General features: G+C 64.2%; 41 protein-coding genes and 2 pseudogenes. 26 read left to right on the forward strand and 17 right to left on the reverse strand.

All coding sequences use genetic code 11. The features are described 5' to 3' along the window. The 5 genes and pseudogenes from J2X98_RS19855 to J2X98_RS19875 all read right to left on the reverse strand — a co-directional run. Positions 1-480, reverse strand: a 480-nt coding sequence (locus J2X98_RS19855; protein WP_307311687.1) for a hypothetical protein, incomplete at its 3' end; no start/stop codon positions are given. Between the two features lie 266 nt (positions 481-746). Then, complete coding sequence (locus J2X98_RS19860; RefSeq protein WP_307311781.1) at positions 747-1,097, reverse strand: 4a-hydroxytetrahydrobiopterin dehydratase; 351 nt, start codon at positions 1,095-1,097, stop codon at positions 747-749. Positions 1,098-2,590: 1,493 nt separating this feature from the next. Next, entirely contained in the window at positions 2,591-3,976 is a 1,386-nt protein-coding gene (locus J2X98_RS19865; RefSeq protein WP_307311690.1) for an MFS transporter, read from the reverse strand. Between the two features lie 267 nt (positions 3,977-4,243). Beyond that, positions 4,244-6,421 (reverse strand): annotated as a pseudogene (locus tag J2X98_RS19870) (amylo-alpha-1,6-glucosidase). 201 nt (positions 6,422-6,622) lie between these two features. Further along, a complete protein-coding gene (locus J2X98_RS19875; protein ID WP_307311692.1) occupies positions 6,623-7,177 on the reverse strand; it encodes a hypothetical protein in 555 nt (184 codons plus the stop codon). A 335-nt stretch (positions 7,178-7,512) separates the two neighbouring features. Here J2X98_RS19875 and J2X98_RS19880 point away from each other — a divergent pair, with 335 nt between their 5' ends. Beyond that, entirely contained in the window at positions 7,513-8,721 is a 1,209-nt protein-coding gene (locus J2X98_RS19880; RefSeq protein ID WP_307311695.1) for an aspartate transaminase, read from the forward strand. A 44-nt stretch (positions 8,722-8,765) separates the two neighbouring features. Further along, the gene (locus J2X98_RS19885; protein ID WP_307311698.1) at positions 8,766-9,461 is read left to right on the forward strand and encodes a 4-carboxy-4-hydroxy-2-oxoadipate aldolase/oxaloacetate decarboxylase; all 696 of its coding nucleotides are present in this window, start codon (positions 8,766-8,768) and stop codon (positions 9,459-9,461) included. A gap of 136 nt (positions 9,462-9,597) precedes the next feature. Here J2X98_RS19885 and J2X98_RS19890 read toward each other — a convergent pair whose 3' ends face one another. Together J2X98_RS19890 and nac are read right to left on the reverse strand one after the other, a co-directional pair. Continuing rightward, positions 9,598-9,840 carry a hypothetical protein gene (locus J2X98_RS19890; RefSeq protein WP_277797826.1) on the reverse strand — a complete coding sequence of 81 codons (243 nt, stop codon included), beginning with the start codon at positions 9,838-9,840 and terminating at the stop codon, positions 9,598-9,600. Positions 9,841-9,979: 139 nt separating this feature from the next. Continuing rightward, positions 9,980-10,915 (reverse strand): nitrogen assimilation transcriptional regulator NAC, encoded by a 936-nt coding sequence (nac, locus tag J2X98_RS19895; protein WP_307311701.1) that lies wholly within the window; start codon positions 10,913-10,915, stop codon positions 9,980-9,982. Between the two features lie 395 nt (positions 10,916-11,310). Between nac and J2X98_RS19900 the strand changes: the two genes are divergently transcribed. From J2X98_RS19900 to J2X98_RS19935, 8 genes are all read left to right on the forward strand, one after another. Then, entirely contained in the window at positions 11,311-12,096 is a 786-nt protein-coding gene (locus J2X98_RS19900) for a LamB/YcsF family protein (protein ID WP_307311703.1), read from the forward strand. Between the two features lie 2 nt (positions 12,097-12,098). Continuing rightward, the gene (locus J2X98_RS19905; protein ID WP_307311705.1) at positions 12,099-12,824 is read left to right on the forward strand and encodes a 5-oxoprolinase subunit B family protein; all 726 of its coding nucleotides are present in this window, start codon (positions 12,099-12,101) and stop codon (positions 12,822-12,824) included. Continuing rightward, positions 12,821-13,834 carry a 5-oxoprolinase subunit C family protein gene (locus J2X98_RS19910; RefSeq protein WP_307311706.1) on the forward strand — a complete coding sequence of 338 codons (1,014 nt, stop codon included), beginning with the start codon at positions 12,821-12,823 and terminating at the stop codon, positions 13,832-13,834. Before J2X98_RS19905 ends, J2X98_RS19910 begins: the two co-directional genes overlap by 4 nt. Positions 13,835-13,976: 142 nt before the next feature. Further along, complete coding sequence (locus J2X98_RS19915) at positions 13,977-14,732, forward strand: SDR family oxidoreductase (RefSeq protein WP_307311709.1); 756 nt, start codon at positions 13,977-13,979, stop codon at positions 14,730-14,732. Between the two features lie 72 nt (positions 14,733-14,804). Then, entirely contained in the window at positions 14,805-15,776 is a 972-nt protein-coding gene (locus J2X98_RS19920) for a 2-hydroxyacid dehydrogenase (RefSeq protein WP_307311712.1), read from the forward strand. Then, positions 15,773-16,543 carry an SDR family oxidoreductase gene (locus tag J2X98_RS19925; protein ID WP_307311716.1) on the forward strand — a complete coding sequence of 257 codons (771 nt, stop codon included), beginning with the start codon at positions 15,773-15,775 and terminating at the stop codon, positions 16,541-16,543. Before J2X98_RS19920 ends, J2X98_RS19925 begins: the two co-directional genes overlap by 4 nt. After that, the gene (locus tag J2X98_RS19930; RefSeq protein ID WP_307311719.1) at positions 16,543-17,619 is read left to right on the forward strand and encodes an L-idonate 5-dehydrogenase; all 1,077 of its coding nucleotides are present in this window, start codon (positions 16,543-16,545) and stop codon (positions 17,617-17,619) included. The genes J2X98_RS19925 and J2X98_RS19930 overlap by 1 nt, the downstream gene beginning before the upstream one ends. Beyond that, positions 17,616-18,236 (forward strand): gluconokinase, encoded by a 621-nt coding sequence (locus J2X98_RS19935; protein ID WP_307311722.1) that lies wholly within the window; start codon positions 17,616-17,618, stop codon positions 18,234-18,236. Before J2X98_RS19930 ends, J2X98_RS19935 begins: the two co-directional genes overlap by 4 nt. Before the next feature lie 199 nt (positions 18,237-18,435). On the opposite strand, the gene J2X98_RS19940 is transcribed toward J2X98_RS19935, so the two are convergent. Continuing rightward, positions 18,436-18,747, reverse strand: a complete 312-nt coding sequence (locus J2X98_RS19940; RefSeq protein WP_307311724.1) for a 4a-hydroxytetrahydrobiopterin dehydratase — start codon at positions 18,745-18,747, stop codon at positions 18,436-18,438. 385 nt (positions 18,748-19,132) lie between these two features. Further along, positions 19,133-19,855 carry a GntR family transcriptional regulator gene (locus tag J2X98_RS19945; RefSeq protein ID WP_307311726.1) on the reverse strand — a complete coding sequence of 241 codons (723 nt, stop codon included), beginning with the start codon at positions 19,853-19,855 and terminating at the stop codon, positions 19,133-19,135. A 179-nt stretch (positions 19,856-20,034) separates the two neighbouring features. On the opposite strand from J2X98_RS19945, the gene J2X98_RS19950 reads away from it, so the two are divergent. The 6 genes and pseudogenes from J2X98_RS19950 (at position 20,035) to eda (ending at position 26,797) form a co-directional block, all read left to right on the forward strand. Next, positions 20,035-21,432, forward strand: coding sequence for an MFS transporter (locus tag J2X98_RS19950; RefSeq protein ID WP_307311729.1), 1,398 nt, complete (start codon positions 20,035-20,037; stop codon positions 21,430-21,432). Then, positions 21,429-22,451, forward strand: a complete 1,023-nt coding sequence (locus J2X98_RS19955; RefSeq protein ID WP_307311732.1) for an L-idonate 5-dehydrogenase — start codon at positions 21,429-21,431, stop codon at positions 22,449-22,451. Before J2X98_RS19950 ends, J2X98_RS19955 begins: the two co-directional genes overlap by 4 nt. Before the next feature lie 91 nt (positions 22,452-22,542). Beyond that, complete coding sequence (gene manD, locus J2X98_RS19960; RefSeq protein ID WP_307311733.1) at positions 22,543-23,754, forward strand: D-mannonate dehydratase ManD; 1,212 nt, start codon at positions 22,543-22,545, stop codon at positions 23,752-23,754. A gap of 35 nt (positions 23,755-23,789) precedes the next feature. Continuing rightward, positions 23,790-24,719 (forward strand): PfkB family carbohydrate kinase, encoded by a 930-nt coding sequence (locus tag J2X98_RS19965; RefSeq protein ID WP_373460933.1) that lies wholly within the window; start codon positions 23,790-23,792, stop codon positions 24,717-24,719. Positions 24,720-24,784: 65 nt separating this feature from the next. Further along, the gene (locus J2X98_RS19970; RefSeq protein ID WP_307311784.1) at positions 24,785-26,173 is read left to right on the forward strand and encodes a mannitol dehydrogenase family protein; all 1,389 of its coding nucleotides are present in this window, start codon (positions 24,785-24,787) and stop codon (positions 26,171-26,173) included. Then, positions 26,166-26,797, forward strand: a pseudogene (gene eda, locus J2X98_RS19975) (bifunctional 4-hydroxy-2-oxoglutarate aldolase/2-dehydro-3-deoxy-phosphogluconate aldolase). The gene J2X98_RS19970 and the pseudogene eda overlap by 8 nt, the downstream one beginning before the upstream one ends. 276 nt (positions 26,798-27,073) lie before the next feature. Here eda and J2X98_RS19980 read toward each other — a convergent pair. The 7 genes from J2X98_RS19980 to J2X98_RS20015 all read right to left on the reverse strand — a co-directional run bounded on the left by J2X98_RS19980 (position 27,074) and on the right by J2X98_RS20015 (position 37,756). Further along, complete coding sequence (locus J2X98_RS19980; protein WP_307311738.1) at positions 27,074-27,289, reverse strand: 4a-hydroxytetrahydrobiopterin dehydratase; 216 nt, start codon at positions 27,287-27,289, stop codon at positions 27,074-27,076. Between the two features lie 1,215 nt (positions 27,290-28,504). Continuing rightward, positions 28,505-29,413 carry a GGDEF domain-containing protein gene (locus J2X98_RS19985; protein ID WP_307311743.1) on the reverse strand — a complete coding sequence of 303 codons (909 nt, stop codon included), beginning with the start codon at positions 29,411-29,413 and terminating at the stop codon, positions 28,505-28,507. Continuing rightward, the gene (locus J2X98_RS19990) at positions 29,410-32,850 is read right to left on the reverse strand and encodes a response regulator (RefSeq protein WP_307311746.1); all 3,441 of its coding nucleotides are present in this window, start codon (positions 32,848-32,850) and stop codon (positions 29,410-29,412) included. The genes J2X98_RS19985 and J2X98_RS19990 overlap by 4 nt, the downstream gene beginning before the upstream one ends. Before the next feature lie 385 nt (positions 32,851-33,235). Next, entirely contained in the window at positions 33,236-33,604 is a 369-nt protein-coding gene (locus J2X98_RS19995; protein ID WP_307311749.1) for a DUF7793 family protein, read from the reverse strand. Positions 33,605-34,026: 422 nt separating this feature from the next. Next, positions 34,027-34,179: a hypothetical protein gene (locus J2X98_RS20000; protein ID WP_307311752.1), complete on the reverse strand. Its 153-nt coding sequence runs from the start codon at positions 34,177-34,179 to the stop codon at positions 34,027-34,029. Between the two features lie 98 nt (positions 34,180-34,277). Further along, the gene (locus J2X98_RS22340) at positions 34,278-35,102 is read right to left on the reverse strand and encodes a GAF domain-containing protein (protein WP_444964476.1); all 825 of its coding nucleotides are present in this window, start codon (positions 35,100-35,102) and stop codon (positions 34,278-34,280) included. Positions 35,103-36,694: 1,592 nt separating this feature from the next. Further along, on the reverse strand, positions 36,695-37,756 hold the full coding sequence (locus tag J2X98_RS20015) for an FUSC family protein (RefSeq protein ID WP_307311754.1): 1,062 nt from the start codon (positions 37,754-37,756) through the stop codon (positions 36,695-36,697). Between the two features lie 108 nt (positions 37,757-37,864). Between J2X98_RS20015 and J2X98_RS20020 the strand changes: the two genes are divergently transcribed. Continuing rightward, positions 37,865-38,440 carry a MarR family winged helix-turn-helix transcriptional regulator gene (locus tag J2X98_RS20020; protein ID WP_307311757.1) on the forward strand — a complete coding sequence of 192 codons (576 nt, stop codon included), beginning with the start codon at positions 37,865-37,867 and terminating at the stop codon, positions 38,438-38,440. A gap of 1,115 nt (positions 38,441-39,555) precedes the next feature. Here the strand turns inward: J2X98_RS20020 and J2X98_RS20025 are convergent. After that, a complete protein-coding gene (locus J2X98_RS20025) occupies positions 39,556-40,599 on the reverse strand; it encodes a LacI family DNA-binding transcriptional regulator (protein WP_307311759.1) in 1,044 nt (347 codons plus the stop codon). Positions 40,600-41,052: 453 nt separating this feature from the next. Here J2X98_RS20025 and J2X98_RS20030 point away from each other — a divergent pair, with 453 nt between their 5' ends. The 9 genes from J2X98_RS20030 to J2X98_RS20070 all read left to right on the forward strand — a co-directional run. After that, a complete protein-coding gene (locus tag J2X98_RS20030) occupies positions 41,053-42,063 on the forward strand; it encodes a sugar ABC transporter substrate-binding protein (RefSeq protein ID WP_307311761.1) in 1,011 nt (336 codons plus the stop codon). A 60-nt stretch (positions 42,064-42,123) separates the two neighbouring features. After that, the gene (locus tag J2X98_RS20035) at positions 42,124-43,707 is read left to right on the forward strand and encodes a sugar ABC transporter ATP-binding protein (RefSeq protein ID WP_307311763.1); all 1,584 of its coding nucleotides are present in this window, start codon (positions 42,124-42,126) and stop codon (positions 43,705-43,707) included. A gap of 37 nt (positions 43,708-43,744) precedes the next feature. Next, positions 43,745-44,809, forward strand: a complete 1,065-nt coding sequence (locus tag J2X98_RS20040; protein ID WP_307311765.1) for an ABC transporter permease — start codon at positions 43,745-43,747, stop codon at positions 44,807-44,809. 44 nt (positions 44,810-44,853) lie between these two features. After that, a complete protein-coding gene (locus J2X98_RS20045) occupies positions 44,854-45,804 on the forward strand; it encodes an aldo/keto reductase (RefSeq protein WP_307311767.1) in 951 nt (316 codons plus the stop codon). A gap of 43 nt (positions 45,805-45,847) precedes the next feature. Beyond that, positions 45,848-47,500 carry a GMC family oxidoreductase gene (locus J2X98_RS20050; protein ID WP_307311769.1) on the forward strand — a complete coding sequence of 551 codons (1,653 nt, stop codon included), beginning with the start codon at positions 45,848-45,850 and terminating at the stop codon, positions 47,498-47,500. Positions 47,501-47,538: 38 nt separating this feature from the next. Further along, entirely contained in the window at positions 47,539-48,252 is a 714-nt protein-coding gene (locus tag J2X98_RS20055) for a gluconate 2-dehydrogenase subunit 3 family protein (RefSeq protein ID WP_307311771.1), read from the forward strand. Between the two features lie 149 nt (positions 48,253-48,401). After that, positions 48,402-49,394 (forward strand): LacI family DNA-binding transcriptional regulator, encoded by a 993-nt coding sequence (locus tag J2X98_RS20060; protein WP_307311774.1) that lies wholly within the window; start codon positions 48,402-48,404, stop codon positions 49,392-49,394. Between the two features lie 173 nt (positions 49,395-49,567). Beyond that, positions 49,568-50,659, forward strand: coding sequence for a nitrilase-related carbon-nitrogen hydrolase (locus J2X98_RS20065; RefSeq protein ID WP_307311776.1), 1,092 nt, complete (start codon positions 49,568-49,570; stop codon positions 50,657-50,659). 355 nt (positions 50,660-51,014) lie between these two features. Then, positions 51,015-52,045: ribulokinase (locus J2X98_RS20070; protein ID WP_307311778.1), on the forward strand; the 1,031-nt coding region annotated here is incomplete at its 3' end.

Genomic DNA, 52,045 nt, shown 5'->3' on the forward strand with positions numbered 1-52,045 from the left:
GGTCATGGCATCGATGGTGGCGCCGGCGTTGGCGGCCAGGACGGCGGCCTTGACCTTGTCCGCGGTGTCCCCGGTGAGGGCTGTTTCGTTTCCATCGTGTCCATGGCCGCCACGGCCACCGCCAGGGCCGCCGGTTTCGGTGGCGGTGATGGTGAAGTTGGTGTCGAGCTTGACGGTGGCGTGGGTGTTGTCGGATTTGGTGATGTGGGCTTCGTAGGCGGCGGAGCCGTCGTCTTCGGTGGTCATGGCATCGATGGTGGCGCCGGCGTTGGCGGCCAGGACGGCGGCCTTGACCTTGTCCGCGGTGTCCCCGGTGAGGGCTGTTTCGTTTCCATGGGCGGCACCGGCTTGGGCGGTGCTGGAGGGGCTGGGCGCCGTGGTGGCAGCGTTGGCCGGCAGTGCGGCTGCAGTGAGGGCGCCGCCTCCGATCAGTGCACCGACAAGGCTGGCCCCTGCCGCGATTCTCCGGACGTTCTTCATCAGTTTTCTCCTTGTTGATGCCACTCCGTATTTCGAAGTTGTTCCAATCCTGCGGGGGCGCGCTGTCCAGGTCCTTTCCCTCTCCTGTGGGCGAACTGTGAGATCCCCGGGGGCTCCTGCAGAACATTTGAAAACAACGAGTGCTGCTCGGCCGGATAGATTCAATGCCACCGCCGACACTCTAGGCAAACGCCGACCACCCATTCGACAGCGGGAATCCCCCGTCGATCTAAAAGAGCCGATACTGGAGATTCCGTAAAGGCCGCTTAGCGACTCGACGAGCCTTTGCCCCTGCCCGACTGCGCGGACTTACTCCGCGGGGGCGGCCCCGAGGGCCGCGGCGTGGCCGCTGATGGTGCGGGCCAGGTCGATGTCGCGGATGGTGATCCCGCCGACATCGTGGCTTGACAGCGTGACGCCTGCTTCGGGTAGGTGAGCGTGAGGTTGGGGTGGTGGTTGGCTTCCTCGGCGGAGGCGCCGATGCGGTTCACGAGCTCCAGTCCGGTGGAGATCTTCCGGGTCCTGAAGGTGGCGGTGAGGGTCTCGCCGGTCAGACGCCAGCCGATGAGCCCGGCTTCAGCGAGCTCGGCGGCGGACAGCTTCCGCTGGGGGATCAGTCATAGTGCCATCATGGCTCCCGAGGGCAGCCGTGGGTCAGCCCTGGAAGGCGCCATGCCTCCCAACGGGATGGCAGGCACCGGTGGCTGCGGGTAAAACTCCGCACTGCGCGGGGCTAACGCTGTCACGCACTGACGAGTGCGGGAAAGGCCCAGCCACGATGTCCGGTGCGTGTCCTTGTATTAGCTCCCCCAGGCCCAATTTACGGAGCCGATGGCGTATTTACCGTCAATTAGCGACTGAGAGTTGGTCGGATGGCGGTGTCCTCGGATGTGGTCGTGTTTGGCTTGGCGGCCTTGGCATCCTGACATCGCTCTGGTCTTTGAGTCAGTTCGTCTTTCTGGTAGCGGAGTAGTTGCTGGCTGGAGGGACTGGAGTGCAACTTGGGGGACGGGGTCGGGGTTCGGAAACTTCGTCCGGCCGAGGTAGCAGTCACCTTGCGGGGAAGTTTCCGGTTCCCGGGGCCGGCGCGGAAGCGCTATGGTTGCGCGGAGGACCCGGCAAGCTATCATCGTGCCGTTCAAAATGACTACACTGCCGTCCGAGTGGAATCTTTGCTTTGGCTACCGTTTTCGGAGGTACGGTGCGGCGATGATCGGGGCGCGTGAATTCGCCCAGAAGACGACCTATCGAGGTCGAGAAATTGGCCCCAAAGGAGGGTGTGGACAATATCCACACTTTTCGTATCGGAGTGCCTCGTAACGCCCGCGTACTGCTCCGGACCACGCGTGTTTTCGCGAATTTTCCAGTGTTTGCAAGGCCGGGAATGCCGTTCGAGTCCCACCTCAGGCACAAAGTATTCCCTCGTCAGGGGCAATTTTGCTTTGACGTGTTGATAAAGCTTGTGGTCGCGTCGGTCTGACGGGTTGGGTCGCGGGCTGTGGCCTGGCTGCCGCGGCGGCCTGTTCAGGTGTGTGGGGTGGCGGGTTCAAGTCCCTGGCTGGTGGGCCTTCCGCCTGCTCTGGTGGGGTTGTGCAGTTCCTCGTTTCCGTTCTGTGTGGGTGGCCTGGGTGGCCTGCACCTGTTCATGGGCAGGGGGAGCGGGAACGACATGACGTTGCCGATTTTCGTTGGACAAGTTGTTGAGAAGCTGCTTTTGTCCCGTCATAGAGGGTGTGTACTGTCCACACTTTCGCAATCTTAATTGGCGTGGTCGTGGGGCCGTGTTCACTGTCACTTCTGGGCACATGGGTTCCGAGCGCCAGTGTCAGAACAGGGAGATATCAAGCTCCCTCGGACAGACTTCACGCCACGGTCTGAAGTCAGATTTGGGTGTACCTCTGGCTTACGCACTTCCCCCCCCCGGACGCAGAGGGCCCTATGCCAGGCGGGCATTACGGGCGGAACGTGAAGACCTCTTAGTCGTTGGCTGTGTGTAGTAGCCACCAAGACTAAGAGGTCTTCACTATTCACGATGTAACGAACATCCTGACCCGTACAGCTGGTTGGCGATCAGGTTGCGGGCGTTTACCCGTCACATCTGCATTCCAGGCTAACCAGCGAGGCCGTGGGTAGCTGTAGCTGTGCCCGGGGACACGGTCGCGGCCGTGAGGACGGCCGTCTCCCGCTCGCTCTGCTGCACCTCGTCGAGTTCCTTGAGCGTGTACTTTTTGGTTTCCTTGGCGGTGAGGGCTGAGATTCCTGCCAGGACCATGAACCCGAGCGCGACCATGGACGGGCCAACCCAATCTTTCAAATCGGGGCCAGCGAGTGCTGTCGAGAGAACGGGGCCGATGACGCCCGAGATGGCGAAGCCGATCTGGGTGCCAAGGGCGAGTCCGGAGACGCGCAGCCGGCCGGGGAACATCTCTGCAAAGAACGAAGGCCAGGACGCGTTCACCATGGAGTAGAAGAGGGAGTAGTTGATGATGCCAAACAGGAAGATCAGCGACCAGTTGCCGGTCGTGATTGACCACAGGTAGGGCACCATGGTGATGCCTACGCCGCCCGTTGCGATGAGGAACATCGTTTTGCGGCCGATCTTGTCCACAAGGAATCCTGCCAGGGGCGTGATTCCGAGGGCGATCACTGCCGAGACTGTGGTCGTCAGGAGCATGGTTGGCTTATCCAGCTTGTACCCGGCGGTCCCGAATGCTACCGAGAAGGTCTGCATCATGTAGCTGGTGCCCGCGATGAGCGCACAGAATACGATCCGCAGCACCGCGCGCCAGTGGAAGCGCAGAAGGTGCCTGAGGGGGGCGACGTTCACCTTGGCGGCCTGGACCTTTACGAACTCGGGCGGCTCCTGGATGTGGCGGCGGATCAGGTAAGCAGCGACGACCACGACGGCGGAGGCCCAGAACGGAAGCCGCCAGCCCCAGGACAGCAACTGCTCCGAGGGCATGGCTGCAATCGGGATGAAGACCAGCAGGGTGAGCAGCGTGCCGGAGGAGGAGCCCAGCGTGGTGAAGCTGGCAAGGAACCCTCGTCGGCCCTCGGAAGCATGCTCCAGGCTCATGGTGATGGCGCTGGGCTGTTCGCCGGAAAGGCACAGTCCTTGGATGACGCGGATCAGCACGAGCAGGATCGGAGCAAGAGGACCGATCTGGGCGTACGTGGGCAGGCAGCCGATCAGGAAGGTGCAGCCGCCGATGCCGAACAGTGTGATCATCATGACGAATTTGCGGCCGCGGCGGTCACCCAATGGTCCCAAGATGAGGGAGCCGAGCGGGCGTACCGCGTAGCCGACCGCGAAGGTGATCATGGCGAGCAGCACGCTGATGCCCTGGGGCAGCTCGGGCGAGAAGAAGAGGACGTTCAGAATCAACGCCGACGAGGTGCCGTACACCGCGAAGTCGTAGTACTCCAACGTCGTGCCGATCCAGGCCGCGACTGCGGCCCTGACCGGGGTCTTCTTCGGAAGTAAGGTTTCAGTCATTTCGTCTCCGTTGGTGATTGGGTGAACACCGGCTGCCGCTACACCTGGGCTCTGGGAAAGAGATTTCGAGTGGAATATCCGGTTGGTCCTGCTGTGAGCTCTCTCGCAAGTCGTGTTTACGGCTTTGCGGACCGGCCCCAGACATCAAGTTAACGTTTGCGGTTTGGGTCACACAAAGTCCGCTTTTATGTACCTACATAGCGATTCGTTATGGCACAGAGGTGAAGCGCGGGAGGCCTTGGACAACAGGAAGCTCGACGTGGTTCCCTAACCAAGAGGGTTTGACGTGGGGCGACTATTTCCACGACGCCGCACCGCTTCCTCAACCAGTTCGGACATCCACGGGCGGTGTCCCCGGTGAAGGGCCATCTCCGGGGGTAGTCCTTGGATGGACGGGACGGAGCTGGCGATGTCGATGGTGATGCGGCCATTGCCAAGGGGGGCGTTGGAGATGTGCAGATCCCCGAAGGACCGGGGAGGACGGGATCGAGCCACACGCCGCCGGCAGACACGACCGGGTCGTAACGCATCAGGCTGGACACGATCTGGATGGGTGCGGTGGCTGCCCACGCCTGAGGCGAGCAGGCGGTGGGGTACGGAACGGGAGTGGCGAGGTGGTCCCGGCTGAAGCCGCAGAACAGTTCCGGGAGGCGGCCGTCGGAGAACTCTGCCGCGTCCATCATCCCGGTGGCGATTTTCTGCGCTTCGGCGACGAAGCCGTACCGGAGGAGCCCGGCCGTGATTATGGCGTTGTCGTGGGGCCAGACGGACCCGTTGTGGTAGCTGGCCGGGTTGTAGGCGCCCATGTTGCTGGCCAGGGTGCGTACGCCCCAGCCGCTGAACATTTCCGGTGACATCAGGTGCGCGGCGACTTGCGGGGCTTTGTCTTCGTCGATCAGACCTTGAAGCAGGCAGTGCCCCATGTTCGAGGCACAGGCATCAACCTGCCGTTTCCTGCCGTCGAGCGCGATGGCGTAGTACCCGCGCTCCGGGATCCAGAACTGCTCGTTGAACTGCTTCTTCAGCCGGGCAGCGCGATCGGTGAGGTCGTTGCCTAATGCCATGTCACCGGCCTCGTAGGCCAGCCATGCCCGTGACAGGTAGGCGACGTAGACGTACGCCTGTACCTCGCAGAGCGCGATGGGCGGCTCGGCCAGGGTGCCGTCGGCAAAGTTGATGCCGTCCCAGGAGTCTTTCCAGCCTTGATTGACCAGCCCCTGATCGTTGAGCCGTTGGTACTCGACGAAGCCGTCGCCGTCCTTGTCGCCGTAGTCCACGATCCAGTCCAGTGCGCGGTCGGCGTGGGGCAACAGGGCCTTGATGGTATCCGCAGCGAATCCCCAACGGCTCACCGCCCCAAGCACCATCAGGAAGAGGGGAGTGGCGTCCACGCTGCCGTAGTAGTTCGACTTGCCGCCCAGGGACAGGCCGCTGGAGACATCAAGCCGGACCTCGTGGAGGATCTTGCCCGGTTCCTCTTCCGTCATGGGGTCCACCACGGTGCCCTGGCGGTCGGCGAGGGTCTGGAGTGTGCCCAGGGCCAGCGAAGGGTCTACCGGCATCGCCATCACCGAGGCCCACAAGGAGTCCCTTCCGAACAGGGTCATGAACCACGGCGCACCGGCGGCGACGACAACGCGCTCCGGATGGTCGGGGTCCTCGATCCGAAGAGCGCCCAGGTCGTCGTAACTGCGGCGCAGGGTCCGTTCCACGGAGCGGTTGGCCACTTGCAGTACGGGGATCTTCGCCACCCACTCCCGGCGGCGACGGTCTCGGGGGGACAGACTATCCCCCTCGGAATGGGCGAAAGCCGGTGCCTGGGCTCCATCGTCGGTGGGCAGGACGGTCAGGAGTGTGCTCCATTGCCCATGAGCGGGTACCGAGACTCGATATTGGACGGTGTTACCGGAAATGCCGGCACCAGGTACGTGGATAGCGGTGCCTTTGCGGACGTCCTGTCAGGTGCCCCGAATGGTGAGCATTCCGTCGTCGGCTTCTCGTGTTTCCTCCCACCGTCGCCGGCTCCGTGCCTCCTTCACCTCGAAGAGGTCCGCGTAGTCGGCCCCCGTTTCCAGGACGATGAGGCACTCAGCGGGCTCCTGGGAGTAGTTGTGGACGGTGAGCTGCTCCTGGAGGCCGGCCCCTACTTCCCGCAGCCTTTCCACGATAAGTGGGCTGTCAGCGTAGCCGTCGGACCGGGGGATCCTTGCAACAAATGCGGCACGGAACGGCTCCTTTGTCTCCGCTGTGAGTGGTTCAAGCCCCTGTCCATCCACTGTGAGTTGCCAGGTTGAAAGGATCCTGACGTCGGCCACGAAGAGGCCGTGCGGACGATCGGCTTGAATATCTCCGTTGGACGACGAAATACAAAAGGATGAGCCCTCGACCAATCACAGAGCCAGCCCCAAGTGGACCGGCCGCGGTATCTGCATTCCACCCCGCCATTCTGGCCTCCTCCGCGACGAAGCACCGTACAAGCAGACACCGTGCTTGCTGCGGCCTCTTCGAAAAAGACGCTACGCTTGGCTGCCGGTCGCCGCCAGAGCGGAGGCGTGAAGTATGCCGGAACTCGTCTTCGCCGGTGTCCGCCAGGGACAACGGGGTGATAGACGGCGGGCAGCGGATCAGCCGGGATGATCATTGCGGCTAGGCCACACGCAAGCCCACGCCCCTGGTCACTTTGCGGATCTCGTCGGACTTCAGGCCGCTTGCCCCGGCAAGTTGGTAGTCGTCAAGCAGTCGGGATTTCCTGGCCAGGGCCAGTACCTGCGTGCGTTCTTCTTCTGCGGCACTCCGGGTGCCCTTGGCTGCCGCCAACTCCGCAGCCAATCCGGCAATGAGGTGAAGATGCTCCCTTCGGGTTTGGCCCGACGGGTACAGCTCGCCGCGTGCCCGCGCGGCAGACCGGATACTGGCGGCAGGCACGCCCGCGGCGTTTGCGACGGCGGCAACCTTTACGCCGTCGCACACGGCCTGGGCAACGCAGTCACCCAGCTCGGCGGTGAGGGCACGCACCCGGCTGGACCCGAGCGCGATGGTCGTCCGCAGCTGGGCCAGTATGGCCAGGGCTTGCTGGGCGCGGGCAGTGGCTGGGTCCGGCTTCGGCACGCCCCGGTACCGGTAAGCGGCCACGCCGGCCCCGCGCGTCCCGGTGCCGGCTGTACGCGGAGGTATTCGTTCCTGAATCTCTCTACCGGGCACCTTTGCTCCTTGTCTTTCGTTGGTGGTGTTTCCATGTCAACGCGGTTTCCCAGTGGCAGCGGCACCTTTCCCGGGCTTTGTCCCGGCGGCCTGGGAGGAACGTGCCGGGGGCCGGCGTTGTGCCTTCCTCAGGTCTCTCCACCCTGCAGGTTACGCCGCGGGCAAGCCCGGGAGGCAATACCGAAAGTGCGTGGAGCGATACGCGAAAGTTCTGGCCTGCTCCGTCATAAGGGCTGCTTATCTGTCCACGCACTTTAGGTCTTATCCAAGAGCATGGCTCCTTCCCTAGGCTCGAATGAACCACCCTCATCCGTATCGGAAGCCTGGAAGAGAACATGCCTGAATTCGTGCCCGCATCACGCGTTACCCGTATTAAATCCTCACCCAGCGTTGCCGCGGCGGCCCGAGTACGGGAGCTCAAGGCTGAGGGACGCCGGATCCTGGACCTGACGGTCGGCGAGCCGGATTTTGATACACCGCAGCACATCAAGGACGCTGCCATCGCAGCCATCGGCCGGGGTGAAACCAAGTACACGTCGGTGACCGGGACGCCCGCATTGCAGAAGGCCATCCTGCAGACGCTGCAGCGCAAAACCGGCCTGCCGTACACACCGGGTGAGATCACCATCGGCGGAGGCGGCAAGCAGGTCATCTTCACCGCATTCATGGCAACACTGAACCAGGGCGACGAGGTGGTCATCCCCGCACCGTACTGGGTCTCCTACCCGGACATGGTGCTCGCCAACGAAGGAACCCCCGTCGTTGTCTCCTGCGGGGAGGATACTGGCTTCAAACTCACCCCTGGCGCCCTGGCCGGGGCACTGACGGAGCGCACCAAGTGGGTCATCCTTAACACCCCCTCCAACCCCACGGGAGCGGTGTACTCCCGTGAGGAACTGGCCGGACTGGCCGCCGTCCTCAAGGACTATCCGGCCGTCTACGTCCTCACGGATGAAATCTACGACGAGATCCACTTCGGCGAAGAGCACATCACCAGCCTGGTGGCCGTTGCCCCTGAGCTCAAGGACCGTGTGCTGGTTACGAATGGCGTCTCCAAGGCCTATGCCATGACGGGCTGGCGGTTGGGCTATGCCGGTGGGCCGGGGCCCCTGGTGGCTGCCATCAACAAGCTGCAGTCCCAGATGTCCTCCTGCCCGTCCTCGGTGAGCCAGGCTGCAGCTGCTGCGGCTCTCACCGGCGACCAGGCATTTGTCCGCGACAGCGTGGCGGTTTACCGGGAGCGGCGCGACGCTGCAGTTGCCGGGCTGAAGGCCATCGAAGGTTTGCGGTGCGCGACGCCGGATGGCGCCTTTTACGCGTACGTCAACTGCGCCGGGGTCATCGGCAAGACGACGCCCGACGGTAGGCAGATCACCAACGACGAGGACTTCACGCTGTACCTGCTTGAAGCAGCGTCTGTTGCCGTCATCCAGGGTTCCGCCTACGGACTGAGCCCATACTTCCGAATCTCCTACGCCACCGGCCTGCCGGTGATCGAGGAATCCATTGCCGCCATCGAAAAGGCCGTCACGGCGCTGGCCTGACCCAACCATCCCATTGCCTACGCCTTCCAACAACAGGAGCACCAATGATCCACGTCAAAACGAAATTCGACCGGCCATCGGAGGACGCCATTCAGCGCCTTTCCAAGTTCTCCTCCGCCACAGTGCACGAAGCACAGGGCCGCAAGGGCGCCCTGAGCTCCAAGATTAAGCCCATCGACCGCAGCATGACGTTCTGCGGCCCCGCCGTCACCGTGGTCTGTGCACCACGGGACAACCTGATGCTCCAAGTGGCCATCCACTACGCCCAGAAGGGCGACGTTGTCCTGGTCTCCGCCGGTGAGTACGAAGAGGCCGGGACGTTCGGCGATGTCCTCGGCAACGCCATGAAGGCGAAAGGCCTGGCCGGAATGGTCACCGACTCCGGCGTCCGCGACACCAAGGACCTGATCGAACTCGGACTGCCCGTGTTCTCCGGCAGCGTCTGCATCAAGGGGACCGTCAAGGAAACCATTGGGCCCATCAACCATCCCCTCGTGTTCGGTGACGAGATTGTCTACCCGGGCGATGTCCTGCTGGGCGACGCCGACGGCGTGGTTGTGGTCCGCAAGGACGAGATCGAGGAAGTCATCAAGCTGTCCCAGGCACGCGTGGATGCCGAGGACGACCTCATCCGCCGTTACAAGGACGGCGGCACTACCATCGAGCTGTGCAAGCTCACCGATGTGCTGAAAGCCAAGGGGCTGCTGGTCGAGGATGCTGAACTGCAGCCTGCGATGTAGCTCGTTCGTTGCTGCGTAATTGCGGTCATGACTCCTTCGTTGTGACGGCAGTTACGCAGCAACTCTCTTTTAAAAACCAAGAGGCCCGGGTTCCTTTCGGAACTCCGGGCTTTGCCTCTTGCCGCCCTCGTGCGGCTTAGTTCATGCCGGGCAGGAGGTAGGCCGGCGGACCCACCTGGGAGTCGTCCAGGTACCACATGGTGGAGCCGCTCCTGCCCGGCGGCATCATGCTTCCCTCGAACACGAACACCGGCTCCGCGGAGGGGCCGTCCTCCGGGCGCCAGAAGCCGTTGGTGGGGCAGTGCGAACCGGTGCTTGCTTTGAGCTGGATTCTTCTTTCCGCAGTTTTCCGGTATTGCAGGCTGGTGATCTTTTTCATGGTGGGCTCCGGGAAATTTATTACCGAGGTGAACGCTGTTTGAGCGGACCTTTATGGCTTTTATCCTAGGACTTCGGTTGGGCCCTGAATAAGACAAAACAAAAGTGCCCTGATAAGCCTCCCTTATGGTGCCGTCCGGTCAGTGACCGGGAATGGCAGGGTATTTGCTGCGGAGCATTTCCTGGAGCATTTCCTTCAGTACCAGCAGGACCGCTGAACCGGCTTCGGACAGGGGCTCATGGTCGGGGGTGCACAGTGCGATTTTGCACTGCAGCGCGGGTTCGACGATCCGCAGGACCCGGAAGTCCTCCTCGTGGAACAGGGCGTCCGCGGCCGACTTTGGCAGGATGGTTGCCCCGAGGTCCGTGCGCAGCAGCCGGGTGAGGGAGGGGACCGATTCCACTTCGCCTACCAGCTTCAGTTTCATGCCCTTGTTTTCGATGCCTGCCTGCACCACCTGCCGCAGCGTGTGGTTCTGTTCCGGCAGGAAAAGACCCAGGGTTGCCACCCCCGCAAGGGTGATGGATTCTGCGTCCGCCGCTACAGGCAGTTCCCGGCGGCCATTCACGATCAGGTACAGGTCCTCCACGATCAAAGTGGTGAACTGCACCCCACGGATCGGTCCGGGCTCGTAGATGAGCGCCATATCCAGGCGCCCGTTCTTGATGGCCTCGCTGAGCACGCCGCCATAGATTTCGGTGACGTGGAGGACGATGTCCGGGTAGCGCCGGCCCACCTCGCTGATGATCCGCGGGGTAAGGCTGGATGCCATGCTATACGGCGCAATGGCAATGGAGACGCGGCCCGAGGGGGCAGCGCCGGAGGCTGCAACGTCGATTCTGGCCTGCTCTACCAGCCGCAGGATAGTCTGCGCGTGCCGGTACAGGGTATGGCCGGCCGCCGTGGGCTCCACGCCCTGCTTGCTGCGGATCAGGAGCCGCTGCTTTAGTTCAGTTTCCAGGGCCGACACCTGCTGGCTCAGCGCCGGCTGGGCCACGTGGAGGGCGGCGGCCGCCTTGGTGATGCTTCCTGAGTCGACGATCTTGACGAAGTACGCCAGCTTCCGGGTGTCCATAGCGCTCCTCTTTCAGCGGGGACGGCACAGCATGCGGGGTCATACGTTGGCGCTATGGCGGGACAGGCATTACGTCTTTGTGTGATCCGAGTCTCGGGCATAGGTTAATTGCAGATGACTTTCCAATGACCAGAACATTCTATCCCCGCCTAGCCATCGTCGATTTTGATGACGGCATACGCCTTTTGCATAAGCGGGGAAAGAGTTTATTGGCCGCACGATTTTTACAGCTACGAAACAAGGCGTACATTCTTTGGGCAAGTGCCAATAGTGGAGACGAAGGTCATAACTGTTCTCTATCCCATGACATCGGATTCGTCTTTGTGTGAGGCAAATCCCAGTGTCACACTCATTTACACCACGCGTTACCCAGCACCAGCAGAGGAAGGCCCGTAATGCCCACAGTCGATCTCGTAGCGGATCTTGGTGAAGGTTTTGGCGCCTACTCGATTGGCGATGACAAAGCCCTGCTGGAGATCGTGTCCAGCGCCAACATCGCCTGTGGCTTCCACGCAGGGGACCCTGACATCATGGACGCCACTGTGGCCGAATGTATCCGAAGGGGAGTCGGCATCGGCGCCCATCCAAGCTTCCCGGACCTCCGCGGCTTTGGCCGCCGGGCCATGGACCTCACCGCTGACGAAGTCCGTACCGACGTCATCTACCAGCTGGGAGCCCTGTCAGCGTTTGCCGCCTACCATGGCGGTTCCGTCTCCCACCTCGCCCCGCATGGCCGCCTGGGCAACCTGGTGGCAACACGCGCCGATTACGCGGGAGCCGTAGCGGATGCCGCCGTGCGCGTGGATCCGGCCCTGATCATCCTGGCGCAGGACGGTGAACTCGCCACCGCCGCGGCGCATCGCGGCCTGCGGGTGGCCATCGTCGGCATCGCGGACCGGGCCTACCAGGATGACGGCACACTGGTGCCGCGCAGCCAGCCCGGCGCCGTAATCCACGACCCCTCCGTCATCGTCGAGCGCACCGTGCGGATGGTCTGTGAAGGACTGATCAAGACTGCCTCCGGCAGGGACATCGCCATCCAGGCAGACACGGTGCTGCTGCACGGCGACAACCCGGGCGCCGTCGAACTGGCCCGCCTGATCCGCGGCGAACTGATTGCCGCGGGCGTCACCATCGCCCCGTTGGCAGAGGTGCTCGCCGCAAAGCAGAAGGTTTCCTGACGATGGCCGAAACGACAACGCCAACAGCACTGGATATTTTCGAATCCGGTGACGCCGCCCTGCGCGTGGTGGCACGGTCCGGTGACGCGGAAGCGAACTGGTCCACCGTCCACTCCCTGGCCGGCTGGCTGGCCACGGCCGGCGTCGACGGCATTTACGGCGCCGTTCCCACCTACGACTCGGTCCTGGTGGAATTCGACCCCTACCGCACCTCCGCGCGGCAGGTCCGGGCGTTCGTCCTCCTGGGCATGCGCCAGCTGGACTTCACCGGCACCCCTATGCGGGAACCCCGCCGTTTCGAGGTGCCCGTGGTGTACGGCGGCGACTACGGGCCCGACCTGGACCGGGTGGCGGACCACCAGGGCCTGGACGTTGAGGACGTCATCGCCCGGCACACGGCCAAAACCTACATCATCCGTTGCCTCGGGGCGCCGGCAGGATCTCCCATGATGGATGGGCCAGACTTCCCGGTCCCCGTCCCCAGGCTCAAGGACCCGCGGCTGTCGGTTCCCGCCGGTGCCGTATCCGTGGCCGGACGCCAGGCCGTGATCGCCCCCGCAGTGGCACCGGGTGGCTGGTGCGTTATCGGGCAGACCCCCCTAACAGTCCTGGACGCAGCCCGCGAACCCCTGGTGCCCTACGTCCCGGGCGACGAACTGCGCTTCTACCGGATATCGGCGGAGGACTTCGGAAACTTCACGGGGCAGTTCCTGGAGGCACGGCCATGACCGGTTCCCTGATCATCCTGCAGCCCGGACACTCCGTGGTCACGGACCTGGGCCGGACGAAGGGCCCCGCCTACGGCCTCCCCGTCAACGGCGCCCTGGACCAGTTTTCAGCCAAGGCCGCCAACATCCTCGCCGGCAACCAAGACAACGACCCCCTGCTGGAACTCACCGCGCTGGACTTCCGGATGCGCGCCACCACCGACCTGCTGATCGCCGTCACCGGTGCACCCCTGGACCTCACGGTGGGCGGCCGCGAGTGCCCGCAATGGGAGCCCGTGTCCGTCCGGGCCGGCGAAGTGGTGGCCGTTCGCGGAATCCGGACCGGGCTGCGGGCCTACGTCGCCGTTCACGGGTCCTTCACGGTCCCCAGCCTGCTGGGCAGCTGTGCCCCTGACACGGTGGTGGGTTTCGGATTGAAGCTCGTGGAGGGCTTCCGCCTGGAAACACGGAAGACCACGGCGCCCATCACCCAACCACACTTTGGCCTGCCGCTGTTCCGGCTGGCAATCACCAAACCAGCCTTCACCACCACCCCGGTCATCGACGTCACCGACGGGCCGGACGTGGCGGAATTCGGGGACACGGCGGACCTCCTGTTCAGCACGCAGTACACCGTCAGCTCCCGCAGCAACCACATTGGGCTCCGGCTCGGCGGCGCCCTGCCCGAGCGCCAGCTCACGTCCGAAGTGCTGTCCAGGGGCGTCCCGGTCGGGGCCATCGAGGTTCCGTCCCGGGAGGAGCTGCTGGTCCTGCACCGGGGGCGGGGTGTAACGGCCGGGTACCCGGTCCTGGCAGTGGTCACCAGCCGCTCCCTGGACGTCCTGGCCCAAGCCAGGCCCGGACACACCGTCACCTTCAGGAAGACAACCGTGGCGGAAGCAACAGCCACGCACCGCACAGCCTGCCTGGAACTGGAGAGACTACGGCAGACCATCAACACAGTCTTCGGTCTCCTCGGGATCGGTGCCGGCCAGCGCTGGCACGAACTCAGCCCAGCGTCAGGGGCCTGAACATCATGAATGTTTATCCCACCGCCCAGGACCGCGCCCACAAACCGCTACTCGATCCCTAACCACTGCCAACCCGGAGCTACTACGTCCAGCCCACCGCCGGAGGTAAGTGCCCGCCCCTTCCCACTTTTTGGAGTACCAAATGCCTTTTTCCGACTACACCACCGCCCTCGTCACCGGCGCGTCCACCGGCATGGGCGCCGCCATCGCCGAACGGCTGGCCAAGCGCGGCCTCACCGTCCAGGCGGTGGCCCGCAACGAGGGACGCCTCGCTGAGCTGGCGGACCGGACGGGAGTAGTCCCGCACGTGGTGGACCTGACCGACACCGCCGCCCTGACCGCCGTCGTCAATGACCTGAAAGTGGACGTCCTGGTCAACTGCGCCGGCGTCTCCCGTCCGGGCAACATCCTGGACTCCTCCGAGCAGGACATCGACGAACTCATCGACGTCAACCTCCGCGGGCTCCTGCAGCTCACCCGGCTGGTCCTGCCCGGCATGGTGGAACGGGACCTCGGGCACGTGGTCAACATCAGCTCCATCGCCGGCACCTACAACTTCTACGGCCACACCGTCTACCACGCCACCAAGGCCGCCGTGCACCAGATCTCCCGGCAACTCCGCAACGACACCGTGGGCAAACGCATCCGCGTCACCGAAATCTGCCCCGGCCGCGTGGAAACCGAGATCTTCGGCCGCAACATGGGCGGCAGCCCCGAGGCCATGGAAGAAGCCTGGCAGACCTACTACGAAGGCTACGAGTCGCTGACCACCGACGACATCGTCAACGCCCTGGACTACGCCATTGAAACCCCGCGCCACGTGAATGTTGGCATGCTTGAACTCATGCCCACGTTCCAGGTTCCCGGCGGCCTCACCTTCGACCGCCGCGAGGACTGAATCCCAGTTCATCCCGTGATGCCCGGCACCGGGCATCGGACTTCCACACCGCCAACCCGATAGGCCCAACCGATGCAGTTGATACGTACCGTCAGTTTCCCCGAACCCCAGCTCCTGGCCGACCTGTCCCCGCTCCCGGAGGGACTGACGGGAGTGGTGTGGGACATGCAGGGGGCCCCGGACGAGGCCCACGGCAGCATCGACGGGGTCATCCTGCCGTACCTCAACGCCGGTGCGGTCCTGGCGAACCTGAACAAGGTGGCGGACCTGAAGTTCGTCCAGACCCAGTCCACCGGGTTCGACGGCGTCCGCGAGGCAGCAGGACCGGGCGCCGCGGTGGCCAACGCCTCGGGCGTCCACGCCGCAGCCACCGCCGAACTGGCCGTGGGCCTCATCCTGGCCAAACTGCGCGGCATCGACCAGGCCGTCCGGGACCAGCAAACCGAAAACTGGGCACCGCAGCGCCGCCAGTCCCTGGCCGACCGCCGCGTGCTCCTCCTTGGCATCGGCGGCATCGGGCAGGAACTGGCCCGCAGGCTGGAACCGTTCGAAGTGACCCTCACCCGGGTGGGCAGCACCGCCCGCACCGACGACCAGGGCCAGGTCCATTCCTCCGCCGACCTGGAAACCCTGGCACGGAGCCACGACATCCTGGTCTCCGTCCTTCCCCTGAACGACCACACCCACCACCTCGTGGGCACCAAGGTCCTGGCTGCGCTGCCGGACGGCGCTTTGGTGGTCAACGTGGGCCGCGGCCCCGTGGTCGACACCGACGCGCTCACCGCCGAGGTAGTCTCCGGCCGGCTGCAGTGCGCCCTGGACGTGATGGACCCCGAGCCGCTGCCCAAGGGCCACCCGCTGTGGTCCACGGACAACGCGCTGATCACACCGCACGTGGGCGGCAACGCCTCAGCGTTCGAGCCGCGGATCCTCAAACTCCTGAAGCACCAGCTCCACGCCCTGGCCGCGGGCGAAACCCCGGCAAACCTGGTCCAGCAGGGGCCTTTCGAGCAGGTCCCTTCCCGGCAGGGGCAGTCCGCATGAGCGCGCTGTTCGACCTCACCGGCCGCGTCGCCCTGGTGACCGGCTCCAGCCGCGGCATCGGATCCTCGCTGGCCCGGGCACTGGCCGACGCCGGCGCCACGGTGGTCCTGAACGGCGTCAACCCGGAGCGGCTCAAGGAAGCCGAAGCCGCGCTCGCCGCCGCCTTCCCGGCCGGCCGCATCGCCAGCATCGCGTTCGATGTCACCGACGGCGAGGCTGCGGCCCGCAGCGTCGCGTGGATCGAAGAGAACATCGGCCCGCTGGACATCCTGGTCAACAACGCCGGCATCCAGCACCGCGTTCCCATGCTGGACCTGGACGTGGCAGACTGGGAACGGGTCATCTCCACGGACCTCACCAGCGCGTTCCTGGTGGGCCGCGAGGCCGCCCGGCACATGATTCCGCGCGGACGCGGCAAGATCATCAACATCTGCTCGGTGCAGACGGACCTGGCCCGCCCCACCATCGCCCCCTACGTTGCAGCCAAAGGCGGCCTGCGGAACCTCACCCGCGCCATGACGGCCGAGTGGGCCGCCTCCGGCCTGCAGGTCAACGGCATCGCCCCCGGGTACATCCACACCGAAATGACCCAAAACCTGGTGGACGACGAACAGTTCAACTCCTGGATCCTGGGCCGCACCCCGGCCCACCGCTGGGGCACACCGCAGGACCTCGCCGGGCCCGTGGTGTGGCTCGCCTCCAGCGGGTCGGACTTCGTCAACGGCCAAACCATCTTCATCGACGGCGGAATGACGGTGGTGGTCTGATGCCCGCAAACACACTGGCTGAAAAGCTGCCTGCCTCCGGCCCCGCCCTGGTGGCCCACGCCGCCGGGGACCTCCGGATCGACGAAGTCCCGCTGGCCCCGCCGGCCGAGGACCAGGCCGTCGTCGAAGTCCTTTACGGCGGCATCTGCGGCTCGGACCTGCACTACTGGCTGCACGGCGCGGCCGGCGAGTCCATCCTGAAGGCGCCCCTGGTGCTGGGCCACGAAATCTCCGGCGTCGTGGTCCGCGCCGCCGCCAACGGCCAGGGACCGCAGCCCGGAACCGCCGTCGCCGTCCACCCGGCAACCCCCGGCCCCGGCGCTGCGAAGTACCCCGCGGACCGCCCCAACCTGTCCCCGGGCTGCACCTACCTGGGCAGTGCCGCCCGCTACCCGCACACCGACGGCGCCTTCAGCCGGTACGTCACCCTTCCGGTGCGGATGCTGCGGCCCCTGCCGGACGGCATGAACCTGCGCACGGCCGCGCTGGTGGAACCGGCATCCGTCGCCTGGCACGCCGTCTCCCGCGCCGGGAATGTGGCGGGCAAAACAGCCCTGGTCATTGGCTCCGGCCCCATCGGTGCCCTTGCCGTCGCGGTCCTGAAACGCGCCGGCGCGGCCCGCATCACCGCCGTCGACCTCCATCCCAAGCCCCTGGAGATCGCCACGGCCGTCGGCGCGGACCGCGTGATCAACGCCGCGGACATCGCAGCCATCGCCGCCGTGGAGGCGGACGTGGTGATTGAGTCCTCCGGCAACCACCACGGGCTGGCCTCCGCCATCCGCGGCGCGGTGCGCGGCGGCACCGTGGTGATGGTGGGGTTGCTGCCCACCGGCATGCAACCGGTCCCCATCTCGCTGGCCATCACCCGCGAACTGGACCTCAAGGGCTCCTTCCGCTTCAACAACGAAATCGACCACGTCATCGCCGCCCTCACAGACGGCTCCCTCCACATCGAGCCCGTCATCACGCACGAGTTCCCGCTGGCCGACGCACTGCACGCGTTCGAGGTGGCCAAGGACTCCACAGCCTCCGGCAAGGTCCTGCTGAGCTTCGGCGATGGGGAGGTCAAATGAGCGGGCAGCTACCTCCGCTGGTGGTGATGGGCGTCTCCGGCTGCGGGAAGTCCACCGTCGGCGCCCTCCTGGGGCAGCGACTGGGCATGCCGTTCTTGGACGGGGATGATTTCCATCCAGCAACGAACAAGCAAAAGATGGCCGCCGGGGTTCCACTGACGGACACGGACCGGGAACCGTGGTTGGCCCGGTTGGGGGAGTTGCTTGCAGGGAAGGACGACTGCGGGGCCGGAGTCCCACCGATTGTTGCCTGTTCCGCGCTGAAGCGCCGGTATCGGGACCTCCTGCGCAGCTATGCACCGGAAGTTGTCTTCGTACACCTCACCGGCACTGCGGCAACAATCGGCGCCCGGATGGACGCGCGCTCCCACGAATTCATGCCGCGCGCACTGCTGGAGTCCCAGTTCGCCGCCCTTGAGGACCTGGAATCGGACGAAGTTCACGTGCTGGGCGACATCACGCAGCCGCTGGACCTCCTGGTGGAGTCGCTGGAGCTGAAGTTAAAGCCGGCGGATGCGGTTGGGCCGGAGGTAACGCTTCCGAGAGCTTGCCTCCCCGGCTCAAGCCCAAATTCGCGACGCGGGACAAGCTACCTGTCCCGGGACCGCACAAGCTGACTCGAACAATTCCCAGCCGATGATCAGTTCGAGCGGCTCCGGTTGGTCAATGGCGAAGTCACCAAATCCCTGAGTGCTTCGGCAGGAATGCAAAAGGCCGAGCCGCTCTCGTTGCCTGTAGGCCCCCCGATTATGAAGATTCCGCCAAGGCCGCTTAGTCCGTCGACGAAGCGTTCGCCGCCTGCCCGACGGCGGGGACTCACTCCGCGGTGGCGACGCCGAGGTCCGCGGCGTGTCCGCTGATGGTGCGGGCCAGGTCGATGTCGCGACTGGTGATCCCGCCAACGTCGTGGCTTGAGAGCGTGACGCCGACCGTTGAATAGGTGAGCGTGAGGTCGGGGTGGTGGTTTACCTCCTCGGCGGAGGCGCCGATGCGGTTCACGAGTTCCAGCCCGGTGGAGAACTTCCGGGTCCTGAAGGTGGCGGTGAGGGTCTCGCCGGTCAGGTTCCAGCCGGTGAGCCCGGCTTGGGCGAGCTCGGCGGGGGACAGCTTCCGTTGTGGATCAGTCATGGTGTCATCATGGCTCCGGATCCTCGCCGTGGGCTACCCCTGGGAGGCGCCACGCCTTCAAGGGTGATGGCCGGCGGCAACGGCGGGTGGATCTCCGCACTGTTCGGGGATGACGCTGTTACACCCTTGCGGGTGAGGGGAAGGCTCGGTCTGATGCCAGGCGCGTCCTTCTCGGAGCCGGCGGGCCGTATTCGAGCCGTGCCCGGTTTACGGACTCCAGGACATTACTTGTCGTTCCTAGTGGGCCACGCCTCAAGGTCCCGCCGCTGGCGGGCACCATCCAGCGGCGGGAGTTCAACCAAGCCGCCGCTCCCGCCCTGAAACAAGGAACCCTTCCGTGGATGGGCCGGCTGCAGGCTGAAGAGCTGCTTATGCGGGTACGCTATTAAGAGAGACGTGCAACACTTCGTCGGGGGCGCCGTGCGACGCCGTCGGAGAACAGCTCCGGTGTGGCTTCCTGGATCCGCTGGACGTCTTCGAAGACCGCGCGGAGATGCAGGCGCAGGCTGCTGTCCGCACGGGAGAGGTTGTTGGCTTCGAGCGCGTCCACCACGGCGGTGTGCTGCTCGATGAGGGTGGACACGGGTCGGGTGTCCAACAGGCTCATTCGGCGCGCCCGGTCCAGGTGTGCCTTGGCAGAGTTAACCGCGGCCCAGGCGGACTCGTGCCCTGCCAGGCGCAGGAGTTCCCGGTGGAAGTCCTCGTCCAGCCGGAAGAATTCCTCCACGTCTCCGTGGGCATCCGCGTCGGATTGGGCCTGCAGGCTGTCCCGCAGCCCGGTAATTCCCGCGGCGTCGACTGCCAGGTCCCGCAGCGAAGCGCATTCGATAGCCTCACGGACAAATTGGGCTTCGGAAACGCGCCCGAGGTCCACCAGCGAAACGAATGACCCGATCTGGGGAAAGACCTGGACCAGACCTTCTTCGCGGAGCAGGATCAGGCTCTCGCGCACCGGCGTCCGGCTGACGCCGAGTTCCTGAGCCAACTCGTTCTCAGAGAGGGGCTCGCCAGGGGGCAGCTGCAGGGAAATGATCCGCCGCCGGAGCGTCTCAAGGGTTTGGTCGCGCACCGAAAGCCGGGGTGAGGCGCCTCTTTTGTCCGTTGCCATGCGTTCAGTCTAACTGGTTGACACACTAGAATGGTAGTGCTTGTATGGTAGTGAAATCGAGGTGCTGCCCGTCGCTTCCGCCCTGTCACGCGGAGGGCCGGGCAGACCACAGGGTTTCCGCTGAACCATCCCCTTCACCGCTCTCCCCTTCGACTGCATCACATGCAAAGGAGCAACTGATGACCGAAAGCATTGCGCCGCCCACCCCCGGGCAGGCCGAGGCCCGAAGCACCCGCGACCTCGCCAAGGTTGCCGTCTCCGGCTGGCTCGGAACGGCCATGGAGTTCATGGACTTCCAGCTGTACTCCTTGGCGGCGGCCATCGTCTTCAACAAGATCTTCTTCCCGGACGTCAGCCCTGTCATCGGCCTGATTGCAGCCATGGCCACCTACGGCGTTGGCTATGTGGCCCGCCTGTTCGGCGCCGTCTACTTCGGCCGCATGGGCGACAGGATCGGCCGCAAGAAGGTCCTGTACATCACGATCGCCCTGATGGGAGCCTCCACCACCTTGATCGGTGTCCTCCCCACGTACGCCATGGTGGGCATCTGGGCGCCGATCCTGCTGGTGGCCTTGCGGCTCATCCAGGGTTTCGGGGCCGGTGCGGAGATCGCCGGCGCCACCGTGATGCTCGCGGAGTTCGCGTCCGCGCGCCGCCGCGGCGTCATTTCCTCCCTGGTGTGCCTTGGCACCAACTCGGGCACCCTGGGCGCATCGGCCCTATGGGCCATCCTGGTCGCCTCGCTCTCCCAGGAGGACTTGCTGAGCTGGGGTTGGCGAATACCTTTCCTCGCCAGCTTCCTGATCATGATTTTCGCTATCTGGATCCGCCGCTCGATCAAGGAAAGCCCGGTCTTTGAACAGCGCGCCGATGTCGTGGATGGTGTGGCCCTGACCAAGGACAAGATCAAGACCGCCGCCGCCAAGGCACCCGAACTCAAGGGCACCAGCACCATCGAGGCCGCCCTGCACCAGAAGAAGGGGAAGTCCTTCCTGATCGCCCTCGGCCTGCGCTTCGGGCAGGCCGGCAACTCCGGACTCGTCCAGACCTTCCTGGTGGGCTACCTCGCCACTGTCCTGCTTGCGGACAAGACGGTGGGCACCAACGCGATCATGTACGGCTCCCTCCTGGGCTTCGTCACCATCCCCCTGATCGGCCTCCTCGGCGACCGGTTCGGCCGTCGCCCCCTGTATATCGCCCTCAGCGCCCTGACGGCCCTGTACGCCATCCCCATGATGCTGATGATTACCAGCGGCAACACAGCAATCATCACCATCGCCATGGTGATCGGCCTGAACCTCGGCGTGCTGAGCCTGTTCGCCATGGAGAGCGTCACGATGGCCGAGTTCTTCGGCGCCCGTACCCGCTTCACCCAGCTGGCCCTCGCCAAGGAAATCGGCGGAATCCTGGCCACCGCCATCGGCCCGCTGCTGGCGGCAACGCTGACAGCAGTCACCGGGCACTGGTGGCCGCTGGCCGCGATGGTCATTGGCTACTCGCTGATCACCCTCGTTTCGGCCGCCGTCGGCCCCGAGGTCCGCGGCCGCGACCTGGTCCGCCTCGAGGACGCTGTATGAAAGCCGTCGTAGTCCACGGCCCCAACGACCTGCGCATCGATGACCGGCCGGAACCGGTTGCCGGGCCAGGGGAAGTGGTGCTCGACGTCGAATGGGGCGGCATCTGCGGAAGTGACCTTTCGTACTGGCGCCACGGAGCGTCGGGGACGGCGGCGTTGAAGTCACCGCTGGTCCTGGGGCACGAGGTGGCGGGCCGGATCGCCCAGCTGGGCGCCGGCGTCGACCACCTCGAGGTGGGCCAGTCAGTTACGGTCCACCCGGCCGAACCTGTGGGGGACGGCATCCTGCCGGAGCGCCTGCAGGGCCGGACCAACCTGTACCCGCAGATCCGCTATTTCGGGTCGGCGGCGTTTGATCCGCACACCGACGGCGGGTTCAGCGAACGGAAGCTCGCCAAAGCATTCCAGGTCCGTCCCCTTCCTGACGGCGTGGACACCCTCCGCGGGGCGCTGGCGGAACCGCTCGCCGTCGCCATGCACGCGGTGGGCCGCGCGGGGAGCCTCAAAGGCCGCGACGTGCTGGTCAACGGTGCCGGACCCATCGGGTCGCTGGTCACTGCCGCTGCCAAGTTCGCGGGGGCCAGGACCGTGACCGCCACGGACATCAGCGACGCCTCCCTCCGGATAGCCAAGGCTATGGGCGCCGACGAGGTGCTCAACGTTTCGGACCACCCGCTGCCGGCCGACTTGGAGCTCGTCTTCGAGGCCACCGGAATCCCGGCAGTGCTCGGCGGCGTCCTGCGGGCCACGGCCCGCGGCGGCACCGTCGTCCAGGTGGGCAACCTGCCAGGCGCCCCGACGGCCTCGGCGCTGGGGGACCTCGTCACCCGGGAGATCACCTGGGTCGGCTCCTACCGGTTCGTCGAGGAGATCACCGACGCGCTGCTGGCCATGAAGGACGGGCTGGACGTCTCGCCCGTCATCTCCCACAGGTTCGGCATCGACGACGCCGAACAAGCCATGCGGACCGCCTCGGATCCGGCCGCCGGCAGCAGCAAGGTCATGCTCCGACTCTCCTGACCCAACCGACTGGCAGGAGATGCCGTCTTGAGCGTTCAAGACAGCATCTCCTGCGACCCATATTGAACATTTAGCATTTGAAGGAATCCCAGTGAAGATCACCGACGCACGGGTAGTGGTTTCGTCACCCGGACGGAACTACGTCACGCTCGTAATTGAAACCGAGGACGGAATCACCGGCGTCGGCGACGCCACCCTGAACGGTCGCGAGCTGGCGGTCGCGTCGTACCTCTCCGAGCACCTCTGCCCGCTGCTGATCGGCCGCGACGCCCGCCGCATCGAGGACGCCTGGCAGTACTTCTACAAGGGCGCCTACTGGCGCCGCGGCCCGGTAACCATGACCGCTATAGCCGCCATCGACGTCGCGCTCTGGGACATCAAGGGCAAGGCCGCCGGCATGCCCGTCTACGAACTCCTGGGCGGCGCCGCCCGCGAGGGCGTGATGGTCTACGGCCACGCCAGCGGCACTACCCTGGAGGACCTCAGCGCCGACTTCCAACGCCACCTCGACCTCGGCTACAAGGCCATCCGCGCCCAGGCCGCGGTTCCGGGTTTGGACAAGACCTACGGCATCGCACCTGTGGACGGGAAGCTCTACGAACCGGCCAGCAGCAATGTGCCACAGGAAGACACCTGGGAAACCACCGCATACCTGGACTTCGCGCCGAAGATGATGGCCCACGTCCGCGAACAGTTCGGCTACGGCGTCCACGTCCTGCACGACGTCCACCACCGGCTCACGCCCATCGAAGCCGGTCGGCTGGGTGCCTCGCTGGAGCAGTACCGGCCGTTCTGGATCGAGGATCCGACCCCGGCCGAGGACCAGTCTGCGTTCCGGCTGATCCGCCAGCACACCACCACCCCCGTCGCCGTGGGCGAGGTCTTCAACTCGATCTGGGACTGCCAGCAGCTCATCACCGAACGCCTCATCGACTACATCCGCACCTCCGTCTCGCACGCGGGCGGTATCACGCACCTGCGCCGCATCTTCTCGCTCGCCGACCTGTACGGTGTCCGCTCCGGTTCGCATGGCGCAGGTGACTTGTCACCGGTGTCCTTTGCGGCAGCGCTGCACGTGGACATGTCCATCCCCAACTTCGGCATCCAGGAACACATGGGCCACCGCGACCCGGCAGGCGAAGTGTTCAAGACCTCCTACACCTTCACTGACGGCTACATGCACCCCGGTGATGCTCCGGGCATTGGCGTGGAGTTCGACGAGGACGCCGCTGCGCGCTTCCCCTTCGACGCCAAATACTTGCCGGTCAACCGGCGCCTCGACGGGTCGGTGCACGACTGGTGAGCTCTGTAAACGAAGACACCCTCGATGTGGTGGTGATGGGGGAGATCCTCGTCGAGGTCGCCACCGACCTGCCCTTCGCCCACGGCGTGCCGGCACAGCTGGGCATCTCGGGTGACGCCCTCAACGTCGCCGCAGCCGCCGCTGCTGCAGGCGCCAGGGTGGGCCTGCTGTCCGTGCTGACCGACGACGACCTGGGCTCCGCCATCGCCGCCCGGATCGCCGAGCTTGGCATTTCCACGGCCCTCCTGACGTTCCGCAAGGGACAGCAGGGCGTCTACCTCGTCCACAGCGATCCTGACGGTGAGCGCGAGTTCTCCTACGCCCGCACCGGCAGCGTGGGGTCCACACTTGGCCCGGACGACGTCGACCCGGCAGTTTTCGCCGCGGCGGGCGCCGTGGTGGCGGGCGGCATTGCCTGCGCCATATCGACGACATCCCACGCCGCCGTCGCCAAGGCCGCCTCGTTGGCCAAGCGCTTCGTGTATGACCCCAACTTCCGTCCGCGCCTCACCTCGGTGGAGGATGCGACGGCGGCCCTCACCGAACTGGCGCCGCACGCCTTCCTGGTGACCCCCTCTTTCCCCGGTGAGACGAGGGCGCTGCTGGGCGCCGCCACCGCTGAGGAAGCGGCCGCCAAGCTTCGCGCGCTGGGCACGGAGAATGTGGCCGTAACCTGCGGCGCAAAGGGCGTCCAGCTCGAGGCCAGCGCCCTCTCGGCCTGGGTTCCAGCCATCCCGGCGCCCGCTGTCGTGGACCAGACCGGAGCCGGCGACGCGTTCGTGGGCACGCTGACGGCCCGCCTGGTACTGGACGATGACTTCCCGACGGCCGCCCGCTACGGTGCTGCCGCATCCTCCCTCGTGGTGGGCGGCAAGGGCGGCACCGGCTTCATCCCCACGTTCGGGCAGACCCTTGCACATGCCGCCGGGGAAACCGTGAAGGGAGCAGTGCCATCGAACGCCTGAGTAACTCCACCCTGGCGGGCAACGGCCATAAGGCTGCGCTTCAGCGGGACGGCCTGCAGCCCGGAATCGTTCACCTTGGACTGGGTGCCTTCGCCCGTGCCCACACGGCCGTCTTCACGGAGGACGCCATGCTTGCGGCAGGCGATCCGCAGTGGGGCATCGTAGGGGTCACCCAGCGCTCGGCCACCGTGGCCCGGCAGCTGGCCCCACAGGACGGACTCTTCACCGTGGCCGAACGGGGCGAGGGTGCCGCACCGGCACGTGTCGTCTCCAGCATCGTTGAGGCAGTTTCAGGACGGGATAACCCGGAGCTAGTGGTGGAACGAATCGGCGCCGCGGCAACGAAGATCGTCACCCTCACGATTACCGAGAAGGGCTATCGGTTCAACCCGCAAACCCGCACCCTCGACCTGGACGACCCGGAGACCAGCGCAGACCTCGAAGGCAGGCCGCCGCGCACCGCCGTGGGCCAAATTGCGCGCGGCCTCCAGCGCCGGGCGCCCGCGGGCGCCGGACCCATCACGGTGGTGTCCTGCGACAACCTGCCCGGAAACGGTGAATTGACCGGCATACTGGTCCGCAACTTCGCCGCAGCCCTCCCAGCCGGGGAAGGCGACGAACTCCTCGCATGGATCGACCGCAACGCCACGTTCCCGTCCACCATGGTGGACCGGATGGTGCCGGCCACCACCGACGCCGACCTGGCCGCCGTCGAACGTGAACTCGGCCTCCGCGACGAGGCCGCCGTCGTCGCCGAGCCGTTCAAGCAGTGGGTCATCGAGGACAATTTCGCTGCCGGCCGGCCACGCTGGGAAGACGCCGGCGCCCTGTTCACCACAGATGTTGCCGCTTGGGAGTCCGCCAAGCTGCGGCTGCTCAATGCCAGCCACTCCATGTTGGCCTACCTGGGCCTTGCTGCAGGCAAGGAAACCATTAGCGACGCGGTGGGCGTTGACGCCTTCCGCACGGCCTGCCGGCGCATGATGCTGGACGAAGCGCTGCCCAGCATTGCCCTGCCCGCCGGCCTGGACGGCGAACAGTACTGTGAAGAAGTCCTGCGCCGGTTCGCGAACAGCGCCCTGGGCCACACCACCGCGAAGGTGGGCAGCGACGGTTCGCAGAAGATCGGCCTCCGGCTGCTTCCCACCATCCGCGGAACGATCGACGCCGGGCGCGAACCACGATGGGTCTCACTCGCCGTCGCGTCGTGGATGCACCACGTGACCACCACTCTCGAAACAGACCTGAACGACCCGCTTGCGCAGGAACTGCAGGCCGCCCTTCCCACCACCCAATCCGCGGACACGGTGGTGCCTGCACTGCTCGGTTTCCGGTCCGTCTTTGACCCTGACCTGGCGGAGCACTCGCGGTTCAGGGAACTGCTGCTGCACTGGTACCGCATCCTGGAAACTGACGGGCCGGACGGCCTGGGAAATGAGATCAACCATGTCTGACGCCTCCAACGTCCTCAACGTCTCGCCGGTCATCCCGGTAGTCACCATCGACGACCTCCAGGACGCGGTGCCTCTGGCCCGCGCGCTGGTGGACGGAGGCGTCAAGATCATCGAACTGACCCTCCGGACCGGCTCCGCGCTGACCTCCCTGAAGCTGATCGCAGAAGAGGTGCCGGAAATCCTGGTCGGCGCCGGCACCATCCTCACGCCCACCCAGGCCGATGCCGCAGTGCAGGCCGGGCGAAGTTCCTGGTCAGCCCCGGCGTCACCCCCGCCCTGCTAACCTCAATGCTGTCCCTCGATGTCCCGGTGCTTCCGGGTGTTGCCACCGTAGGAGAGGTAATGGCGGTGCTGGAGGCCGGGCTGGACACGATGAAGTTCTTCCCCGCCGGGCCCGCGGGCGGCCCCTCGTACCTGGCCGCCATCGGAGCGCCCGTCCCGCATGTGCAGTTCTGCCCCACCGGCGGCATCACCCTGGCCACCGCACCGGACTACCTGCGACTGCCCAACGTGGCCTGCGTGGGCGGCAGTTGGCTCACCCCTGTCGACGCCGTCGCGGCCAAAGACTGGGACCGCATCACCGACCTGGCCGCGGAGTCGGCTCAATTGAAGTGTGAACTCTGAACGTGCCAAATGAGCTCCCGCTAGAGCAACAAAACAGGTGGTCTTCGTGGGTCTGCTTATAGGAGGGGAGCTGTCCACATCTACTTCGGCGCGTCGCACCTGAGCGCCGGTAATGAAGATTCCGTCAAGGCGGTTTTGCGCGCCTCGACGAGCCTTCGCCCCCAGTTCGACTGCGTGGACTTACTCCGCAGCGGCGACCCCGAGGTCAGCGGCGTGGCCGCTGATGGTGCGGGCGAGGTCGATGTCGCGGCTGGTGATCCCGCCGACGTCGTGGCTTCAGAGCGTGACGCTTACCTGGGGGTAGGTGAGGGTGAGGTCGGGGTGGTGGTTGGCTTCCTCGGCGGAGGCGCCGATGCGGTTCACGAGCTCGAGCCCGGTGGAGAACTTCCGGGTCTTGAAGGTGGCGGTGAGGGCTTCGCCGGTCAGGTGCCAGCCCGTAAGTCCTGCTTCGGTGAGTTCGGCGGCGGACAGTTTCCGTTGGGGATCAGTCATAGTGCCATCATGGCTCCGGAGGGTCGCCGTGGGCTACCCAGGAGGCACTACGCCTCCCAAGTGATGGCCGCACCGGCGACGGCGGTTGAAACTCGGCATTTGGTGTGGATGACGCCGTCGCGCCGGGGCGGTTGGGGGAAGGTTCAGTCACGATGCCAGGCGCGTCCTTCTCTGAGCCCCTAGACACTATGTGAGGGCCCTACAGCGTATCTTCCGTCAATTGGCAGTGGGAGTTGGACTGATGGCGGTGCCGTCGGGGTGGAATCGTTGGCCGGCGCCGTTATTGGAGTTACAGGTGATGGGCGTATGAAATTCGATCTGAAGACGACCGGCGGAGTTCGAAAGTTGGCCCCCGCGGATGGTGTGGACAATGTCCACAATTTTCATACCGGAGTGCTTCGTACCGCTAGCGAACTGCTTCGGATTCCGCATATTTTCGCGGATTCCCAGTGCCTGCAGGGGATGGAATGTAGTTCGAGTCCCACCTCGGGCACGACGGATTCCCTCGTCAGGGGCGATTTTGCTTTGACGTGTTGACAAAGCTTGTGGTGGCGTCCCTCTGACGCTGGGAGTGCGGGCTTTGGCCTGGCTGCTGCGGAGCTTATTTAGGTGTGGGGTGCGGGTCCATGTCCCTGGCTGGTGGGCCTTCCGTTTGCTCAGAGTGGGTCCTGGCGCTTCCTCGTTTCGCTCTGTTGGGTGGGCCGGTGTTGGCCTACACCTATTCATGTGCCGGGGGAGCGGGAACAACATGACCGCAAGGATCTCGTGGTCTTCTCCGACTGGCTGATCCTGGTCCTCTGAGGCCGCTATGTGTGCGCCGCTTTGTCCTGCCAAAGGGTGGGTGTACAGCGTCCATACTTACGCCTGCTTTATGTGAGCCTTGTTCGGCTACCCGGGGGGTCCGACGCCGCCAGCATGCCGGGAGAGGAAATCCCCTGCACGCTTCTGGTCGATTACCCGGCTGCCGCTTATCAGGCCGTGTTGGACAGAACTGCGGCCATGCAGCGTTCCGCGTGGTAGGCGTTGTGGCGTGTGCGCACTTCCTCGCCTGCCCGTACGACGACGGTGGCCTTGCAGCTGGCTTCAGCCCATGTCCTCCGCGCAGCGTGGACACACCGTACCCTAGGTAGCACGTCTCCCGAGCTACAGTGACTCCTTCGTTTCGTCCGAAGTGGCCCAGGGAGGACAGACTTGGGAGTGGTGGCGGCGGCTTGTCTACGGTGCTAGTGCGACCCGGTTCCGGCCGCCGGCTTTGGCGGTGTAGAGGGCCGCGTCGGCCTCTCCAATTACGGCGTCCGCGTCAGGGTGGTGCGCGGGGGTGAAGGCGGAGATTCCTGCACTGATTGTTAGGTGGCCCGTCGGGTCCCCGGAGTGGATGATGTTGAGGGCGTGGACGGCGTGAAGTGCCCGTTCCAGCATCTGTTTGGCGCCCTGTTGTGACTGCTTCGGCAGGACGAGGAGGAATTCCTCGCCGCCGTACCGGTACACCCCGTCGCTGCTGCGTGCCGCTGCTGCCAGTGCGGTGCCAACCGCTTGTAATGCCTGGTCGCCGGCCTGGTGTCCGTAGATGTCGTTGTAGCTTTTGAAGTTGTCGACGTCGCACATGGCGAGACAGTATTCCTCCTCGTACCGTTGGCTGCGGGCGTGCACTTGTGTGAGGTCTTCGGTGAGCTTGAGCCTGTTGCTCAACCCAGTCAGGGGATCGGTTCGGGCCTGCTGTGTGAGCATGTCCCGGTACCGGGCCAGGTCGGCGTGCAAAGTGGTGACCCGCTGTGCCACCAGCAGCCGGGTGTGCAGGACAAAAGGGTCCAGCGGCTTGGTGACGTAGTCGTCCGCGCCGGCCTGGAGCCCGGCAAGGACGTCGTCCCGGGACCCTTGGGAGGTGAGCAGCACGATGTAGGTGTACAGGTCTGCCGCCCGTGCCCGAATGGCACGGCAGAGGGCGGGCCCGTCCCGGCCGGGCATCATCCAGTCCGTGACCACCACGTCCGGCTCGTGCTCCAGATACATAGCCCACGCCTCGTCGCCGTCCCTCGCGGTCAGGCAGTCATGACCAGATCGGTCGACGGCTGCCTTAGCTACCAGGAGCGAGCCCGGATCGTCATCTGCCACCAGGATTTTCACGGCGCACCGTCCAGGGCCCGATCAAGTTCGATATTGACGTGCGCGAGTTCCGCTTCGAGTCGGCTGATAAGCTGCCCGGCGTGGCCGTGATTTCCGGCCGACCCGATAGCCTCCAGCTCGCCGCACAGGGCCGCGACGGTGGTGGCGCCGATGTTGGCCGCGGCACCTCTGAGTGCGTGGGCCGCCTGGGCCAGGGCTGGACCGTCGTTGTCGTTGATCGCTTGATGCAGGGAGGCGATCCGGTCCGGGACATCGTTGCGGAAAGCTTCTGCTGCGGCCGGCAACAGGCCCAGCCCATCGGATGGCCCAAGGTCACGAAGAGTCGCCAGCCGGCTTTTATCGAGCCCCTGCCTGGCATGCCCGCTGGTGGGTGATGGATGACCGCCCGTGACGGCCAAAGGTTGCTCGGGCAGGTAACTGCCGACCTTGTCGGGGACCCATCGGGCCAGGACTGTTTCGAGGTCAGCGGAGTCGACGGGTTTGGCGAGGTAATCGTCCATGCCGGCGGCGAGGCAGCGTTCACGGTCCCCGTCGAGGGCACCGGCAGTCATCGCGATGATGGGAAGCCGGCTGTTCCCGTCCTGACGGCTCCGGATGATCCCGGTGGCTTCGAACCCGTCCATCACCGGCATGTGGCAGTCCATCAGGACTGCGTCATATTCTGTTGTTTCGACGGCGGCCACTGCGTCGGCGCCGTTGGCGACGACGTCCACGTCATAGCCGAACTTCCCCACTGTTGATCGGGCCACGAGCTGGTTGACTTCATTGTCCTCGACGACCAGGAGGCGGCCGCGGACGGGCCTTTGATGGGAGGGGCCGGTGCCGGTCAGTTCACGCATAGCCGAGCTAGTCCTACCTGCGAGCCGCTCAGTTGGGGGGCGTTGTTCGCTGGTGGACATTAGGCGGATCAGGCGGTTGTAGAACTCGGAGCTGCGGACTGGTTTCATGAGCCATTCCCGGACTCCGGCGTCGGCGATTGCTGAGCCGTTGATCTGCATGGTCGAGGTGAGCATGATGAGTTCGATGCTGGCCAGGGCAGGGTCAGCTTTGATGGCCCGTGCCAGTTCCAGGCCGTTGGTTCCGGGCATGCATAGGTCCAGGACCGCAAGATCAAAGGGTTCTCCCCGCTCTGCGGCCTTACGGGCGCTGACCAGGGCGGTCTTGGCGTCAGGTACGGCGTGAGGTTGCAGCTTCCAGCCGCGCAGCTGTGACTCCAGTACCAGGCGGTTGGTGGCATTGTCGTCCACCACCAGTGCGCGCATCTTGGTGAGGATGTCTGCGGTTGGCAGGGGATCGGTGGACGGTGGCGCCACGGGCAACGGGATCCGGAACCAGAAGGTACTGCCTTGTCCCGGCACGCTTTTCATCCCGATCTCACCGTTCATGGCTTCGGTCAGGCGGTTGCAGATTGCCAGCCCCAGTCCGGTGCCACCGTAGCGGCGGGTGGTCGAGGCGTCGGCTTGGGAAAATGATTCGAACAGCCGGGCATGCTGGGTGGGTTCGATACCGATTCCTGTATCGCGGACTTCGAAATAGATCGTGGCAGCGGATCCGTGCCGGGCATCACCTGTTTCCGTCTTGACTCGGATGGCGACTTCTCCTGCCGCGGTGAACTTCACGGCGTTGGAGGCCAGGTTCAACAGGATCTGGCGGATCCTGCCTGAATCTCCGATCAATCTGCCGGGAAGGCCTGGCTCGCAGTAGGCGATGAGTTCCAACCGCTTGGCTTGTGCCGGTTCCGCTAACAGCGCCGCGACGTCCTCAACCAGGAGCCGGGGATCGAAGGGCCGCAGGTCCAGTTCGACTTTGCCCGCCTCGAGTTTGGAAAAATCCAGGATGTCATTGATCAAGGCCAGCAGCGCTTCACCGGCGCCTTTGACGCCTTGGGCGTATTGTTTCTGTGTTTCATCCAAAGGGGTGTCGAGCAGCAGGGCAGTTAGTCCCACGACGCCGTTCATCGGCGTGCGGATTTCATGGCTCATGGTGGCGAGGAATTCGGACTTGAGCCTGCTGGCTTCCAGCGCGGCTGCCCGTGCTGCCCTGAGTTCGTCCTCGACGGCCCGGCGGAGAGTGATGTCTCTGGCGATGATCGCAATCCCGAGTAGGTTCCCGTCTTTTTGGATTGGTGAGACCGTCGCGGAGACCGGGATGACCGTCCCGTCTTTCCTGACGTGTTCGGATTCGAAGTTCATCGCGTCGCCGCTGTCCCGGAGCCGCTCAAAGATCTCCTGGATCCTGTCGGCGCTGCCCGCGGGCAGGAGGATTCGCCCGTCGCGGCCGATGACCTCCTCTGCGGAGTAGCCGTACTGCCGCTCGGCGCCGGGGTTCCAACTGGTGATGAGGCCTTCGGGGGTGGTGCTCAAGATGGCATCGGTGGACGAATTCACAATGGCGCCCAAACCTTCAAGCTCTGCAGTGCGGACGGCTACTTCCTGTTCCAGGCCGGTGGTCAAAGTGATGTTCTGAACGACGATCAGCACTTGGCGGATCAGGATGAGGACGACCGTGGTTCTGGCCACCACCAACAGGAAAGTGCTTAGTTCCTGAACGTGGGGTCCTGCGACGACTACGAGGGCCACCAGGATAGGCGCGTAGGGGAGCAGTTCCAGGGCCAGAGCGAACGCCTTGCGCTCGGGCTGCGGTCTTTGCGCGTAGGGGACAAGCGGTGCAAGCGCAATCAGGAGAAAGGCGCCAATCCACCCCACCGCCAGGGGCGATCCTGTGACGCCCGTGACGCCGTCGAAGGTGAGTCTGATGTACGTGCTGTCCGTGATGGTCAGGGCGAGCAGCCCGCTGCCGAAACAAAGCCACGGGAGGCGTTCTCCTGGTTGCCGGCGCATGGCAAGGACCAGCACCAGACAGGTCATGACCACGTCCACCACGGGGTATGCGACGCTGACCAGCACGGTCAGGACGTCGCCATCGGAGTTAAGGGCCGGCCCGAGTGCGGTGTACCAGCTGATCGCCAAGACGGAGCCGGCGATCACCGAGGCATCAAGGGATGACCTGACCCAGCCCACCTTGGTTGTGCCGGCTGGACGTTTGAAGCTGAAAAGCGCGGCGGCGGCAGGCACGGAGTACGCGAGGAACAGGACGTCGGCAATCGAGGGAAAGGGATATGTGTTGTTGTTGGTGAGGCCGAACAACGTCCAAAGCGCCTGGCCCGCAGCCCAGGTAAACGCGGCGACGGCCAGAAGAGACCACGCCCGCGCATTCTCACCGCGCCGAGCGGCCCTGCTGCAGCTGATGCCGGCCATCAGGGCAGCGGCAAGGATGAAGAAGTCGCCCGTTACCCTCGCCTGCACCGTTCCGTTGTTCCAAAAGAAATACAACGCGAGCGCCCCAAGGAGCAGGGCAGCACATCCAACGAGCCAAGCGAGCCGGGCCCCCCGTCGGCCGATACGCCGTCGCGGTTCCTGGAGAACGTTCTGAGACACGTGGAGCCCTCCCAATAGAGCGTCTCGCACCCGAAAAAATCTGAGACCCGGGCCGCCCGCAGAAACGGGCGGAGGCGCACTCTAAAAATATAGCTCTCTCGACTCGAACTGACCGCTTCATTTGCCTGCGACTCTGCCTTTCAGCCGCGGCGCTTAACGCCTTCACCGGCCGAACCAATCGGTCAGGGAGTCCGTTTCCCCTTCTTCGCGCTGTCCTAGCGCAGCCGGGTCGCAAACGCACGTTTACGACGGCCTTTGCAAATCCCAGGTACGCGGGGAGACCGCATTGGTCAGCGACTATTACGGATGCAGATGCCAGGCCCGGGCGGAAGAGTCGCCTGCGGGGCGCATGAGCGTAAGCATCACTGAACGGGCCCCGGTTGATTCACTCGGTCAGCCAGGTTACCGCCTCGTCCACTGATGTGAAGAACCGCGTCGGACATGAATGGTCATGCTGTGAGGCATAGAAGATGGCGATGACCTCGTCTACGGGACTGGCACCGACGAGGGCCATCCGTGCGAGCGGCCACGGCGCTGCAAAAATCTCTCTGGCACGGCGATCGACCCACTCCAAGTTGGACATTTCCACCAGCATTGGGAGGGCCCGCCCAGAACTTATCTCGACCGCGCGGCTCTTCATGGCGGTTGCTTCGGTTGCAGTGACCACTGCTCCGGGTGTCCATCGAACATGCAGGTAACCGTGACGGGAAAGATCAATGGTCACGACGGTGCGTTCCTGCCCATTCAGTTCCACGGCAACTCCTCAGCACCCGTACGCAAGCCGGCCTACTGAAGTCAGCGGGCCAGAAATCCTAACAGTACGTTCCCCGGGTCCCTTTCCACATCATCTTTATGGTTTTTAGGCAGTCATTTAGGCCCCCTGCAGGGGTGTGCGGTGCATGCTAATGCTGGGTGGAGGCCTGGTTGAACGCAATGCCCCGCCCACTCGCGATGGCTTCGAAACACTCGTGGACGGTAGCTACTTGCGTGCCCAGACGGACCGCTGTCCTCTACATAGGTGCGCTGGGCCGCTTGGGGCATCGTTTGTCTGACGTCACAGGCCCGTTCAGACGTGCTGGAGTCACATTTGCGCATCCGCCGTTGGGATAATCCTGATGTGTCATTTGGATCAGGTAGCTCTGGTGGCGGCGGGTACAGGCTGTTAAAGGTTAGGGGTCAGGCGTTGGTCTTGCGTTTGAGCCACGCCCATACGCCTGTAGCGACGAACAGGATCAGGCCGATGATGGCGAGCCAGAGAAGTCCTTTTACAACGAAGCCGACGATGGACAGTATGAGCCAGAGGACCAGAAGGCCGATGATGATTCCCATGACTACACTCTAGACCTGACCTGTAGGAATGGGTCGGGCCCGCACGGCCGTTTCGCGGACCATGGCGAGCGGCTAGAGACATCGGTGTGTGAAGAGCCTTACGCAGCGGGTCTTTGTGAACCTAAGGAGATTCGAACTCCTGACCCTCTTGGATGTGAACAGCGCGGTCCTCCGATTAGTGGTCGAAATGAGTGTGAATTGATGCGTGGGTGTTTGTTTTTGCCACGTATGCGGCGGCGACGTCGCGCAGTTTGCGGTTCCGGTTGTTTGATTCCTCGCGGAGGGTTTGCAGGGCCGTGTCCTGGCTGCAGTGGTGGCGTTCCATGATGATGCCTGCGGCGAGATCGATCGATGATGGTGCAGGACCGCATCGCTGCTTCGAGGTTCTGTTGGGCGCTCAGCAACTGCGCGATGCGGACGGCGAGGCGTAGGGACTTGGAGGCCTGCGCCCCGTAGGTTTGGGTACTGGCAATGTCGTCGTCGGTGAACGCTTCCCTGTCTGCCGCGTACAGGTTGATGGCGGCCCCTGCGTCATTGTCCAGGGGCAGTGGGATGGAGAGGATCGAGCCGATGCCTTCGGACCAGGCAACAGCGCAGTACCGTGGCCACCTGCGCTCCCGGTCCAGGTCGGGCACGTAGACAGTGACCTCCTCGCGTAGGGCCGTGAGACAGGGGCCGTCCCCAAAGTTGTATTGCAGCTCATCCACGGCTTTTACCTGTGGGGCGCTGGTGGCAACAGTGGCCCGGAGCTTTTTTCGGACCAGGGTTATTCCGCAGAGCACGGCGTGGCCGGGTGCAAGCGTTGCTGCTGCGTGTTTGACAAGCTCGTCGAGCATGTTGGCCACTTCGGCTGACTCCAGGACCATGTCCTGCAACTGCTCGGCGATACCGACACGTACCGGATTCTTCTGCCTGTCACCCACGCCGTGCCCTCCCCGATTACCAGTAGCCGCCAACTAGTCGAGCCACGATGAACGGGAAAGAGATCGGTAATCCCCGAGCTTCGTCGCTGATTTTGGTGTTGTCCCTGGGGTCCAGCGACGCTGCCGGGTTCCGAAGGGGTTGAGAGGGTACGTGGTCCACACCCAATCACAGCCGCTGGGCCACATCCCGTGGGTTACGGCCCTGACTCAGGATCGACAGGGTGCGGTCGTGTTCGTGCCCTGGACCGCAGTTCCTGGTCGATGCGGTCAATGAGGCCCCCGGCCCTTTCAAGTCCCACATAGTTCAGTGCACGTTGGAGCCTGTCTGCTGTCCCGACGAAGGTTTCAGTGAGGACGAGCGGCCACTGCCTGGAAGAGTCAATCAGCCTGAATGTGGTCAGGTCAGCCGAAGTTCTGGCCCCACGCAGGGAGGGAAGCACCCGGAGCCCAGCAACCGGCCCGGCGCCAGGACGCGATGACAGCGGCTTGGATTGTTCGAAAGGGAGGGCGGCCACGACACACTCCAGTAACAGGATTTCGCGGCCGATCTGCCTGACCTACTCCAGGTTTAAGCCGCCCCTCAATCGCGGAAAAGAACAATCTGACCGAAATCTGCAATGAGGGGAAGCCGCTATACCCCTGTACGTGGACCAGGAAGGTCTAAACGATGGGGCTCAATGCAGTCAGAAGTGCAAAGGACTGCTGACTGCACACTTCCCGCTGAATTCCGGGGCTTGTGCAGACGGGTTCCTCGAACCTCATCCATGTAGGACAGTTGGGGTATTTCCACTGCAAAGGCTCGTTCCCCGACTATCGGTGGGCCAAAGGATCCGCGGCCGAGCGCTGACAGCACTCTTGACCGAAGTAACTGGTACTCGCTGGCGTACGTGCGTTGTCTGCAACCTGGCGATTACCGTTCGAGGACAATGGACTTGAACTAAAAGGAAGTGTGGACAAAGTCCACACGGGCACTACAGATTCCTTCGTCAAAGGCGATTTTTCTTTGACGTGTTGACAAGGCCTCTGGTCGCGTCGCTCTGATGGTTGGGTTGCGGCTTTGGCGTGGCCGCCCCGTGCCTGTTCAGGTGTGTGGCGGGTTAAATTCCCTGGCCGACGGCCCCTCGGCCTCCTGTAACCCGGTTCTCGTTTCCACGATCCAGCTTCTTTGGGGGCCGGCTGGCCCACACCTACTCACGGGCCCGGGGGAGTAGGAACGACATGACCGTGTCGATTTGGCTCCAGGCTTGGCGAGGGGTGGTGTTTTGATCGTGGCGAGATGCGCGCACGGAAGAAGAGCACGAAGCGGTCATTGACGAAGAACGCCCGGTCGTACTAAACGAAGCGGTCCCCGTCGACGGTTCGCCTGGGCAAGGAAACCATCACCGACGAACACACCGTCACGGAAGAAGTCCGCAAGGAAAACATCGAACTTGATGACGGCGGGCGTACCAACCGCTAGTTACCAGCCCACCGGAAGCAACTCTGGCAGGCTGAACCACGTTTGGTCCGCCCTCAATCACCTGAGGGGGACCGTTCGTGGTTATTTTGCGCACCGGCTAGAGCGCCTTGTCGGTGCTAAATCGTGGCGGGCTCTACGCGTGGTCGAGCGGATGATTGCAGGGTGGGGTCCGGCTCGGAGGAGTGCGCCTTTCGTGGGTGATGACAGTGGCGGCCAGGGCGATGGTGAGGCCGATGACGGTTTCGAGGGCGCGCTGAGTCAGGAGGGTGCCGATCGAGGCTGGCATCATGAGATCGCCCAGCAGAAGGGCCATTGGGGTGAAGAAGACCAGGCCGAGGCTGTAGTTGCGGCCGGTCGTCAGCTCGGTGCACGCCTGGAGCGCGGCGATCAAGATGATCGCGGAATAGCTGCTGGGGTGGGTGGCCAGTACGAGGGCTGCGACGCCGAGGCCGGCGGCGGTGCCGATCACCCGCTGGGCAGCGCGCGTGAGGCGGGCGTGCAGGTCGGGTGCCGACATGGGGACGGATGCCGTGACGAAGGTCCAGTAGGGGTGGCCGATGCCGCTGGTCGCGACGGCGAGGCCGGCGGCCGCGATTCCGAGCAGATACCGGGCGGCGTGTCGGCCCACCGGGTCGGACGGGCGTAGGCGACGCGACGACAGCCGGTACCGCACTGGGTCGCGGGCGGTGCAACCCGGGAGGGCTAGCAGCAGCGCGAAGACGGCCGCGCCTCCCGCAGCGAGGGCGGCTGCGGGCACCGTGCTCAGAGCGATCGGGACCGTGGCCGAGGCTGTGAGGGCGAAAACCGGGTTGAGAGCTCCGGCCGGATGCCATCGGCCCAGCTCGGCCAGCACTACCGCGACGCCGGCCCAGGCGGCCGCGACCGGGACGAGCAGCCAGAGCCTGAACGGGACGGTCGCCACCAGGGCACCGACGACGACGCCGACCACCAGCACCACGCCCGCCTGCGCCTGCGTGGCTAGCCGTACCCGACGCAGTTCGTGTCGGCCGTACAGGGCGGTGAAGGCGCCGATCGCCGCGTACAGCAGCAGATCGCCGCGGCCGGACGCCATGCAAGCCACCAGCGGCACGAAGATCGACAGGCTTGCGCGCAGGGCGGTCCAATGGGCGCCGGCATGCGGGCCCAGATCGAAGACTGCCGCCCACCAGGACCGCGTGGGGGTGGCCGGCGTCATCTTAACCTTTCGAGGTGATACAGGAATGAAGTATTTCAAGGTTACTACATAAATGAACTACCATTGAAGTTGACGGAGACGACGGTCACAGGGGCGCGGAGGAGGCGGATGGATCAGGACGCAGACGGCCTGCCCGCTCAGGGCGACGCCGTGGACCGGATGCAGCGTGAGTGGGCCCGGCTGCGCCCGGACCTCGACTTCACCAGCCTCGGGGTGATCCACCGCGTGCTGCGCGCTTCCCGCCTCATCCTCGAAGCCAGCGACGCCTTCCTCGCCGACTACGGGCTCACCCGTGGCGAGCTGGACGTGCTTTCCGCGCTGCGCCGTACGTGCGAACCTCTGAGCCCAACGACACTGGCCCAGACGCTGCTTGCCCCGCGCTCCGCGATCACCATGCGGCTGAACGCCCTCCAGGCTCGGGGACTGTTGAGCCGAACGGCCAACCCGGCCGACGGCCGCTCCTCGCTGCTCGTCCTCACCGACACTGGCGTCGCGCTCGTAGACGAGGTGATTCCCGCCCAGCTCGCCTTCGAAGATGCCCTACTCGCCGAAGCCCCGCCCTCGGCCGTCGAGGGCTTGGCCGATCGCTTGCGGGCACTGACCTCCGTGTGGGAGCAAGGACGTGGCCACCAAGCCGGGTCCAGCAGGTACCGGCGGAACGGCCCACTCGAGCCCTCCGGATGAGCCGCAGCAGCGCGCGCTTGGGGTGAGAATCAGCCGACGCGCTACGGCACTAGTGGGAAAAGGAGTGCTCCACCCTTGGCATCGGATCCAGTCTTACTGCCCGTTTACTGCTCCGGAATCTGCTTGTGTTCGCGGGTTCCCAGTGTTTGCAGGGGGAATGTGGTTCGAGTCCTACCTCGGGCAGAGTGTTTCTGCGGGCCAGGCGTGTTTTGATTCACTGCTGTTGACAAGCCTTAACTTTCTTGGCGTTCCTGTTTGTCGGCTGCACCCCAGGCAAAATGCCCCGATCCGCAGGAGGGAGATCGTGCACGCCTCCTGTGTTCGTACCTGCGCGCAGGTCATCCAGGTCCGGCGAAGAGTCCCTTTGGCGGACTTTGGGTCTTTCTGGTACTGGAGTCCCCGGAGCTGGGGCTGGAAGAAGGGACCACGGTATCTCGCCCGTTCCAGAAGATCACTCGGTCGTTATCCGCGCTCCGGCCGCCCGTTCGAAAACCATGGACGGGGTGGGGCCGGCGGTGAGGGAGGCGTCCTCTTGACGGGACGCTTGCTGGTTCGACAGGCCCAGCTCACCTCAGCCGCGTCGAGGCCGCGCATCGCCCCTGTCGAACTCCTTGCCGTCGGAACTCTCCTTATTCGCCTCGTCTTGAACATGTTTCGATATGGACCCCCGGCAAGGCTGGATATCGCAAGGACTTTCGCGCGACGTCGTGACGCCATATGAGACCCTTCGGCAGGACCGCTGCCTCCTCAAAGGTCTATGAGGTTCGGCGGCCCGGGTCAGCAATTATCGACTATCCTGCCCGGAACGCCTCCGATGGCGCCGCCGACCTCCGCTCCACCATGCCCCGGAGATAATCGCCAACGTGCTCCGGCACTCCAAGGGCGCGACGGGCTCAAGAAAGCGTCGAGAATGTGGGTCCCGGGTGCGGAATAAGCGGGGGGCGGCAAAGCGCCGCAGGGTCGCTTCACAGACAACACAGGCGAACCGGCAACCAGCTGGACACGGCAGCGAACGCTGCCCAACTGCGAGGAGGCGGAGCCCCGCCTTCTCGGTGGTCGACTCGTAACGCTGTCGTAGTGAAGGGCCATCATGAACCATCTCCATGTTGGATCAGTCAAGCCGGCGTCGTGGTTCGATCGCGGGGACCAGTGCTTTGGCGGAGAACGAGCTGACTGGGAACTAGGGTGATCCCGTGTTCGGTGGTGTTGCTGCGGATTTGCCGGAGGATGTTGTCAATGCATTGTTTGCCGATCTCGGTGTAGTCCTGGTGGACGCTGGTAAGCGGCGGTGTGTACGAGGAGGCTTCCGGGACGTCGTCAAAGCCAACAACGCTGATGTCGTCAGGAACCGATTTTCCTTTTTCGTGGAAGGCGCGGAGCAGACCCAGGGCCATGTGGTCATTGGCGGCGAAGACGGCGGTGCAGTCGGGTTCGTTGGCGAGCCGGAGACCGGCGGCGTAACCGGAGTCGGCGGACCAGTCGCCTCGGAGCACGGGCGGGACAGTCCTGCCTTCACGGGTAAGCGCGGCCCGCCACGCGGCGGCACGCCGTTCACTGGCTAACGATTCTTCGGGCCCGGCTACGTGCCAGACGGTGCGGTGCCCCAGGCCCAGCAGATGTTGGAGTGCCTTGTGCACGCCGTCAGTCTGGTCCGTGTCCACCATGCTGTACTGCTGGCCCGCGTCGGAGTCGACGAAGACGACCTTGACGCCGGGAGGAAGGGTGACGGAGGCTGCATCGAGCAGGTGGATTTCCATAATGCCGATGACAGCGTCGACGGCGAGTTCGCTCACCCGCGAGAACGCATCCCGGATGCCGGCCTGGGTGTGGGCGGTGACGGGGATCAGGGTGACGGCGAAGTCCTGCCGCGCCGCATGCAGGGCAATGGCTTCCAAAGTGCGCATGGTGCCGCTCGAGGCGAGCGAGAAGACGACGACGCCGATAGTCTGGAAGCTGCCACGCTTCAGCGCCCGGGCGGCGCCGTTTGGCCTGTATCCGAGCTGCTGCATCGCAGCAACAACCTTGTCCCTGGTACTTTCCCGGACGTCGGGGCTCCCGTTTGCAACGCGGGACACAGTCTGGGTTGAGACTCCTGCCAGCACCGCGACGTCCACTATCGAGACACGGTTAGTGATTGTCTTAGCAGCGCTGGTGGCCATGGTTTTCGTTCCAGTGTCCTTTGAAAATCGTCCGTTCGACACCAGTTCAGGTGGCCCCGGTTGATGCCATAGCCGATTCCGGCCATTTTGATCTGAGCATAAGTGCCCTGCCTGTGGGGCAACCCGCGGGTTGGCCGGCAAGAGGTAGAAGGTGACGAGTTAGCGGTAACTTAGCAGGCTGACTATCTAGCCAATGGCTGAGCAATGAGTGCGATTCCTTTATTATCGACATCCCTTCGCAGAAATACCAGCATCAATCCCAATTAAAAATATTTGCGCACAGCTCCTTGATAGTGCGCTAACTCACGTTGTAGCGTAGCTCACTAAGCCCACGACGATGGGGCGTACGCGAACCACAAGGAAGTGTTGTTCATGCAAAGAAGTACAACTGGATCTCACCGGAACAAAAAGCTTGGCAGGGCGGCTCTGTGCGTTTCTGTCCTGACGGTCGCCATGTTTGGATTGGCTGGCTGTAAGGGCGGCGCTGCCGCACACGATGCGGGGGAGAAGGCAAGCGGCAAGGGGCTGGTCATCGGCTGGAGCCAGCGCGGCATCAGCGGCAGCGACTGGTGGAAGACCCTCGTTGAGGGGGGCCAGGCCGAGGCGGGAAAGATCGGAGCACGCCTCGAGTTGCTTGATGCCAATGGTGACACCGTGCGCCAGAATGGGGATGTTCAGACGCTCATCACGAAGGGCGTGGACGTCGTGGTCATGAATCCGAACGACCCAATCGGCGTCGGACCCTCGGTTCAGGCCCTGAAGGATGCGGGAATACCCGTCGTGACCGTCAACTCAAGCGTGGACAAGTCGCTGGTTCCGGACATGTTCTGCTACGTTGCGGAGGATCAGGAGCACACTGGCTCACTTGCCGGGGAAACGGCTGCCCAGAAAGCACTCGAAAAGTACGGTGACCAAGGTCAAATCAAGCTCGTCGGCATCGGAGGCTTCCCGGGAGACGTGCTAAGCGACCTCCGCTTTAACGGTTTCATGGCCGGGTGGAACCGTGTCATGGACAAGCACCCGGGGGTCACCACCGTAAAGCTCGACACGAAGTACGGGGAATGGAAACCCGATAAAGCACTCGCCCCGATCCGGGACGTGGCCACCGCCAACCCGGACCTCAAGGTTATTTACAGCATGAGCGACGTCATGCATGGCGGCATTGTCCAGGGCCTACAGCAGGCGGGTCTCTGGGGTGACAAGATCCTCATGGCCAGCTATGACGGCGGCATGGGAGCAATCAAGGAAATGGTGGACGACCCGAAGGGTCCGTTGCAGGCTGATGCGTCCAACCAGCCGTGGGACCAGGGAGCTGCCGCAGTGCGGATGGCACTTGCCGCCTTCAACGGCGACCAGTCCCAGTGCCCGGACAAGACCAACTACATCAATACGACGGTGGTCACGCCTGCCGAGGCGCGAGACTACTACGTCCCCTCGGACACCTACGTCCGCGCTAAGAACTGAGCTCCCTGGCCGGCGCTGCCCCGTGGCCGGCCGATCCACCCAGAGCCCTATATAAGGAGCATGATGCTCGCGCATAACCCGGTCTCGCCTTCCACCGCAGCGGCGGAGGCGGCACGAGACACCCACACCGGCGCTTCGGAGTTGCGGCTCGATGGCGTCACCAAGTCCTATCCTGGCGTTCAGGCGCTGAAGGGAGTCAGCTTCAGCGTCGCCCGCGGATCCATCCATGCACTCGCCGGACAGAACGGCGCAGGCAAGTCGACGCTCGTAAAGATCCTCTCTGGAGCGGAGTCCCCGGACAACGGCACGATACGCCTCGGCGGTGAGCTGCAGCGTTTCCGTGACCCCATGGACGCCCAGCGCGCCGGGATCCACACCATCTACCAGGAACTCTCGCTCGTGCCGTCCCTCTCGGTGGCAGAGAACATCTTCCTCGGTCAGTTGCCCCGACGGGCGGGGGCATTCGTTGACTGGCAGCGTATGCAGGCCGAAGCCCGGACCGCGCTGGACCGCGTCGGCTTCCATCTCGATGTCCGCCGCCCGGTCGGAAGTTACTCCACGGCGGAGCAACAAGCTGTGGAGTTGGCCAAGGCCTTGCATAAGGACGCCCGGGTCCTGCTCCTGGATGAACCCACCTCCACGTTGCCCTTGCCCGATGTTGAGCGGCTGTTCACCGTCCTCCGCTCCCTGTCGGAACAAGGCGTGACGTTGTTATACATTTCGCACCGCATGGACGAACTGTTTTCGCTCTGCGACGCCGTGACCGTGTTGCGCGATGGCGTGAACGCGGCGGACCTGAAAACGGCAAATTCTAAACCTGCCGACGTCGTCACGGCCATGGTGGGGAAGAGCCTCGAAGGGTCCATCGCCGATGCGGCCCTCCGCGGGGAACGCTCGCCCAGCCTTGGGTCCGGTCCCCGGGAGCGTGTCATTCTCTCTGCCCGCGACCTCTCCGAGCAGGGCTACGTGGAAAACGTGACGTTCGAGCTGCGTGAAGGTGAGGTGCTCGGTATCTCCGGGCTCATCGGCAGCGGCCAGTCAGAACTGGCCGGCCTCATTGCGGGTGCACGGAGGCGGACTTCTGGCGAGATCCGCGTCGATGGGAAGGCAGTGGACTTCCGTGCCCCCCGTGACGCAATCCGTCGGGGGGTTGGTTTACTGCCGCAGGACCGTAAGGCAGCGGGCTTCATCCCGGACATGGGAGTGGCAGGCAACATCACGCTGGCCAGCCTGCCGCAATTCAGTCGGCTAAGCGTGATCCAGTCCCGGCGGGAACGCAACGTGGCCGGGGACATGGTGGCCCGGCTCGGCATGAAGGTATCCGGTGTGCACCAGCCACTCAAAACGCTGAGCGGGGGAACCCAGCAGAAGGCCATCCTGGCCCGCTGGCTTGTCCGCCAGTCACGCATCCTCGTGTGCGACGAACCCACCCGCGGCGTGGACGTCGGGGCGAAGGAAGACATGTACGAGCTCATTCGTGAGTTCGCGCAGGCGGGAGGAACCGTCGTGGTGGCGAGCTCGGAGATCACGGAGGCGATGATGTGCGATCGCGTCCTCGTGATGGCACGCGGCAAAGTCGTCGCCGAACTCGATCATGACGACATCGACCCCTCCGGCAACGCCATCCTCGAGCGCTTCGCCTGACGGCCCCCTCAATCAGTTTCTATTCAGGAGTACAACCATGTCCCGGACCCTGTCGTCCCTGCCGCCAACGAGTGGCGCCCCCTCCCCATCGCCATCATCCAGTATCAGCTCCCGGCTGCGGGGCAGCGCCCTCCGTGCCCTGCCAAAGAGCTACCTTATCCTCGTGCTTCTCGCGATCATCGCGGTGGGCTACTACGTCTCCGACGACTTCCTGACGTTCCGCAATGCTGAGAACGTGATCACGGCCGCTTCGATCGTCGTGGTGCTGGCTATCGGCCAATACTTTGTCATCCTGACCGGCGGAATTGACCTCTCCGTAGGCTCGGTCCTGGCCATGTCCACGGTGATTACGGCACTGACCCTGCAGGCAGGGATGCCCGCCGGCGCGTCCGTTGTGTTCGTGCTGATCTGCTGCGCGGTTGCCGGACTGATCAACGGCATCCTCGTCGTTTGGTTGAACATCCCCCCGTTCATCGCGACGCTGGCCATGATGAGCGCCGTCAAGGGCTTCAGCTACATCATCCAGTCGACAAGCCTGATTGAGATCCGCAACCAGTGGATCATCGAGGCCTTTTCCCGCGGCAGCTTCCTCGGGATCCGCAACCCCGTCCTGATCTTCATTATCGTGGCCGTGGTCGCCGCGCTCGTGGCCAAGTACACCACGTTCGGCCGCTCGCTTTACGCAATCGGCGGCAACCCTGAAGCCTCGCGACTTTCGGGCCTGCCGGTCGCGCGGAACCTGATTATCACCTACACCATCTCCGGGGTGCTCGCCGGCCTGGCAGGCCTCATCGCCGCCTCCCAGCTGCGGCAGGGAAGCTCGCTCATTGGCGTAGGTTACGAGCTCGACGCCATCGCAGCCGTCGTCGTGGGTGGCGCCTCCCTCATGGGCGGAAAAGGCGATCCCCTGAACGCAGTGATCGGGGTGTTCATCCTAACCACCATCATCAACATCATGAACCTCGTCGGGATCTCCTCCGAGCCGCAACTGGTCATCAAGGGCGCAGTCATCATTCTCGCCGTCTTCCTCTCCAGTGCCGGCGGCGTCCAGAGGATCTCCGGATTCTTCTCGAAACGTTTCCCGCGCACCCGGGCCGCCTGACGGCCCACCCATCGTCTTTCCATTTAGCTCAGAAAGCAGGAACCATGTCCATCCGCCCCTTTGGCCGCACCGGCCTGACCGTCTCCGATATCTGTGTCGGCACCAGTGCGCTCGGCAGCTTTCCCGCCCAGTACGGTTACGAGGTCGATGAAGTCACCGCCGTCGCCACAATACAGCGTGTCTTCGACGGGCCCTTCACCTTCATTGATACGTCAAATGAGTACGGCGGGGGTGCAAGTGAAGAGCGGATCGGCAGGGCCATCGCCGAGCGTGGCGGCATCCCTGAGGGATATGTCGTCGCCACGAAAGTCGACCCGCTTCCCGGCAGCACCGACTTCTCCGGGGACCGCGTCCGCCGGTCCGTCGAGGAGAGCCTGGAGCGTCTTGGCCTCGATAAACTCCAGCTCGTCTACCTGCACGACCCCGAGAAGATTTCATTCGACGAGGGAGTGGCCAAGGGAGGTCCGCTGGAGGCCCTCATCGATCTCCGGGACCAGGGTGTTATCCAGTACCTGGGCGTAGCCGGGGGCCCCATCGACCTAGAGCTGCAGTACCTGGCGACGGACGCGTTCGACGCCGTCATCAGCCACAACCGCTACACCCTCGTTGAACAGACAGCCGAGCCGCTCCTGGAGGACGCGGCCCGCCGCGGAGTCGCCTTCGTCAACGCCGCCCCGTTCGGCGGCGGAATGCTCGTCAAGGGACCAAGGGCAGTCCCGCGGTACTGCTACGCACCCGTGGACCAGGCCACGATCGACAGGGTTCTGCGCATGGAGGAGCTGTGCCGCCAGCACGGCGTCGCGCTCGCTGCAGCTGCCCTGCAATTCTCGGTACGTGACGAGCGCGTGGCGTCGACCATCGTTGGCATGTCCCAGCCGAGCCGGGTCGAGGAGACCCTCGGCTTGCTCAACCGTGACATCCCTCAGGAACTCTGGGACCAGCTCCTGCCTCTGGCACACGAGGGCCGCAACGGCATCGACGCCGTGACGGTCTGAGTGCCGGGGCGAGTAGCAGACATTTACGAAAGGAAACGAAGCAATGACCAGGAAGAAGCAGCCTGAGCCGGTGGACGTCGTCATCGTCGGTGCAGGCGCCGGCGGGGCAACCGCGGCAAAGGTGCTGTCGGAGGCCGGCCTGAAGGTGGTAGGCCTCGAACGTGGGCCATGGCTGAAGCCCGAGCACGCCTCGGGAGACGAGCTGAAGTTCCTCAACCGGAATTTCATCTGGCAGGATCCGAAGATCAAACCGCGGACCTACCGCCCGAACGACAAGGTAGAGGCGGAAATCACCAACTTCTCCGCCACACCGCAGGTCGTCGGCGGCGGCACCACCCACTGGGGTGGCATGGTTCCGCGCATGGCGGAGAGCGATTTCAAGCTGCGCAGCCTGCACGGCGATGTTCCGGGCGCCAGCCTGGTCGACTGGCCCATCTCCTATGACGAACTGGAGCCTTACTACACACGCGTCGAGTGGGAGTTCGGCACGTCGGGTCTTGCCGGGGCGAATAAGTGGGAAGCGTGGCGGAGCCGCGGCTACCCCACCAAGCCATCACCGCTGAGCCAGATCGGCCGGACCTTCTCCACTGCGATGTCAAAGCTCGGGCACAGCACGTTCCCCATGCCGCAGGGCATGGTGACCGAACCCTACCGGGGACGGCAGCCATTCAGTGAGAACGGCTTCTGGCAGCAGTACCCTGACCCGGGAAACGGCAAGTCATCCACGCTGATCAGCTTCATTCCTGACGCGATTGCAACCGGGCGCTATGACCTCCGCTCCGATTGCTACGTCAGCGAGATACTCGTCGGCAAGGACGGCCGCGCCACCGGTGTCCGCTACCAGGATGAGGACGGCGACGAATTCGTCCAGCACGCGAAAGCCGTGATCGTCTGTGGCGGTGGAATCGAAACCCCCCGCCTGCTGCTCATGTCGAAGTCAGGGCTCTTCCCGGACGGCCTCGGCAACGGCAGCGGTATGGTCGGTAAGAACGCCACCTTCCACCAGTACTCATTCTCGGTCGGCCTGTTCGACCGCGAGGTCAGCGACCCGCTCTACGGGTGGGCGGGTCACTACATGAGCCTGTGCTCGTTCGACTTCTACGAGACAGACGAGAGTCGAGGGCACATCCTGGGATCGCTGATCTTCCCGTCCATGATCGGCCACCCAGTCAACTGGAGCTTCCCCGGCAGGCCCACTTGGGGCCAAGCGGCAAAGGACGCCGACCGCGAGTTTTTCAACCACAGCATGAAAATCGGTGTCCTCCTGCATGATTTGCCCGTTGAGGACAACCGCGTCGACCTTGACCCGAACGTCAAGGACGCCTGGGGTCTGCCGGTCGCCCGGATTACCCATACGCCCCACTCCAACGACTTTGCCCAGGAACGCTGGCAGGTGGCCAAAAACGGTGAAATTCTTGAGGCCGCAGGGGCCCAAAAGGTCATTCCGGTCAACATGGAGCGGATCACGGGAAACACCTCGCACGAGCTGGGCACCGCCCGCATGGGTAACGACCCGGCAAAGTCCGTCGTCGACCGCTGGTGCCGCTCCCACGAGGTACCAAACCTCTATGTTTTCGACGCAAGCTTCTTCCCGACCGCGACCGGCATCAACCCGGCCCTGACGATCATGGCGAACGCCTGGCGGTGCTCTGACCGCATCCTCCAGGTCGACCGCCATGGCTGGTCCGAAAACTGATTCGCACTTCACACAGGACACGAAAGGACGGAATTCACATGGGACAGGCGGAATGGGCTACGGTACCCATCTCAGCGCGGGACGTCGACGGGCCGATCTTCTTCAGCGAGCACGAATGGAACACGATTGAAGCGGCCTCGGCCCGCATCATTCCCACAGACCATCACCCCGGTGCACGTGAGGCAAAGGTCGTGCGCTTCATTGACCGGATGCTCGCAGGAACGCAGTTCATCTTCCCGGCAGCGGACGGCAACGGGTTCCTCCGGATGGAAGGCCGCGACGAGGCCGCATGGCAGGAGCGCATCAAACAGCGCCGGGAGTTTTACCGCGAGGGCGTCCTGGAACTGGACAGGCTGGCTAAAGAACGTGCCGACGTCCAGTTCCTCGACCTTGCGGAAGAGGACCAGGATGCAGTGCTCGAGACGCTCTCCGGCGCGGCCAAGCCAAACGCTTTCTCCCTGGCGTACTCCGAGGCCGGTCTTGGGGGCGCGCCGGCAGGCAACCAACCCGTCAACGAAGATTTTCTGGAATTCTTCCCCCTTCTGGTACTCAATACCCGCCAAGGGTTTTACGGGGACCCGGTATATGGGGGCAATGAGAACCGCGTTGGCTGGGGTGTCATCGGCTTTGACGGGCCTCCGTCACTGGCATCGACCATGGACGGCAGCTACACGACCCGTAAGTACATGGTGGAAGGGGCGGAGTGGCCCTACGATCAACATCCCGAAGTCCTCCGGTACCGCCGCCCGTGACAGCAGGCGCGCCGAGGGGAGCCGCATTCCGTGGCTCCCCTCGGGCGACCGGGGATAATGAAGGGGTGTCTACGACCCCTGCGCCCTCAAACGGCCGAAACGCCAATGGACGCGGGGAGCGGCTTGCCTCCAGGTCAAAGGCTCCCCGCATGTCCGATGTTGCCCGCCTCGCCGGAGTGTCCCAGCAGACGGTGTCACGGGTGGTACGGGGAGCGACCAATGTCGATCCGGATATCCGTGAACGCGTCGAGCACGCAATCGCACAACTGCGCTACCGCAGAAATCCCGCAGCCGCAGCGCTCGCCAGCAACCGGACCATGACGATCGGGGTTGTCAGCTTCGAACTGTCGGTCCTGGGACCAACGGTGGCCCTGTACGGTATCTCGGAGGAAGCCCGGAAACATGGCTACGCGACGCGGCTGGTCACTCTGGCCAGCCTGGAACGGCACGATATCCGGGCTGCCTTCGAATCCATCAACTCGGACACGGTTGACGGCGTAATAGTGCTCGCGCCCCTGTTGGATGCGATAACGGTGCTCGAGGACCTCGACATCGGTGTCCCCGTAGTGACGTTCCAGCAAGGATCGCACCCCAGTCCGACAAGCGTTTCCGTTGACGAAGTGCGCGGCGCCCGGATGGTGGTGCGCCACTTACTGGACCTCGGTCACGAAACAGTGTGGCATGTCCAAGGTCCGGCGGGATGGATGGCTACCTCTTCCCGTGTCCAGGGATGGGCAGCCGAACTGGGGGCGTCTGGACGCTTCGTTCCGACGCCGCTCGCAACGGCCGATTGGTCAGCTGCCGAGGGATACCGTGTCGGACGTGAGCTCGCCACAAAGGAGGACGTCACGGCGGTCTTTGCCGCCAACGACCCCTTCGCGCTGGGAGTGATCAAAGCTATGGACGAGGCAGGACGGAACGTGCCGGGCGATGTCAGCGTGGTGGGATTCGACGACGTCAAGGAAGCACCCTTTTTCCGGCCGGCATTAACGACCGTCAGGCTTGATTTCGAAGCTATCGGCCACATCGCTGTAAGCCGTATCCTCGCCATGATCAAGGAGGAGGCGGAGGGAGACATCCCGCTGCTGGAACCGCACCTCATACTCCGCGACACCACAGCAGCACCGCGAAGCAAGCGCTGACCGGGGATTGCCTGGGCCCGTACGCGGGCTTAGCCATAAAGCCGCGACCTAAAGTGCTCTGAACCGCCTTCTAAAATCCCTGACCGAAAGGTCTTGCAATTCTGTAACTAACCCGATTATCTTGAGTTAGCGCTAACTCAGGTACTCAAAGAAGAGAAAAGAGAGAGAAAACGATGGTTGATCCATATGTAGTCGTTGCGGTTTCGCCGCGGACAATCAATGTGAAGAATCCCGGTGACGGCGTTGCAAACGTCAAGCGCATCAATGAATTCATCGACACGGCAGTCATGGTCGGGGCCTGGGAGGGCTCTCCGGTCAAGTTGGTTGTCCTGCCCGAGATGGCTATCCAGGGCATGATGGCCAACACCCCGGGTAACCGCGAACGGGAGCGCCACTTTGCCGTGACGATCCCTGGGCCGGAGACGGACGAGCTGGCAAAGAAGGCCGTTGAGCACAACACCTACATCGCTGCTGAGCTGTACATGGTGAAGGACGAGGACTTCCCGGACCGTCACTTCAACGTCGCGTTCATCATCGATCCGCAGGGCGAAATTATCTACAAGCGCTACAAAGCGACCAGTGATGCCTACGAGGGCGGGATGCTCGGCAATATGAACCCGCACGACGTGTGGGACGAGTGGATTGAAAAGAAGGGCAATGGCAATGCAATGGATGCCATTTTCCCTGTGGCAAAAACCGAGATCGGCAACATCGGGTACGCCATTTGCCACGAGGGCGTCTACCCGGAGGTGCCGCGTGGGCTCGCGATGAACGGCGCCGAGATCATTATCCGGGGCACCCTGATCGAGCCGGCCGTGCAGAACGGCATGTGGGAATTGCAGAACCGGGCGCACGCCATGTTCAACTCGGCCTATGTCGTCGCCCCGAACCTGGGGCCCGAAGTCCGTGATGACGGGAGCATGCAGGACCTGTTTGGCGGTCAGTCCATGATCGTCGGTCCACGCGGCCAGATCTTGACCAAGCAGCAGGGCTGGACGTCGGGTGACTCGTTCGTCTGCACCACAATCGACATCGAAGCGCTCCGCCGGGCGCGAATGGCGAACGGCCTGTACAACCAGTTCAAGGACCTGCGCACCGAGCAGTACCGCGTTATTTACGACACCCCGATCTATCCGAAGAACCAGTACCTCGACGCGCCCCCGAGCGAGGGCTGGCTGGCCCGGGAAGACTCAACCCGAGCCGCGAATATCGAGAAACTCATCGAGCGCGGAGTCCTCACCCCGCCGTCCGGCTACAAGGCCTAGGCGGGCAGACTGGCCGGGTGCGCGCAACGCGCACCCGGCCACCTCCTCTTCGTGGATGTGGTGCGGGGCCGTCGAAGTCTGCCTTGGCAGGCGTCGGCGCCCCCATTGCCCAAGTGGTGTCTTTCGGGCCAAAAGGGAGGAATCGCGAAGACACGATCCCCTTCGGAAAGCCGCTCCAGGTCCGGTCCGAAGTCATTGCTGTCTATTCCCCGCCCTGCTGTGGCTTTGCTGAGGCAGGCAGATAAAGACCTGCTTGGTGACGTTTTAGTTTTTCACTATGGAGCCACGCGCATGTGCGTGAGCGCTAACAAAGATTTCTGACTGCGACTGGGTCGCGTGAACTACTGGAGGATTTATGGACGTCACCGGAGACGCCAGCGAGAATTTCGTCATCGGAGTGGATTACGGAACCCTTTCGGGCCGTGCCGTGGTGGTGCGGGTCCGGGACGGAATGGAATTGGGCAGCGCCGTTCACGAGTACCCGCACGCGGTCGTTACCGGTGCGCTGCCCAAAGACACAGCGGGCGACGACGGGGCGCGTCTTCCGGGGGAATGGGCACTTCAGGTGCCCAACGACTACCGGGAAGTCCTGCGCAAGGCTGTTCCCGGGGCGGTGGCTGGCGCAGGGATCGACCCGGCTGCCGTCGTCGGAATTGCCACCGACTTCACCGCCTGCACCATGGTGCCCGTCAAGGCGGACGGAACACCGCTCAATGAACTGCCGGGCTACGCCAACCGTCCGCATGCCTACGTGAAGCTATGGCGCCACCACGCAGCGCAGGGGCAGGCTGACCGGATCAACAAGCTTGCCGCCGAACGCGGCGAGGACTGGCTCCCGCGCTACGGTGGCCTGATCTCCTCGGAATGGGAGTTCGCCAAGGGGCTGCAGCTGCTGGAAGAGGATCCGGAGGCCTACGCCGAGATGGACCACTGGGTGGAGGCGGCCGACTGGATTGTCTGGCAGCTCTGCGGCCGATACGTTCGGAACGCGTGTACGGCAGGCTACAAAGGCATTTACCAGGACGGGCGCTACCCGTCGGAGGATTTCCTCGCTGCCCTGAATCCGGATTTCAAGGACTTTGTCAGCTCCAAGCTGGAGCACACCATCGGGAGGCTGGGCGACGCCGCTGGCACCCTGACGGCGGAGGCTGCTGCATGGACCGGCCTGCCGGAGGGGATCGCCGTGGCCGTGGGAAACGTTGACGCGCACGTCACGGCCCCGGCTGCCAAGGCAGTGGACTCCGGCCAGCTGGTGGCCATCATGGGCACGTCCACCTGCCACGTGATGAATGGCGCGGAACTGCGTGAGGTGCCGGGCATGTGCGGGGCCGTGGACGGAGGCATCGTGCCCGGTCTCTGGGGCTACGAGGCCGGCCAGTCAGGCGT

Origin of the sequence: Pseudarthrobacter enclensis, assembly GCF_030811655.1 — a bacterium.
Taxonomy (GTDB): Bacteria; Actinomycetota; Actinomycetes; order Actinomycetales; family Micrococcaceae; genus Arthrobacter; species Arthrobacter enclensis_A.

Bases quoted from the DNA above. Each gene is read 5' to 3' on its own strand.
- J2X98_RS19865 (WP_307311690.1), bottom strand. From the start codon at position 3,976: ATGACTGAAACCTTACTTCCGAAGAAGACCCCGGTCAGGGCCGCAGTC.
- J2X98_RS19880 (WP_307311695.1), top strand. From the start codon at position 7,513: ATGCCTGAATTCGTGCCCGCATCACGCGTTACCCGTATTAAATCCTCA.
- J2X98_RS19885 (WP_307311698.1), top strand. From the start codon at position 8,766: ATGATCCACGTCAAAACGAAATTCGACCGGCCATCGGAGGACGCCATT.
- J2X98_RS19890 (WP_277797826.1), bottom strand. From the start codon at position 9,840: ATGAAAAAGATCACCAGCCTGCAATACCGGAAAACTGCGGAAAGAAGA.
- nac (WP_307311701.1), bottom strand. From the start codon at position 10,915: ATGGACACCCGGAAGCTGGCGTACTTCGTCAAGATCGTCGACTCAGGA.
- J2X98_RS19900 (WP_307311703.1), top strand. From the start codon at position 11,311: ATGCCCACAGTCGATCTCGTAGCGGATCTTGGTGAAGGTTTTGGCGCC.
- J2X98_RS19905 (WP_307311705.1), top strand. From the start codon at position 12,099: ATGGCCGAAACGACAACGCCAACAGCACTGGATATTTTCGAATCCGGT.
- J2X98_RS19910 (WP_307311706.1), top strand. From the start codon at position 12,821: ATGACCGGTTCCCTGATCATCCTGCAGCCCGGACACTCCGTGGTCACG.
- J2X98_RS19915 (WP_307311709.1), top strand. From the start codon at position 13,977: ATGCCTTTTTCCGACTACACCACCGCCCTCGTCACCGGCGCGTCCACC.
- J2X98_RS19920 (WP_307311712.1), top strand. From the start codon at position 14,805: ATGCAGTTGATACGTACCGTCAGTTTCCCCGAACCCCAGCTCCTGGCC.
- J2X98_RS19925 (WP_307311716.1), top strand. From the start codon at position 15,773: ATGAGCGCGCTGTTCGACCTCACCGGCCGCGTCGCCCTGGTGACCGGC.
- J2X98_RS19930 (WP_307311719.1), top strand. From the start codon at position 16,543: ATGCCCGCAAACACACTGGCTGAAAAGCTGCCTGCCTCCGGCCCCGCC.
- J2X98_RS19935 (WP_307311722.1), top strand. From the start codon at position 17,616: ATGAGCGGGCAGCTACCTCCGCTGGTGGTGATGGGCGTCTCCGGCTGC.
- J2X98_RS19940 (WP_307311724.1), bottom strand. From the start codon at position 18,747: ATGACTGATCCACAACGGAAGCTGTCCCCCGCCGAGCTCGCCCAAGCC.
- J2X98_RS19945 (WP_307311726.1), bottom strand. From the start codon at position 19,855: ATGGCAACGGACAAAAGAGGCGCCTCACCCCGGCTTTCGGTGCGCGAC.
- J2X98_RS19950 (WP_307311729.1), top strand. From the start codon at position 20,035: ATGACCGAAAGCATTGCGCCGCCCACCCCCGGGCAGGCCGAGGCCCGA.
- J2X98_RS19955 (WP_307311732.1), top strand. From the start codon at position 21,429: ATGAAAGCCGTCGTAGTCCACGGCCCCAACGACCTGCGCATCGATGAC.
- J2X98_RS19965 (WP_373460933.1), top strand. From the start codon at position 23,790: ATGGGGGAGATCCTCGTCGAGGTCGCCACCGACCTGCCCTTCGCCCAC.
- J2X98_RS19980 (WP_307311738.1), bottom strand. From the start codon at position 27,289: ATGACTGATCCCCAACGGAAACTGTCCGCCGCCGAACTCACCGAAGCA.
- J2X98_RS20000 (WP_307311752.1), bottom strand. From the start codon at position 34,179: ATGGGAATCATCATCGGCCTTCTGGTCCTCTGGCTCATACTGTCCATC.
- J2X98_RS20015 (WP_307311754.1), bottom strand. From the start codon at position 37,756: ATGACGCCGGCCACCCCCACGCGGTCCTGGTGGGCGGCAGTCTTCGAT.
- J2X98_RS20020 (WP_307311757.1), top strand. From the start codon at position 37,865: ATGGATCAGGACGCAGACGGCCTGCCCGCTCAGGGCGACGCCGTGGAC.
- J2X98_RS20025 (WP_307311759.1), bottom strand. From the start codon at position 40,599: ATGGCCACCAGCGCTGCTAAGACAATCACTAACCGTGTCTCGATAGTG.
- J2X98_RS20030 (WP_307311761.1), top strand. From the start codon at position 41,053: ATGTTTGGATTGGCTGGCTGTAAGGGCGGCGCTGCCGCACACGATGCG.
- J2X98_RS20035 (WP_307311763.1), top strand. From the start codon at position 42,124: ATGATGCTCGCGCATAACCCGGTCTCGCCTTCCACCGCAGCGGCGGAG.
- J2X98_RS20040 (WP_307311765.1), top strand. From the start codon at position 43,745: ATGTCCCGGACCCTGTCGTCCCTGCCGCCAACGAGTGGCGCCCCCTCC.
- J2X98_RS20045 (WP_307311767.1), top strand. From the start codon at position 44,854: ATGTCCATCCGCCCCTTTGGCCGCACCGGCCTGACCGTCTCCGATATC.
- J2X98_RS20050 (WP_307311769.1), top strand. From the start codon at position 45,848: ATGACCAGGAAGAAGCAGCCTGAGCCGGTGGACGTCGTCATCGTCGGT.
- J2X98_RS20055 (WP_307311771.1), top strand. From the start codon at position 47,539: ATGGGACAGGCGGAATGGGCTACGGTACCCATCTCAGCGCGGGACGTC.
- J2X98_RS20060 (WP_307311774.1), top strand. From the start codon at position 48,402: ATGTCCGATGTTGCCCGCCTCGCCGGAGTGTCCCAGCAGACGGTGTCA.
- J2X98_RS20065 (WP_307311776.1), top strand. From the start codon at position 49,568: ATGGTTGATCCATATGTAGTCGTTGCGGTTTCGCCGCGGACAATCAAT.